54 protein-coding genes, 2 pseudogenes and 2 riboswitches are annotated in these 51,211 nt (G+C 38.6%); of the genes and pseudogenes, 7 read left to right on the top strand and 49 right to left on the bottom strand.

Annotated elements, in window-relative coordinates; all coding sequences use genetic code 11:
- Nucleotides 1-308: 308 nt before the first annotated feature.
- The 13 genes from ACIQXF_RS19180 to ACIQXF_RS19120 form a co-directional block, all read right to left on the bottom strand.
- A complete protein-coding gene (locus ACIQXF_RS19180) occupies nucleotides 309-860 on the bottom strand; it encodes a GNAT family N-acetyltransferase (protein WP_402786142.1) in 552 nt (183 codons plus the stop codon).
- A 12-nt stretch (nucleotides 861-872) separates the two neighbouring features.
- Nucleotides 873-1,487, bottom strand: a complete 615-nt coding sequence (locus tag ACIQXF_RS19175; protein ID WP_402786140.1) for a TetR/AcrR family transcriptional regulator — start codon at nucleotides 1,485-1,487, stop codon at nucleotides 873-875.
- A gap of 795 nt (nucleotides 1,488-2,282) precedes the next feature.
- Entirely contained in the window at nucleotides 2,283-3,473 is a 1,191-nt protein-coding gene (locus tag ACIQXF_RS19170) for an alpha/beta hydrolase (protein ID WP_402786138.1), read from the bottom strand.
- A gap of 98 nt (nucleotides 3,474-3,571) precedes the next feature.
- The gene (locus ACIQXF_RS19165; protein WP_402786134.1) at nucleotides 3,572-3,946 is read right to left on the bottom strand and encodes a DUF5808 domain-containing protein; all 375 of its coding nucleotides are present in this window, start codon (nucleotides 3,944-3,946) and stop codon (nucleotides 3,572-3,574) included.
- Nucleotides 3,947-3,953: 7 nt separating this feature from the next.
- A complete protein-coding gene (locus ACIQXF_RS19160) occupies nucleotides 3,954-4,136 on the bottom strand; it encodes a hypothetical protein (RefSeq protein ID WP_402786133.1) in 183 nt (60 codons plus the stop codon).
- A 7-nt stretch (nucleotides 4,137-4,143) separates the two neighbouring features.
- Nucleotides 4,144-4,524 carry a GntR family transcriptional regulator gene (locus ACIQXF_RS19155; protein WP_402786130.1) on the bottom strand — a complete coding sequence of 127 codons (381 nt, stop codon included), beginning with the start codon at nucleotides 4,522-4,524 and terminating at the stop codon, nucleotides 4,144-4,146.
- Nucleotides 4,525-5,312: 788 nt separating this feature from the next.
- On the bottom strand, nucleotides 5,313-5,702 hold the full coding sequence (locus ACIQXF_RS19150; RefSeq protein ID WP_402786127.1) for a carboxymuconolactone decarboxylase family protein: 390 nt from the start codon (nucleotides 5,700-5,702) through the stop codon (nucleotides 5,313-5,315).
- Between the two features lie 212 nt (nucleotides 5,703-5,914).
- Entirely contained in the window at nucleotides 5,915-7,288 is a 1,374-nt protein-coding gene (gene argH / locus ACIQXF_RS19145; protein WP_402786124.1) for an argininosuccinate lyase, read from the bottom strand.
- A gap of 321 nt (nucleotides 7,289-7,609) precedes the next feature.
- Complete coding sequence (locus tag ACIQXF_RS19140; protein WP_402786121.1) at nucleotides 7,610-8,803, bottom strand: argininosuccinate synthase; 1,194 nt, start codon at nucleotides 8,801-8,803, stop codon at nucleotides 7,610-7,612.
- 347 nt (nucleotides 8,804-9,150) lie between these two features.
- Nucleotides 9,151-9,984 (bottom strand): CPBP family intramembrane glutamic endopeptidase, encoded by an 834-nt coding sequence (locus tag ACIQXF_RS19135; RefSeq protein WP_402786118.1) that lies wholly within the window; start codon nucleotides 9,982-9,984, stop codon nucleotides 9,151-9,153.
- A gap of 553 nt (nucleotides 9,985-10,537) precedes the next feature.
- Nucleotides 10,538-11,332, bottom strand: a complete 795-nt coding sequence (locus ACIQXF_RS19130; RefSeq protein ID WP_402786115.1) for a MerR family transcriptional regulator — start codon at nucleotides 11,330-11,332, stop codon at nucleotides 10,538-10,540.
- A gap of 146 nt (nucleotides 11,333-11,478) precedes the next feature.
- A complete protein-coding gene (locus ACIQXF_RS19125) occupies nucleotides 11,479-12,234 on the bottom strand; it encodes an SDR family NAD(P)-dependent oxidoreductase (protein WP_402786112.1) in 756 nt (251 codons plus the stop codon).
- Nucleotides 12,235-12,242: 8 nt separating this feature from the next.
- Nucleotides 12,243-13,190 carry an MBL fold metallo-hydrolase gene (locus ACIQXF_RS19120; RefSeq protein ID WP_402786109.1) on the bottom strand — a complete coding sequence of 316 codons (948 nt, stop codon included), beginning with the start codon at nucleotides 13,188-13,190 and terminating at the stop codon, nucleotides 12,243-12,245.
- A gap of 836 nt (nucleotides 13,191-14,026) precedes the next feature.
- Here ACIQXF_RS19120 and proC point away from each other — a divergent pair.
- A complete protein-coding gene (gene proC / locus ACIQXF_RS19115; protein ID WP_402786106.1) occupies nucleotides 14,027-14,833 on the top strand; it encodes a pyrroline-5-carboxylate reductase in 807 nt (268 codons plus the stop codon).
- Between the two features lie 47 nt (nucleotides 14,834-14,880).
- Nucleotides 14,881-15,891: an NADPH dehydrogenase NamA gene (gene namA, locus ACIQXF_RS19110; protein ID WP_402786104.1), complete on the top strand. Its 1,011-nt coding sequence runs from the start codon at nucleotides 14,881-14,883 to the stop codon at nucleotides 15,889-15,891.
- 71 nt (nucleotides 15,892-15,962) lie between these two features.
- Here namA and ACIQXF_RS19105 read toward each other — a convergent pair whose 3' ends face one another.
- From ACIQXF_RS19105 to ACIQXF_RS19075, 7 genes and pseudogenes are all read right to left on the bottom strand, one after another.
- Nucleotides 15,963-16,241 carry a YuzB family protein gene (locus ACIQXF_RS19105; RefSeq protein ID WP_402786101.1) on the bottom strand — a complete coding sequence of 93 codons (279 nt, stop codon included), beginning with the start codon at nucleotides 16,239-16,241 and terminating at the stop codon, nucleotides 15,963-15,965.
- 282 nt (nucleotides 16,242-16,523) lie between these two features.
- Nucleotides 16,524-17,408 carry a sensor histidine kinase gene (locus ACIQXF_RS19100; protein ID WP_402786098.1) on the bottom strand — a complete coding sequence of 295 codons (885 nt, stop codon included), beginning with the start codon at nucleotides 17,406-17,408 and terminating at the stop codon, nucleotides 16,524-16,526.
- A 13-nt stretch (nucleotides 17,409-17,421) separates the two neighbouring features.
- Nucleotides 17,422-18,204 carry a hypothetical protein gene (locus tag ACIQXF_RS19095; protein WP_402786095.1) on the bottom strand — a complete coding sequence of 261 codons (783 nt, stop codon included), beginning with the start codon at nucleotides 18,202-18,204 and terminating at the stop codon, nucleotides 17,422-17,424.
- Nucleotides 18,197-19,120 carry an ABC transporter ATP-binding protein gene (locus ACIQXF_RS19090; protein WP_402786093.1) on the bottom strand — a complete coding sequence of 308 codons (924 nt, stop codon included), beginning with the start codon at nucleotides 19,118-19,120 and terminating at the stop codon, nucleotides 18,197-18,199. Before ACIQXF_RS19090 ends, ACIQXF_RS19095 begins: the two co-directional genes overlap by 8 nt.
- Before the next feature lie 82 nt (nucleotides 19,121-19,202).
- The gene (locus tag ACIQXF_RS19085; RefSeq protein ID WP_402786091.1) at nucleotides 19,203-19,877 is read right to left on the bottom strand and encodes a response regulator transcription factor; all 675 of its coding nucleotides are present in this window, start codon (nucleotides 19,875-19,877) and stop codon (nucleotides 19,203-19,205) included.
- Between the two features lie 239 nt (nucleotides 19,878-20,116).
- Nucleotides 20,117-20,836, bottom strand: a complete 720-nt coding sequence (locus ACIQXF_RS19080; protein WP_402786148.1) for a LysR family transcriptional regulator — start codon at nucleotides 20,834-20,836, stop codon at nucleotides 20,117-20,119.
- Nucleotides 20,825-20,953: pseudogene (locus tag ACIQXF_RS19075) on the bottom strand (helix-turn-helix domain-containing protein); the annotation flags it as partial. The pseudogene ACIQXF_RS19075 and the gene ACIQXF_RS19080, both read right to left, overlap by 12 nt.
- A gap of 138 nt (nucleotides 20,954-21,091) precedes the next feature.
- Between ACIQXF_RS19075 and ACIQXF_RS19070 the strand changes: the two are divergent.
- Complete coding sequence (locus ACIQXF_RS19070; protein WP_402786088.1) at nucleotides 21,092-22,114, top strand: DUF2332 domain-containing protein; 1,023 nt, start codon at nucleotides 21,092-21,094, stop codon at nucleotides 22,112-22,114.
- Between the two features lie 123 nt (nucleotides 22,115-22,237).
- On the opposite strand, the gene ACIQXF_RS19065 is transcribed toward ACIQXF_RS19070, so the two are convergent.
- The 29 genes and pseudogenes from ACIQXF_RS19065 to ACIQXF_RS18925 all read right to left on the bottom strand — a co-directional run bounded on the left by ACIQXF_RS19065 (nucleotide 22,238) and on the right by ACIQXF_RS18925 (nucleotide 47,227).
- Complete coding sequence (locus tag ACIQXF_RS19065; RefSeq protein ID WP_402786087.1) at nucleotides 22,238-22,807, bottom strand: TVP38/TMEM64 family protein; 570 nt, start codon at nucleotides 22,805-22,807, stop codon at nucleotides 22,238-22,240.
- 172 nt (nucleotides 22,808-22,979) lie between these two features.
- Nucleotides 22,980-23,180 (bottom strand): TlpA disulfide reductase family protein, encoded by a 201-nt coding sequence (locus ACIQXF_RS19060; RefSeq protein WP_402786146.1) that lies wholly within the window; start codon nucleotides 23,178-23,180, stop codon nucleotides 22,980-22,982.
- A gap of 47 nt (nucleotides 23,181-23,227) precedes the next feature.
- Nucleotides 23,228-23,776 (bottom strand): hypothetical protein, encoded by a 549-nt coding sequence (locus ACIQXF_RS19055; RefSeq protein WP_402786084.1) that lies wholly within the window; start codon nucleotides 23,774-23,776, stop codon nucleotides 23,228-23,230.
- 317 nt (nucleotides 23,777-24,093) lie between these two features.
- A pseudogene (locus ACIQXF_RS19050) lies at nucleotides 24,094-24,252 on the bottom strand (FMN reductase); the annotation flags it as partial.
- Nucleotides 24,253-24,264: 12 nt separating this feature from the next.
- Nucleotides 24,265-25,320 (bottom strand): LLM class flavin-dependent oxidoreductase, encoded by a 1,056-nt coding sequence (locus ACIQXF_RS19045; protein ID WP_402786081.1) that lies wholly within the window; start codon nucleotides 25,318-25,320, stop codon nucleotides 24,265-24,267.
- Nucleotides 25,321-25,335: 15 nt separating this feature from the next.
- Nucleotides 25,336-26,277, bottom strand: coding sequence for a ring-cleaving dioxygenase (locus ACIQXF_RS19040; RefSeq protein ID WP_402786078.1), 942 nt, complete (start codon nucleotides 26,275-26,277; stop codon nucleotides 25,336-25,338).
- A 52-nt stretch (nucleotides 26,278-26,329) separates the two neighbouring features.
- A complete protein-coding gene (locus tag ACIQXF_RS19035; protein ID WP_402786075.1) occupies nucleotides 26,330-26,773 on the bottom strand; it encodes a MarR family winged helix-turn-helix transcriptional regulator in 444 nt (147 codons plus the stop codon).
- Nucleotides 26,774-26,871: 98 nt separating this feature from the next.
- The gene (gene cdaS / locus ACIQXF_RS19030; RefSeq protein WP_402786072.1) at nucleotides 26,872-27,492 is read right to left on the bottom strand and encodes a sporulation-specific diadenylate cyclase CdaS; all 621 of its coding nucleotides are present in this window, start codon (nucleotides 27,490-27,492) and stop codon (nucleotides 26,872-26,874) included.
- A gap of 178 nt (nucleotides 27,493-27,670) precedes the next feature.
- Nucleotides 27,671-27,901 carry an acyl-phosphate glycerol 3-phosphate acyltransferase gene (locus ACIQXF_RS19025; protein WP_402786069.1) on the bottom strand — a complete coding sequence of 77 codons (231 nt, stop codon included), beginning with the start codon at nucleotides 27,899-27,901 and terminating at the stop codon, nucleotides 27,671-27,673.
- Between the two features lie 100 nt (nucleotides 27,902-28,001).
- Nucleotides 28,002-29,996 carry a methyl-accepting chemotaxis protein gene (locus ACIQXF_RS19020; protein WP_402786066.1) on the bottom strand — a complete coding sequence of 665 codons (1,995 nt, stop codon included), beginning with the start codon at nucleotides 29,994-29,996 and terminating at the stop codon, nucleotides 28,002-28,004.
- Between the two features lie 372 nt (nucleotides 29,997-30,368).
- Nucleotides 30,369-31,301 (bottom strand): ribonuclease Z, encoded by a 933-nt coding sequence (rnz, locus tag ACIQXF_RS19015; protein ID WP_402786063.1) that lies wholly within the window; start codon nucleotides 31,299-31,301, stop codon nucleotides 30,369-30,371.
- A gap of 95 nt (nucleotides 31,302-31,396) precedes the next feature.
- Nucleotides 31,397-32,233, bottom strand: a complete 837-nt coding sequence (locus ACIQXF_RS19010; protein ID WP_402786060.1) for a class I SAM-dependent methyltransferase — start codon at nucleotides 32,231-32,233, stop codon at nucleotides 31,397-31,399.
- Nucleotides 32,230-33,729, bottom strand: a complete 1,500-nt coding sequence (locus ACIQXF_RS19005) for a cobyric acid synthase (protein ID WP_402786057.1) — start codon at nucleotides 33,727-33,729, stop codon at nucleotides 32,230-32,232. The genes ACIQXF_RS19010 and ACIQXF_RS19005 overlap by 4 nt, the downstream gene beginning before the upstream one ends.
- Nucleotides 33,708-33,944 (bottom strand): hypothetical protein, encoded by a 237-nt coding sequence (locus ACIQXF_RS19000; RefSeq protein ID WP_402786054.1) that lies wholly within the window; start codon nucleotides 33,942-33,944, stop codon nucleotides 33,708-33,710. Before ACIQXF_RS19000 ends, ACIQXF_RS19005 begins: the two co-directional genes overlap by 22 nt.
- A 76-nt stretch (nucleotides 33,945-34,020) precedes the next feature.
- The gene (locus ACIQXF_RS18995; RefSeq protein WP_402786051.1) at nucleotides 34,021-34,557 is read right to left on the bottom strand and encodes a cob(I)yrinic acid a,c-diamide adenosyltransferase; all 537 of its coding nucleotides are present in this window, start codon (nucleotides 34,555-34,557) and stop codon (nucleotides 34,021-34,023) included.
- A gap of 15 nt (nucleotides 34,558-34,572) precedes the next feature.
- Nucleotides 34,573-35,133, bottom strand: a complete 561-nt coding sequence (locus ACIQXF_RS18990) for a nitroreductase family protein (protein WP_402786048.1) — start codon at nucleotides 35,131-35,133, stop codon at nucleotides 34,573-34,575.
- A gap of 27 nt (nucleotides 35,134-35,160) precedes the next feature.
- A complete protein-coding gene (gene cobA / locus ACIQXF_RS18985; protein WP_402786045.1) occupies nucleotides 35,161-35,928 on the bottom strand; it encodes a uroporphyrinogen-III C-methyltransferase in 768 nt (255 codons plus the stop codon).
- Nucleotides 35,925-36,563: a precorrin-2 dehydrogenase/sirohydrochlorin ferrochelatase family protein gene (locus ACIQXF_RS18980; protein WP_402786042.1), complete on the bottom strand. Its 639-nt coding sequence runs from the start codon at nucleotides 36,561-36,563 to the stop codon at nucleotides 35,925-35,927. The genes cobA and ACIQXF_RS18980 overlap by 4 nt, the downstream gene beginning before the upstream one ends.
- Nucleotides 36,556-37,923 (bottom strand): cobyrinic acid a,c-diamide synthase CobB, encoded by a 1,368-nt coding sequence (locus ACIQXF_RS18975; protein ID WP_402786039.1) that lies wholly within the window; start codon nucleotides 37,921-37,923, stop codon nucleotides 36,556-36,558. Before ACIQXF_RS18975 ends, ACIQXF_RS18980 begins: the two co-directional genes overlap by 8 nt.
- An 11-nt stretch (nucleotides 37,924-37,934) precedes the next feature.
- On the bottom strand, nucleotides 37,935-39,056 hold the full coding sequence (locus ACIQXF_RS18970; RefSeq protein ID WP_402786036.1) for a cobalt-precorrin 5A hydrolase: 1,122 nt from the start codon (nucleotides 39,054-39,056) through the stop codon (nucleotides 37,935-37,937).
- Nucleotides 39,049-39,834, bottom strand: a complete 786-nt coding sequence (cobM, locus tag ACIQXF_RS18965; RefSeq protein WP_402786033.1) for a precorrin-4 C(11)-methyltransferase — start codon at nucleotides 39,832-39,834, stop codon at nucleotides 39,049-39,051. The genes ACIQXF_RS18970 and cobM overlap by 8 nt, the downstream gene beginning before the upstream one ends.
- Nucleotides 39,834-40,541 carry a precorrin-2 C(20)-methyltransferase gene (cobI, locus tag ACIQXF_RS18960; protein ID WP_402786030.1) on the bottom strand — a complete coding sequence of 236 codons (708 nt, stop codon included), beginning with the start codon at nucleotides 40,539-40,541 and terminating at the stop codon, nucleotides 39,834-39,836. Before cobI ends, cobM begins: the two co-directional genes overlap by 1 nt.
- A complete protein-coding gene (gene cbiE, locus ACIQXF_RS18955) occupies nucleotides 40,534-41,754 on the bottom strand; it encodes a precorrin-6y C5,15-methyltransferase (decarboxylating) subunit CbiE (protein ID WP_402786027.1) in 1,221 nt (406 codons plus the stop codon). Before cbiE ends, cobI begins: the two co-directional genes overlap by 8 nt.
- Nucleotides 41,711-42,844, bottom strand: a complete 1,134-nt coding sequence (locus ACIQXF_RS18950; protein WP_402786024.1) for a cobalt-precorrin-5B (C(1))-methyltransferase — start codon at nucleotides 42,842-42,844, stop codon at nucleotides 41,711-41,713. The genes cbiE and ACIQXF_RS18950 overlap by 44 nt, the downstream gene beginning before the upstream one ends.
- Nucleotides 42,844-43,503 carry a precorrin-8X methylmutase gene (locus tag ACIQXF_RS18945; protein WP_402786021.1) on the bottom strand — a complete coding sequence of 220 codons (660 nt, stop codon included), beginning with the start codon at nucleotides 43,501-43,503 and terminating at the stop codon, nucleotides 42,844-42,846. Before ACIQXF_RS18945 ends, ACIQXF_RS18950 begins: the two co-directional genes overlap by 1 nt.
- 12 nt (nucleotides 43,504-43,515) lie before the next feature.
- On the bottom strand, nucleotides 43,516-44,277 hold the full coding sequence (cobK, locus tag ACIQXF_RS18940) for a precorrin-6A reductase (RefSeq protein ID WP_402786018.1): 762 nt from the start codon (nucleotides 44,275-44,277) through the stop codon (nucleotides 43,516-43,518).
- Nucleotides 44,274-45,164 (bottom strand): sirohydrochlorin chelatase, encoded by an 891-nt coding sequence (locus ACIQXF_RS18935; protein ID WP_402786015.1) that lies wholly within the window; start codon nucleotides 45,162-45,164, stop codon nucleotides 44,274-44,276. Before ACIQXF_RS18935 ends, cobK begins: the two co-directional genes overlap by 4 nt.
- Before the next feature lie 16 nt (nucleotides 45,165-45,180).
- Complete coding sequence (cobJ, locus tag ACIQXF_RS18930; protein WP_402786012.1) at nucleotides 45,181-46,851, bottom strand: precorrin-3B C(17)-methyltransferase; 1,671 nt, start codon at nucleotides 46,849-46,851, stop codon at nucleotides 45,181-45,183.
- Nucleotides 46,852-46,855: 4 nt separating this feature from the next.
- Complete coding sequence (locus ACIQXF_RS18925) at nucleotides 46,856-47,227, bottom strand: (2Fe-2S) ferredoxin domain-containing protein (RefSeq protein ID WP_402786009.1); 372 nt, start codon at nucleotides 47,225-47,227, stop codon at nucleotides 46,856-46,858.
- Between the two features lie 140 nt (nucleotides 47,228-47,367).
- A riboswitch (cobalamin riboswitch) is annotated at nucleotides 47,368-47,552 on the bottom strand.
- Between the two features lie 230 nt (nucleotides 47,553-47,782).
- Nucleotides 47,783-47,967: riboswitch (cobalamin riboswitch) on the top strand.
- 251 nt (nucleotides 47,968-48,218) lie between these two features.
- On the opposite strand from ACIQXF_RS18925, the gene ACIQXF_RS18920 reads away from it, so the two are divergent.
- From ACIQXF_RS18920 to ACIQXF_RS18905, 4 genes are read left to right on the top strand one after another with little or no spacing between them, the layout of a single operon-like run.
- The gene (locus ACIQXF_RS18920) at nucleotides 48,219-48,965 is read left to right on the top strand and encodes an energy-coupling factor ABC transporter permease (protein WP_402786006.1); all 747 of its coding nucleotides are present in this window, start codon (nucleotides 48,219-48,221) and stop codon (nucleotides 48,963-48,965) included.
- 1 nt (nucleotide 48,966) lies between these two features.
- Entirely contained in the window at nucleotides 48,967-49,239 is a 273-nt protein-coding gene (locus ACIQXF_RS18915; RefSeq protein WP_402786003.1) for an energy-coupling factor ABC transporter substrate-binding protein, read from the top strand.
- A 31-nt stretch (nucleotides 49,240-49,270) separates the two neighbouring features.
- A complete protein-coding gene (gene cbiQ / locus ACIQXF_RS18910) occupies nucleotides 49,271-50,014 on the top strand; it encodes a cobalt ECF transporter T component CbiQ (RefSeq protein ID WP_402786000.1) in 744 nt (247 codons plus the stop codon).
- 2 nt (nucleotides 50,015-50,016) lie between these two features.
- A complete protein-coding gene (locus ACIQXF_RS18905) occupies nucleotides 50,017-50,853 on the top strand; it encodes an energy-coupling factor ABC transporter ATP-binding protein (protein WP_402786144.1) in 837 nt (278 codons plus the stop codon).
- Nucleotides 50,854-51,211: the final 358 nt, after the last annotated feature.

The following is a 51,211-nucleotide window of genomic DNA, read 5'->3' as shown; positions in this document are numbered from 1 at the left end:
GTTTTGGCTACCGAAATGATGCCCATCTTTTCCTCCGTTTACGTTTGGAAACAGGTCATTGATTTTGTCATCCCCAGATTTTGGTGATGAGCCATTTTTTATGCGAAATAGTTAATTATTAGTAATTTGGCGAAAGCAATGGAAAATCGCCATAACATAGGGTAGATTTACGTTCCGCTCGGGCGCTTTCGCACAAAAAATATCTGTAGGCCTAAGCACATAACCGATTCCTGACGCAATTATGCCGAGGCATAATTGATCAAATTGCATCCACAACTTTTAGAGATGAGCCTTAACGAAAATTCGTTTTATACATTTCCTACTTGCTTCTCAAAGTATTCATTTTGTAGAATGCCCATATGGATAATGTCATGCCACTCACCTTCCCTAAACAGGCTCTGTCTACTTTTTCCTTCCTGTTTAAAACCTAGCTTAGTATACAAATGACTAGCTCTTTCATTAAATGAAAATACTTTAAGAGACACACGGTGAAGGTTCATTTCGTAAAAAGCATAATCCAGCAGCAATTTAAACCCTTCTGAACCATAGCCCTTCCCCCAATATTCCTTTTCTCCAATATCAATAATGCACTCCGCATTTCTATTTTTATAATCAATATTGATTAACGATACAATGCCAATTGGGATGTTATTTGTTTTTTCTATCATAATGTAACTTTTGCCTGAATTGGATCCCAAAATAACATGCTCAACAAATTCTTTCGTCTCTTCCATCGGATAAACATCTAAAGATGGGTTAGTGGAATGCATAACTTCCATATCATTTCGCCAAGCATGATAGAGTTCTGTATCTTCCTTTGTCATCTTTCTAAATCTTACTCTTTTTGATTCAAATAACATAATAATTCCTCCTTATTTTGTATGGATTGGATTAATTAATCTTTCTAAAGAGAAAAGAAAAACAGATAATTGATCCTTCACATTTGTTTGTTCATGTCCCAGTTGAAACGAGTCTAACATTAGCCCATTGATAAATGATATTAAATACATTGCAATAGAACGAGTAGGTTGCTGTGGCTTAAATTCTCCTTTGCGAACCCCTTCAATCAATACTTTTTCAATAGCATCAGCAGTCTGATTGTAGCGCTCTGCAATGTAAGGAAAATTAACTTTGTTCTTTGACGATAAGAAAAATTCTGCCTTTGCATAGACCAATGTCTGATTGATTGATTCGATTTGATATTGCTGTTCTTCAACCCAACGCTTTAATTGTGGCCAAATGGGACCTTCATTGGATGACATAAAGTACTGAACGTCTTCATCGTCATCAAATTTTAAAACTTCGATAAAAACATGATCAATATTATCGAAATAACTGTAAAATGCACCTCTAGAAATTTCAGCCTTATCCATAATATCTTGCATCGATGTGTGAACATATCCTTTTTCGATAAACACACTTCTAGCTGCTTTTATCAACTCTTTTTTTCTCTCTTGTTTATATTCCTCACTTACTTTCGGCGACATAGAACAACCTCCTATAACAAAAAACTATACACCATTGTCGTTTTACATCACCATTATACCGACACTATTGTATAGTTTCAACTCTTATTAGATAAAATAAATTTTTATAAAAAATGCAGATATAACAAAAGACCTCTCACCAAAGGAAAGGTCTTGTAATTGTTTAGATTTTATTATTCTATAAAGGATTGTTCGAGTAACCCAGTATCGCTATAGTAACGAATGGTTTTAATAGGAACATTACAGGATACTATACATACTAAAACCTTCTTTTCAAATTTTGTTGAATTCGATTAATCGTCCTATTTCATTTATCTTAAATGAATTGAAATAAACCTCTCCTTACTTAGGTATTGTACGATAAAGTTGTAGAAATTGTTTCAAATATAATGCTCATCCCCATAATATGAAGTTGATTTAGGAGTTTTTCGATGAACTGCACTGCTCTATGTCCCATCAATACATTTATTCATAGTAAACGTTTTAAAAAATTTCACTGACAACTTGCCCAAATACAAAAGGTAAATTTTATTAAGACGCCAAAAACCAAAAGAGTATGCTCATTATTTTTTGATTTGAGCATACTTCTTTTGGTTAAATATTAATTATGAGTATTTTATAATGGATATTATACTATTTTGCCGATATTCGTCCTCTTCGCGTGGGTATTTGTCTTGCTTTCGCGGGTATTTACCCTCTTCGCGCGGGTATTTGCCTTGCTTCCGCAGGTATTTACCCTCTTCACACGGGTACTGCCTTGCTTTCGCGGGCAATGGCATACATGATACTTAGTCTCTACTTCTCATTCTTTATAAACTGCTGTATAGCTGGTAGTAAATCTGTATGAAGTGGCAATGATGGGTCTGCATATGTTGCTAAATTCACAGCACGACTCGCTGGAGCATTTTTCAGCACATGATTCATACCTTCCATATAGATAAGCTCGGCATCTGTTTTACCTTTCTTTAACGCTTCCGCATCAGTTGCAACTACTTGTAAATCGGTTGTTCCTTGAATAATTAAAACTCGGCTATTCAATTTTGCTAACTCACTTGCAGGGTTATATTTTAACCATGAAATCATATATGGTTGAACGGAAGAACGGAAAAGAGCTTGCAACTCTGGAGAAACGTTCTTCACCAGTTCGCCTTTTTTTAAAGAAACAAGAGCATCTGTCGATTCTTTTAAAAGCTGTGGTGATAATTGACCTTTTAATTGCTCTAACAAAATTTCATCTATTGGTCTTCCTGCGCCTGCAATGGAAACGAAGGATTCTACATTTGTTTTTTGGGCTGCTAGTAAACCGATTAGCGAGCCTTCGCTATGACCGATAATATGAACACTTGAATAAGCTTTATCTGCTAACAGGGTATTAATCACTTGAAACGCGTCATCCACATATTGGTCAAAGGTAATATCCTCTTCCTTTGTTAAGAGGGACATATTATCGCCAAGTCCGCGTTTATCATAGCGAACACTTGCTATACCGTCTTTTGCTAATCCTTCGGCAATCATTTTTAAACTATTATTTTTACCAGCCAAAGCTGAATTGCCATCCTTATCAGTTGGCCCGGAGCCTGCAATAATAAGTGCAACTGGAGATGGCTCCTTGCTAGCCTTTTGAAGTGCCACTGTTAACTCACCATTTTGAACGGGAATTTTCAATGTTTCATACGTAACTGGTTGTTCTGGTTGTTCTTTGAATGGTTTTAAAACAAGTGGGAATTTGCCACCATTTTGTTGAAACGTTGCTTCGATTTGTTCATCTTTTAATGCCCCGTTAATTTCAACAATCGAGCCATTTAAGTTGATAGAAACTTTTACTTGATCGCCATTATATTGAATGTTCTTAAATGGATAATTGGATAATCCTTGTACAGGAACTGATAATGTTCCACTTTTCTCTTGCAAATCAACAATAATCGGAAGTGCTCCGTTTGGCGTCTCAATATTTCCTTCCCATTTCCCAATAAACGATGTGTTCATTTTATTTCCCCCTTCAGTTGCTGATCCTTTTGTGTTATTTTCCTTCTGAGCGCATGCTGTTAATAATAAGAGTGCGCAACAAAGAAATAAGAGCTTTTTCATACAATCTCTCCCTTTATTATATAAAGATGACTAATAAAATAGGCAAGAATTATTACGAGTACAATGATATAGCTCCATTTATTCGCCAGATTTACGATCCAACCTATACCAATTTTCTTTTGAACTAATAATGAAGGGTCATTTTTATTGATGTAAAAAATACCCCATTTCCAGTATCGATCATCGACAGCTGTTTCATTTGTATGTAACTCATTAAAGCGTTCATTACTTTTACTTAACTTCCAAATTAAGAATATAAGTCCACCTAACGAAATGATATTAAACATAATAAAAAACAAGAAAAAATATGAAGCTATTTGATTTATTAAAATCACCGTTGCGTAATGTAAGACAACAAGAAGAATGGTCATACTAAAATTAATCGCGGCTAAATCCCAGCTCCCATAGCCTGCTATGCTTCCTACCAAATAGTCGTAATTGTGGGTGTCGTACATAGGGCTCTGGAATGGAAACACCAAACACCGTCGTTTTTCTCGTCAAATGTAGTGTAATGGATTCTAATACCCCCACCATGATAAAAATGCCTAATATAAAAAGCATATTATTCCTACTTCCATTGTTTTAAAATTCGATGGAACAAACTTGACATTTGATCTTTTTCAAAACCACGTGCAAACGCTTCAGCCATAATGGGCTTTAAAGCATTTTCTACTTTCTCCACTTCCGTTTCTTCCAGCTCTCGCTTTTGGCCACCAATAATGATCGCTTTCGCTTTTGGCTTTAATTCGATTAAACCCTTTTCTTCAAGTTCATGGTAGCTCTTACTCACTGTGCTTACATTAATACCTAAATCAGCAGCCAGAGAGCGAACGGATGGCAATGTATCACCATTTTTTAGCTCGCCCTTAGCAATAAACTCAATCAATTGATTCGCTAATTGTTTATAGAGTTGCAATTCACTGCTTGGATCTAATTGTATTTGCATCATATCACTCCAATCTGTATCGCTTATCACCGAACAGATTTCTGTTATATACAGAGTAATACAGGTTTCAAATAAAGTCAAATTAAGCTATCTTACAATCGAGTAGAAGACTAGCCCTTAATTGACTAGTCGACCTCTCACACCACCGTACGTACGGATCAATATACGGCTTTTCCATGAAGTCTGACGGACAGTAATTTTGAATCTCCCTGTCCGTTATGCTTTTCTACCTCTCCTTGCTACTTGCTAATTATGATATTCTCAATTCTATAAAGTATTAAAAGTCGATTCGAAATTTTTAGTGTAAATTGACTTTTTCAGAGCCCCCGCTTTTAGCTAACCTCTACTTCTGTCTTCGGGGTTCGGGACTTGCACCCTATAGTTCATGCGCATGCCGGGCGCACATAAAAAAGAATCCAGAATAATTCTGGATTCTTGGACACTTATGCTTCTAGTTGATTTTATTTGTATTGGTATCGGCTTCGTCTTAAGCTACAGCAAAACAGAGAATATCTGCTTCACCTTTATTGCTTAAGATCTATGAAGCTTAACCCTATACAGTTGTGGCGGATCATCCTGAGATTCAATGTCTTTTGCGGTATGACTACTCATTCTACATCCTCCTAATCATTTTAGATTAATAAGTGATTCCGTTCTTAATATGAACCATTTCATCACTATTTATTCATCCTAGCTTCTTTGTTTTCGCTGAATGCTGGTGTGGAATCTTGTACCTGTTTCTCTTCCGCAGATAAATTACTGCCCGTTAATGCGAAAAAACAGCAGAATAATTACTTTCCATTTTCAACTTCTTCTTTAAAAACCTGTTGTGCAATGGTTAATGCATTTTGTACACGTGGAAAACCTATATAAGGCACTAATTGTAAAAGTCCTTCTATGATTTCTGTCTGTGTTAAGCCTGCATGTAGGCCACGTTTAATATGTGTTTTTGTTTGTGGAGCTGCGCCTTGTGTTACTACCGCTGTTATAACGACAAGTGCACGGCTTTTTGCATCTAGCCCTGGTCGTGAGTACACTTCACCATAGGCAAACTCAATAATCATTTTGCGTAAATCTGGTGCCACGTCAGCTAGTGCATCCGATTCAATCATTCGGGCTGCTTCTTCCTCCGTGACATACTGTTTAATTGTTTCAAACCCCTTTGTAAAACGCTCATTCATTAACATCCCTCCCACTACTATTATTCTTTATACAAAAACCCCAATTCCGCGTCTCCAGAATTGGGGATTGTCCTTTACATATGTAAGGGTCTCTTTTTCGTTTCACCCTCTGGCTTTAACAAAAAAGGAAATGGGTTTTCATAGTGCCTCACTGGACAGCTTTAATGAATATCTATGCAAAAGTCACGAGGACATGCACGCTAAAGTAATGGTTAAGCAAGACATGTTTTCGCTTTGTCGATTTGGATTTTTACTTGATCAAATCCTGTACCACCTAAGGAATGGCGACGACGTACGGCTGCTTCAGGTGCCAATACATCGTAGATATCCGCTTCGATAAGCTCACTTTCTTTTTTCATGTCTTCAAGCGGTAGATCTAATAAATAGATACCTTTTTGAATACAAGTGAATACAAGTTTTCCTGTCACTTCATGTGCTTCACGGAACGGCATACCTTTCGTTGCTAGATAATCCGCAAGCTCCGTAGCATTGGAGAAGTCAGCGTGTACTGCTTTGTGCAAACGCTCTGTATTGACAGTCATTGTGCGAATCATACCTTCAAAGATTTTTAGTGAACCAAGAATTGTATGGACTGTATCGAACATACCTTCTTTATCTTCCTGCATATCTTTGTTGTATGTTAATGGCGTTCCCTTTAGAACTGTTAATAAGCCCATTAAGTTCCCATAAACACGCCCTGTTTTTCCACGGATTAACTCCGCCATATCAGGATTTTTTTTCTGTGGCATAATGGAAGAACCTGTTGAGAAGGCATCATCTAGCTCGATAAATTTGAATTCATCTGTTGACCACAAAATAATTTCCTCTGCAAAACGTGATAAATGTGCCATTAATAATGATGAATTGCTTAAAAATTCAACGATAAAATCACGGTCACTTACGGCATCCATTGAGTTTGCATAAACCTCGCTAAAGCCTAGAAGCTCTGCTGATTTCAATCGATCGATTGGGAATGTTGTCCCAGCCATAGCACCTGCACCTAAAGGTAGGATATCAATGCGCTTAATCGATTCTGTGAAGCGTTTTTTGTCACGCTCTAACATCCAGAAATAGGCCATTAAATGATGAGCAAACGAAATAGGTTGTGCACGTTGTAGATGTGTATAGCCTGGAGCAATTGTTTCTACATGCTCCTCAGCCTTTTCTAACAATGTTTTTTGGAAGATCTCAATTAAACCAATTGCTTCCTTCACACGCTTTTTCAAAAAAATATGCATATCCGTTGCTACTTGATCATTTCGGCTACGACCTGTATGAAGCTTTCCACCTACAGGACCAATTAAATCTATCAGCATTTTTTCCAAATTCAAGTGAATATCTTCATTGGCAATGCTAAACTCAAGCTCACCCACGATTGCCTTTTCTTGTAATTGTGCAAGTCCACTAAGAATCATTTCCACGTCAGCTGCTGGTAAAATACCTGTTGCACCAAGCATTGTAACATGTGCTACGCTACCTTCTAGATCTTCTAGAACAAGCTGTTGGTCAAAGCCAATCGATGCGCCGAATTCGTCCACCCATGCTTCTGCTGATTTTTGGAAACGTCCGCCCCAAAGTTTTGTCATAACAGCTCACCTTCTCCTTCATTTCTTTATCAATTATGCCTCGGCATAATTGCGTCCAGAATCGGCTTTGTGCTTAGGCCTGCACGAGGGCCGACACGATGTCGGTCATTTCGGTAAAGCCACAGGACGTGGCGTATTTACCGATGCAGGTCAGTTAGCCGTTATCGCATGGATGCGATGTTTTTAGGCTAACATCCCCTAAGAACTCCTTTCCAATACTGTGACATCCGCCGGAGGCTTTACTTCTTTTAGCGGATTTGAACACCTTCTAAAAGAAGTTAAAGGTGCAGCGCATGCTACACTACACCTTACTTGTTGACATTATTTTTTATTTACTGAAGAGTTAACTACTGTTGGTAGACCCCATAATTCGATAAAGCCTACTGCTGAAGCGTGGTTGAATTGGTCTTCCTTAGAATATGTTGCTAGCTTTTCACTATATAATGAATTTGGAGATTTACGTCCTTCCACAATGGCATGACCTTTGTAAAGTTTCACACGTACAGTTCCGTTCACAAATTTTTGTGATTCAGCAAGGAACGCCTCAAGCGCTTCACGTAATGGAGAGAACCATAAACCATCATAAATTAATTCTGATAGTTTTTTCTCAATAACTGGCTTGAAGTGTGCTAATTCTTTTACAAGCGTTAGATCTTCAAGCTCTTTATGAGCCGTTAATAGCACTTTCGCTCCTGGGATTTCATATACTTCACGAGATTTAATACCAACTAATCGGTTTTCTACGTGATCGATACGACCAACACCATGAGCACCTGCTACTGCGTTTAGTTCTTGAATTAAATCAGCAAGTTTCATTTCTTTACCATTTAAAGATACTGGTTTACCAGCAACGAATTCAATTTCTACGTATTCCGCTTCATTTGGAGAGTTTTCCACAGATACTGTTAAACCGTAAGCTTCTTCTGGTGGAGATACCCATGGATCTTCCATTATGCCTGCTTCATTTGCACGACCCCATAAATTTTGGTCAATAGAGAATGGAGAATCTAATGTTGCAGGGATCGGCACATTATGTTTCATTGCATATTCGATTTCCTCGTCACGGCTCCAGCCCCACTCACGTACTGGTGCTAATACCTCTAAATCTGGATTTAACGCTTTAATAGAAACCTCGAAACGAACTTGGTCATTACCTTTACCTGTGCAACCATGAGCTACTGCGTCCGCGCCTACTTGGTTAGCAATCTCTACTAATTTTTTCGAGATTAATGGACGAGAAAGAGCTGATACTAATGGGTATTTTTGTTCGTACCAAGTATGTGCTTGTAATGAAATAAGTGCATAGCCTTCAGCAAATTCATCCTTTGCATCTACCATGTATGATTCAATAGCTCCTACTTGAAGAGCTTTATTTTTTACGAATTCAAGATCCTTACCTTCACCAACGTCAAGACAAACTGCGATAACGTCCCAACCTTGTTCTTTTAACCACGGAATTGCTACAGAAGTATCAAGACCGCCTGAGTATGCTAATACTACTTTTTTATTTGCCATACTAAATGCGCCTCCAATTAATCTATGAGATATGTATGTTTATACATTCATATAAAAGTTTATACACGAATAGTATCACGTTATAAAAATAAATACAAGTGTATTTTTATAAATTTATAGACATTTATGTTTATTGTAAAAAGTAAGTCATTTCAATACCTAAAGCCGATGTACGAACTGTGAATATTTTCACTCGGAAAAACGTTTTTTTACTTGCTATCTAAATGTATACAATATAAGTTTTAGGAATGTAAATACCACTCTTGGAATAAATAAAAAGAATCCAATGTGTACACTGGATTCTTTTCAAAGCGTTGAAAAACAAAATGGTCAAGGAAAAAACCTCACTAAATGACGGAATTCTTGCCGTTGATAATGTTTGTATTTTTCTTGCCATACAATACTTTCTTTGGATTAATAATGATAATTAAGATTGCTACTACAGAATAGAAAAGTGCGTTATACATGAGTAGATCGATTAAGTTTCCGTTTATTAAGCCAATATAAAAATTAAAGAATTGGTGGATGATGATTGGGACGATTAAATTCTGATTTAGGTTATAAAATGCTGCCATGATGATCGCAGTGGATATGATTGAAATCATAAAGAATAGAATGTATTTGATTAACTCAATGCCCATAAACCCTGTAGTAAACCAAATAGGTAGATGCCACATCCCCCACCAAAATCCTATGATTATCGAAGCTATTAATGGCGAATACTTCTTTTGCAGCTCCATTTGGGCGAAACCTCTCCACCCTAATTCTTCCCCTATTGGCCCTGACAGAAGATTTTTGAAAAAGTAATAGACCAATATTCCCCATGAAGTTTTAGTAAAAATAGAGTCTACTGCACTATTATTCAATACAAGAAACAAAATCATTAAAAATATGAAGGCTTGAATCGTACTGACAGAAAGGATCACAGAAAATTTAGGCTTATTCTTGAATTTATCTTTCACAAATTGTATAAAGCTCTGCCCGGGATAGATTCTTTTAAACAGTATGGCAAAAGCAAAGGTTGAAGACCAAGCTGATATACAGTGTATGACATCAAAAACCCATGTTGGAAATCCCAATAGACTTGTGACTCCTACAAGACAAAAAAGTGGCAAAAAAATGATATTCGTTAGTAGAATAAAACTCGCTACTGGTTTATTTAGCTTCTTTTCTCTACTCATTTATATCCCCCGCTTCAAACTAAGTATTTCGTCAATATCATAACGCTCATATTACCGAATACCTTCAGCTTAAACCTAGGAGTTACTCACAGGTCAATAATTGCTTGCATAATTTTATCTCCTATTTGTTTCACTTTATCCCGCATTAACGGGCTGTAAGACTCTCACCTCAAAATTAAGCGAAAGCAAGGAAGATAGGTGGGAGAGATTAACTGCCCGTAAAAGCCCGATTGGTGAAGACTAATAATCAGTGGGGATGAAGAAGCCCCCCACTGATTAAGTTTCACTTTATCCCGCATTAACGGGTGTAAGACTCCCACTTCAAAATTCAGCGAAAGCAAGGAAGATAGGTGGGAGATTAACTGCCCATAAAAGCCCGATTGGTGAGGGGCGGCAAATGTTTTCTGCGCGAAAGCAAAGCAACAGCGGTATATGTTTTCTGCGCGAAATGCTAACGTAGTGACAGCGACAGGATGTTGGTCACACAAGCGTTTTCACAAGATGTGAAGGTTTTAGCTTGTGTTCCTCTATAATCTGTGGGAGATGAATTTTTTTACCTTATAGGTACATACATTTCTAAAAAAATACGTTCAAGTCCATCTTCATAAGTGGTAAGCAATAGATTTATATAAACAAGCCCCAAAAGCTCATACCCACTTTCTTTTGCTACTTTTCTAATACTAGCTTCCACTTTATGGTCAGTATTTTTTCCACCCGTCGACCATCTTCCATCTTCAACAACTGTATAAAGACATTTTGGATGAGATAGAATTTCACCTTCTATTGCCTGATCACAATCTTCTACTTTTCTTGCAATGATAAACTTATCATCTTGGATACCTTCTTCGTTGAAACGTATGACTCTTCTTAAAGACGTGAGAATCACTGCTTTTTTTAAACTGTCTGAGCAATCTTTTAGCGTGTCATATTCTTCATATGCAGTAAAATGCTCTATTTCTCCCTTTATTTCTAAGGGCTTCATTTCTTTAACTGTGTACACGCCTAAAAATTGTTTAATTTTTTCGCAATCTTCTTTTACGAGCTGAAGCTTTTTTAAAAGAAGCTTTTTATATTCTATTTCTTCTAAAACCTCTCGTTCTTTCTCTTCTAAAAATGAATGTATTCCCTCTATACTCTTACTTTTTCTTAATTCCTGGATTTTTTTTATTTCAATATCCATTTCTCTATAGAAATTGATTGTTGTTATATCATATATATCATAATGATTATATTTTCTATACCCGTTCTCAATATTTTGCTTCGGCTTAACTAATTCCTTTTCCTCATAAAATTTTAAAGTATCTCTAGATACACCTAAAAATTTAGCTACTTGTCCAATTGTGTACATAATACTCTCCTTTGTCATGGATACATATTTTTAATGATACATCATTACCAATATATATCAGCCTTGAAAGGTCATTATGCTATACATTACAAAAAAACTGTAGACACACTCATTTCTTTCCTGAGAATGTTTACAGTTTGTTTGCGCTATTTCTTATTAAAAAATGATTTGCCTAAAAATTCAATGGTTGCAGGTGCTAGTGCATACAGCTTGCTCGACAACCCCATGATTCTTGGCAAATTCACCTCTCGAACTGGGCGTTCAATTGTTTTGACTGTAGCTTGTGCCACTTCTTCAGCTGTTAATAAAAATCTACCCAATGACTCTCGATAACCGCTTTCATCACTCGCCTTATCTAGAAATGGTGTATCAATTGGACCTGGATGAATCGCCGTAACTTTAACATTATACGGAGCCAGTTCCATACGAAGCCCATTCGTAAAGCCGACAATCGCATGCTTTGTAGCAGCATAAACACTTGCTTTCGGTGTCGCTACCTTCCCTGCCTGCGAGCCAATGAAGATCAACTGACCTTGTTGACGTTGCATCATTGGCATTGCTAAACGTTTTGCCAAATACATAGGAACACTAACATTCAGCTCCACCATTTGTGAAATAGCTTCATCTGATAGTGCTGGTGCAATACCAAATTTACCTACTCCTGCCGAAAGAATAGCGACATCAAGCAATGGTAACTGGGCACATACTTCATCAATCGTCGCTAAATTAGTTAAATCGGCTTGGATAACGTTAGCACCTAAACGTTCTAATGCTTTCAATGCCACAACATTGCGCCCTGTTGCATATACCGTATGACCTTGAGCAACTAATAATTCGGTAATTTTCAAGCCTACACCACTTGTTGCACCCGTAACGAAGATAGTCTTTTTATTAATATTCATGTATAAACCTACTTCCTTTTAAATAAATAGATACCTTCTTCGGTTTTCGTCGATGTAATATAATTATTGGCCTCTAAGTAATCTAAATAACCGAGCGTTTTGGACAACGTCAGGCCAAGCATCCGTTGAAAAATTGCTGGGTAAAAGCGCTTCGTTACTTGTACAGCAGTTAATGATTCGTCACCAAATAATTCGCAAACCTTCAAAGATTGCTGATGCTGGCGTTCTAGCCGACTATCAATTAAATCAGGAATATTCTTTAACTCTGCACCATGTCCTGTATGCATCATTTTTACTGGCAATTGGCGTAAAATTTCAAGCGATTCGTTATATTGCAGTAACGATTTAGTACGTCCCAATGTACGGTCTAATGGTGGTTCAATTAAAGGGTTTGGCGTAATTTTTTCAAGCAATAAATCTCCACCAATTACATGATGCGTTTTTTCATCCCAGAAAATTAGGTGGCTTTGTGCGTGTCCTAATGTTTCAATAGCCTTTAATCCAGGATGTCCTGGCACTTCATCCCCATCATTAAGAATTTGTGTTAATGGTCGTTCACCGACAAGCTCTATTTCACGACGTACATGTACACTTGGCTGGATATATTCTCGAGGAACACCGTGCTCAAACAAACGCTCACTATAAAACTGCTCATGATAGCGTAAAAAATCCTCGTCATGACGAAGCCATTTATCGTTATAGGCATGCCCTAAAATTTCTGCATATGGAAAGGCATCCACCCAACCTGCATGATCCGGATGATGGTGGGTTAACACAACCTGTTCAATATCTCTCATATCAAAGCCTGCTGCACGCATACCCCATTTTAGCGCATCATAGGCTTCTATTGTTTTTGGTCCAACATCAAAAATTGTCAGTGCATCGCCTTTCACAACAAATGCATTGACATCTCCTACATCATAGGGTGTTGGTATTTCTATTTTGTATATAGACAAAGCTGTCTCCCCCTTTTTGCGCAACTAGTGAATACCGATTCATTCTATTTTACAAGTTTTTCTGCCTTTCGTCACCCACCTGTTGACAGCTTGACGTATTATCAATATAATTTTGAATAATCTAATTATTTTATGTGCGTTGATGAAGCCAAGTACGTAAGTGGTGAAGGTGTCTTAGAGAGTGTTACATTTGCTGGAAGTAACATCGCCCGCTCACATTACCGAACCTACTTCTGAGCAGTTATGAAAACATAACCGTCCCCCTTGCGATAAAAGGGCTAAGAGTTGTGCCAATCGGCAAACAAAGGTGGTACCGCGGAAACAATAGCGTTTTCGTCCTTCTATATAAGGACGGAAGCGCTTTTTATCTTCATTCAGCAAATGTTTACTGTGCGAAAGCAAAGCGACAGCTACAGATCTTTTCTGTGCGAAAGCGTAGGCAGCGCAGATACAGAAGACTACTACCTCTATAGATGGTGAGATGAATGCGATTTTGATTACTTTTTCAGTGGGTGTCCAAACACCAACTGAAATAGATGAACTCAGTCTAAGAACACCACGTCCTGTGGCAACGACTGAGTGACCAACATCACGTTGGCCTAAAGCCTCCGGCGGATGTCACGGATTTTGAAAGGAATGAAAAAAGGATGTTAACCTAAACCCTTCGCATCCTGCGAAAAAGGCTAACTGACCTGCATCGGTAAATACGCCACGTCCTGTGGCTTTACCGAAATGACCGACATCGTGTCGGCCCTCGTGCAGGCCTGAGTACAATTCAAAATCCGGACACAATTACGCCAAGGCGAATTTGATTTTGAGAACTGGAGGTTTTGATCATGAAAAAAATACTATTTATCGGTGCAGGCTCGATGGCAGAGGCATTGATTCAGGGCTGGATTAAACAAAAGGTCTTTACAGCACAAGAAATTTACGTCACCAATCGATCAGACAAAGAACGCTTACAGTTTTTACACGAAACGTACGGTGTGAATTGTCATTGTGACAATACTATTTATCAGCAAGCCGATTTAATTATTTTAGCGATGAAGCCTAAGGATGCTATTGCAGCGATGCAGGAATTAAAACCAAAAATTACAGAGCAATCAGCTGTCCTCTCTATTCTAGCTGGAATTGCTATTAATACTATTACAGAACATTTGGGTACTCGTCCAGTCGCACGTGTTATGCCCAACACTTCTGCTACTATTGGGATGTCTGCAAGCGGGATTGCATTTAATGACAAAGTGACTGCCGAACAGCGCTTAATTTTTTTACAATTGTTAGAAGCGGTTGGTTCAGTTATTGAGGTGGATGAGGATCAGTTACATGCTGTAACAGCTCTTTCAGGAAGTGGCCCTGCTTACATTTATTATTTAATGGAGGCATTTGAACGTGTTGGTACAAAGGTGGGTCTCTCTAAGGATACAGTACGACTATTAATGACACAAACACTTGCTGGTACTGCCGAAATGCTGAAGCAATCGGTTGATGAGCCTGATGTTTTACGTAGAAAAGTGACAAGTCCAGGTGGTACAACGGAAGCTGGCATTAAAGCTCTAGAACAATATCAATTTAATGAGGCCATTGAAGCATGTATTAAAGAAGCTGAAGCCCGATCTCGTTCACTTGCAAAAAGTAAATAATATGTGCAAATATAAAGTATATCACTAGGAATTAAGGGGGCTTTATTTTGGCTAAATTATTTGAATCTTTCCAATTACAAAATATTTCTTTAAAAAATCGTGTTGTCATGGCACCAATGTGTATGTACTCAGCCCAGGATGATGGGTTTGTCACACCATTCCACCAAGTACATTATGCAACACGAGCTGCTGGTCAAGTTGGTTTAATCATTATCGAAGCTACTGGTGTCGTTCCAGAGGGTCGTATATCTAGTAATGACCTTGGAATTTGGGATGACGCTCATATCGAAGGTTTAAGTCAATTAGTTCAAGGAATGAAGGCATACGGAGCAAAAACCGGCATTCAGCTTGCACACGCTGGACGTAAAGCAACTGTAGATGGAGAAATTTTTGCTCCATCAGCCATTGCATTTAGCGATGCGTATAAAACGCCCACTGAGATGACAATTGAAGATATCGAATATGTTGTAGAAGCATTTAAGATGGCCGCTGTACGTGCTGCAAAAGCAGGCTTCGATGTTCTTGAAGTACATGGAGCACACGGTTATTTAATTAGTGAATTTTTATCACCTGCAACGAATAAACGTAATGATCAATATGGGGGCTCGCAGGAAAATCGTTATCGACTCCTACGCCAAGTCATTGATGCTATTCGTAGTGTTTGGGAAGGACCTCTACTTGTTCGTGTTTCTGCTGAGGACTATGCAGAAGATGGTACAACAATGGAAGACTTTATCGTCTTCAGCCGTTGGATGAAATCACAGGGTGTCGATTTAGTGGATGTTTCTACAGGTGGTGTCGTGCAAGCACATATTAATGTTTTTCCAGGCTACCAAGTGCCTCATGCTGAAGCAATTAAGCATGAAGCTGATATTCCAACTGGAGCAGTTGGCCTTATTACGACAGCTATTCAAGCAGAGGAAATTTTACAAAACAATCGTGCTGACTTAATTTTCCTAGCACGCGTTCTTCTTCGGGAGCCATATTGGCCACTTCATGCTGCCAAGGATTTAGGAGAAGAAGTTAAGCCTCCAGTGCAATACGTACGCGGCTGGTAAAAATCAACTATAAAGGCTATTCACCATAAAAAAACAGCTTGTGCATCTATTGCTAGCAAGCTGTTTTCATTTTAATAGAGAGGATTTTGTTTAATTTCTTCATCAATTGCCTTCACTAACGTCTCTGCATCCTCTGCAGTGACGATTTCTCCATTGACGATAGCGAAGATTCCTTGCTCACAAATCTCACAATGTGATGTACAGCCGGATTCTTCAATTTCAATATCGGATCTTTCAACTAGTACATCATAGGCATCTGCTGCACCAAGTGATAAATTTGTGATGCAAAATTCTACTCTATTTTTCAATTGCTGTGGCTCTTTCTTTTTCTTAAAAAGAGAAAATACCATCCTTTAATCCTCCCACTCACTTAAACAAATTTCAAAAATATTACCACTAAATATCACACTTTTTTAGCTCGTTCTTGTTTAAAAGTCAACTCATATATACCATATAATAGCATAAGCAATATCATATATAAGAATGGTTCGCACCAAATAAATTATGTTTAATTATAATTTCTAAACTGGAAAAAAGTAAAGAACCTTGACCATTATCTTGGATCAAATTTCGGCGTAAACGTTTTATGTATTGGTAAAGCCAAGATGCGATAAGCTTCTTGGCTACAAATATTACAAATTCTTTTTTAAACACACTAAAAACTCAATCATTCCATCTTCTATTTTGGCCGTTGCGTTTCCATCTAATTTTTCTGCTAGCAGCTTGACAATAGATAGCCCTAGACCAGTGTTTTTACGTCTGGAATTGTCAGTTGTATAAAATCGATCAAAAAGCTGGTTAGGATTTAGTTGAATATTTCCGTCAATCGGATTCTGAAAACTGATATATGCATGTTCTTCTTCTAACCATATCTTGATAGTTACATCACCTTGCGCATGCATGATGCTATTTCGTACTAAGTTTTGCACAATACGTAACAGCATTTCTTCATCAGAGTTAATAATGAGCGGCTCAAAATTAGGCAAATTAACAGCTATTCCTTTTTGTTCAAATTGTACAAAGGCACCAGCAATCTCTTCAAATATAATATTTGATATATTGATACGATCTTTTTTAGGTTTATCTTCATTACTATGTAAATAGGAATATTCAAAAAATGTTTCTAATAATTGCTCCAGTCTTCCAATATGTTTTTGTGCAACTTCAAGCTTGGCAAGCTGCTTTTCTGTTAAAGGTTCTTTTAGAAGCATTTGTTGATAGCCCTTTATCGCAGTTAGCGGGGTACGAAAATCGTGAGAAATGTTTGAAATCATTTCCTTATAGTATTTTTCTTCGCGTTTAATATACGATCTTGATTTTTGCGATTCTATTAATATGCGATTTATATTGGCCACAAGTTGATTTACTTCTTTGTTTAATAGCTCTACACTAATCGGCTGCGTATAATGCTCATGTAGACGTTGTGACAATTGTACGTTCATCAATCGTAGTTGCCTTTGTATATAAAAAATATAAAATAGTAACCCTACAATGATTACAATTGCCACGAACCACATTCCCCGCATCCCCTTACCTGATTTCTACTTTTCTAAATGTCATGAATGTTAAATACAAAACTACTATTATAAAGATAACACAAATGGAAAAGGCCGAAATTATATCAGCTTTACTCATGCTTAAATTAATCGAAATATACTCCACTGAATATGGTGTAAAGGATAATATTTTATTCATAATCTCAAATGAATTTTGGAAGCTCGCTACCTGTCCAAAGAACATGGACATCATATAATATGCAGATACTACAAGCACAGATTTTCTTAAGACAAAGGCAAGTAAAATACAAATCGTTAACTGGGCAAGATAGACCATTGTCATTGTGATCATTATTGTTACGTATTCGCCAAAGCTACCACTAGTAGTCAAAGTTAGAATGCTTAAAAAACCTGCCGCATTCCCCCCCATACTAAACGTGCTGTCCATTAATAAACCAATTATGGTCACGATGATATACGGACTTACAAGAACAATTAGTAATAACCAGTAAACAATCGCTTTACTTATGACAATTTGGATTCTTGCAAATCCGCTTATAATAGGATGATGGATATTTTTTGTGTCAAAATCTGAACAAATAAGTGTAGTGGCAAGTACTGCGCCTGCTATTGACATGATATTCATATCAGATAATAAAAAACCAACATTACTGATATTTTCATTGATCGAGTTATTGCCGATACCATAGGCAATACTAAGCATTGCTATTGCAGAAAATGTTGTAAGAGCCAGTAAGACCCAAAATATTTTAGATTTAGTTGTTTTGTAGAGGTAAGCACGTACTAAATTAAACATGTCGCTCACCTCCAATTAACGTAAGGAAGAAGTTCTCTAATGTATCTCCTTGTAGACTAAATTCCGTAAGTGTTATTCCATTTTCAAATAATGTTGTCGATACATCTCCTAGTTCTTCTAAGAAATCATACAATTTAATGGTTTTATTAGGCATGACATGAAAGTTTTGTGTTTTAAGAACTGTTTCTAATACTTGTGCACATTGTTCTGGAGATGTACAGCCAATGCGAATATAATGTCTACATTCTTCATCAAGCTGTTGTTGAGTCATTTGTTTCATAATTTTCCCTTTATGAATAATGATATAATCAGTTGTTGTTAGATAAAGTTCTGGTAAATTATGACTCGAAATTAGAATCGTCATCTGTCTCTCTTCACAAAGGCGTGTTAAAAGCTGACGAATTTCCACAACACCTTGAGGATCTAGCCCATTTACTGGTTCATCTAAAATCAATAGCTCTGGGTTAGTTAATAACGCAATGGCAATGCCTAAACGTTGTTTCATTCCTAGTGAAAAATGCTTCGCTTTCTTATTGTTTGTACTCGTCAATCCAACCAATTGCAGTATTTCATCCTCAAGCTCCTCATTCGGGATCCCTCTCATTAAACGATGATATTTAAGATTACCTTTTGCAGTCATATCAGGGCTAATCGCTGGTTGTTCAATCATGCTGGCAATACGTTTTCGTTGCTGCTGTATTTCCTTGTCAGATGATTTTCCAAATAACTCAAATGAACCTTTTGTTTGAAAACTAATCCCTGAAATTATCTTCATTAAGGTTGATTTACCCGCTCCATTTTCACCAATAAGTCCATAAATACGCCCTTCTTTTAATTCGATTGATACGTCGTAAAGGACCGTTTGCTTTTTATAAGTTTTTGTTAATTGATTCGTTTTTAATATGGTTTCACCCATAGTAAGCACCTCCCTTTCATATTCATAGATTACTCATGAAAGGTATAGATAAAGTAAAGATGGCGTATAGATTACGGATAATTTATGGACGTAAACGATAACCAAGCCCTCGAAGCGTCTCGATATAATCCGCTTGTGGATTTTTTGTCTTTAATTTATGACGAAGATTACTAATATGGATTTTAATAATATGTTCATCTCCTAAGTATTCCTCCTGCCAAATGGATTCATATAAATTTGCTTTCGTGAATACTTTCTCTTGGTTTGTCATAAACAGTTCAAGCAATAAATATTCCTTTGCAGTTAGCAAAACTTCTTCACCATTCACTGTAATTCGCTTTGCGACATCATCAAGTACTATATCCTTAAATTGTAGTTGTTTCATTGGTGTAGCTTGTTTTTTAACACGACGTAAGATAGATTCAATACGTGCAAGAACCTCACCTAGGTCAAAAGGTTTCGTAATATAATCGTCCGCTCCTAAACGAAGCAAATCAATTTTTGTTGACACTAAATCTTTAGCTGAAATCATAACAACAGGTACATCTGAAATAGCGCGAATTTCTTTTAATAATTCATCTCCACTTTTATAGGGAAGCATGATATCAAGAAGCACAATATCAAACTCATTTTGCATAAATGCTCTGTGACCTTCTAGACCATCCATCACACTTGTCACCTGATAATCTGCTTGCTCAAACAATTCTGTTAACATTGCATTTACATCTTCATGATCCTCAACCATTAAAATCCTCAATACAATCACACCTTTGTTAAAATATCCCTCTTAATATTATATAAAACTATATGTTATTCAACATTAAATGATTTTAATAGCTATCACCACAACGTAGGATTGTTTTTCATTTTGACTAGGCGCCAGTATTTTATGTGCGAAAGCGGAGCGGCAGTGACAACTGGATGTTGGCCACGAAAGCGGTATTATAGGACATTCTGAACCGATAATTACTTAAATCGGAATTATTGACTATAATTTCACAAATAATCTCTCGTCTGAAATAGACTTAATAACTGTTCTGGAACTTGTACAGTATCCTTATAAAAAAGGTACACAGGAACATTAGGCAAAGCTATCTCATCGAAGGGAACGATATTAAACCGACCTTCCATCCGCTCTCTTCTAACAATCATCCGTGGCAAAAAAGACATGCCAAGCCCATCCTTGATTAAACGTTTTACCACATAGGACTGAGAAATGGACACTTGCTTTGTCACTACATATTTTTCTTGCAATTTACGTAATAAACCCTCCCATATCGTCGGATGATGATGTGTAAATAAAGTGTAGGTTTGGAATAATTCCTCATAATCAATATAAGCACCTGTCTCATCATCGAAAGCATCGAGTGGAATGACCAATTCTAAAGGACTTTCAACCAGTAGCTCTTGACACCAATGTCGGTAACGAGTTGGAAGTAACGAAATGCCAACATGAGCCTTATCCCTATTTATTAAATCTTCAATTTTTGCTGAATCTTCCACAAGAATCGATATTTCAATAGAAGGGTATTCATTAATAAACTGGTAAATAACATGAGGCAATATCGTTTCGACCATTAATGGGGTCATTGCAATAATTAGCTTTTCTTCAATACCTTTTGTTGCTAACTGAAAACGGTCAATGCTTTTTTCCCATTGATGGATGATTTGCTGAGCTTCTATTAGAAAGAGCTGTCCTGCCTCCGTTAATTGCACACGATTTTTCTCCCGTTTAAACAATTTAACATTCAAAAATTGTTCTAATTGATGAATATGAACGGTAATACTTGGCTGTGATAAATGTAATTCTTCTGCCGCCAATCGAAAATTACAGGATTTGGCTGCTACAAAATCTCGCCCCTTTCATTAATGTTTTTAATCAACTTCATTAACTATATTTAATTTACTAAATTATCCAACAATAATAAACTTAAAATTAGATCGATACTTTTACACAAAGGGGAGAATCGTATGTTAGCTACATTAAGTCAACAATTCCGTACTTTTGCCAAAAATGAATGTGAAAATTCAAGTCCGCTGTATGAACATCTTGCAAACAAAATTGCCAATGATGAAGAAATATTAAATATTGCTGCATTTGTGCCTCCAGGACAACCTGCGCCTAATTTATTATTAGCAGCGGTTCACTATTTGCTGTCATCAACAACAGACGATTTAGCTGATTTTTATCCGTCCTTCACGACAACGCCAAAACCATTGAATGAAGTGTATCCAGTTTTTAAAGCATTCGTAATGTCCCATTCCGACGAATTGAAGGTTTTATTGCAAGAAAAGCTTGTGCAAACAAATGAAATTCGCCGTTGCTCGTATCTTTATCCAATGATGACGGAAATTTATGAACGCCATCAAAAACCGTTAGCCTTTATAGAAATAGGCGCCAGTGCAGGACTCCAGCTAGGAATGGATCAATACAATTACGACTATAATCAACAGCTTATTACTAATTCTAAAGGTGCTTTCGTTTTGTCTTCAGAAAATCAAGGCGAACCACTTCCAGCGTCTATTACGAAAGCTCCTGTAGTTTGTCAAAGAATTGGTATAGATTTAAACCCTATCGATATCCATAATAAGGAAGATTTACATTGGCTTCAAGCGTTAATATGGCCTGAGCATCAAGAACGAAGATTTTTGTTAAATCAAGCCCTTCCTATTTTAAAAAGCCTTAATTTACAGCTTATAAAAGGTGATGCCATTAAACTCATTAAAGATATTAGTCGAGATATTCATGAAGATGCCATGTTAGTTGTTTATCATACACATGTGGCCAATCAAATCCCAATGGCATTACGCCTTGAATTAATCGAACAATTAAAAGAAATTAGTTTAGAACGACCGCTCTACCATTGCTATAACAATTTATTTGATTTACAACTGCATCAAGATTTTATTGAGCATGGGGAAATAGAATCTATACGAATAATGGAGCGTCCTGATGGTCATGCTCGGTGGTTTAAATGGTCCAACAAAAAATAAAAGCAATTAAAAACGCTGCATAAGATTTCCCACTTACGCAGCGTTTAAATTTTATTATTAGTCTCTAAAAATCATATTCAGCATCTTTTTTAACACGAATTTCTGCAAATGCATCCGCTATCATCACGAATTATTTGACCATTTATGCTTCAATTTATTAGCAAGCATAATAAGTACTAATAAATACAGTAATACAAATATTGTCGTAATTATTTTCTGTTCTTCAAATTGAGATCCAGCCAATGTAAATGCAAGCATAGTAGGAAACTTTCCGATAAGTGTTGCCACAAAGAAGGGCATAAATTTAATCTTAGAGACTCCAGCAATCGCATTAATAACAGCTGAAGGCATAATTGGAACTAATCTTCCTATTAATATGGCCAAAAAGCCATTTCTTTCAAGTAAATTTAAAAAACCATCAATAGACTTCCATTGTGTTATTTTTCTCAATGCATAATTTTGTAGTGAATATCGGGCAAGGTAGTAGAAACATATTGAACCAAATATAGTACCTCCTAAACTTATAAGCAGCGCCACTATAAAAGGATAGCTAGTGGCAATAATACTTGCAATTAATGGAATTGGTACAGCTGGAATAAAAGCAAGTGCGGACATAATGAAAAAGCTTGAAATAGCAGACCACAACGTCGGCACTTGAAGCCAATCTAAAAATAATTTCATACTATTCTCCATCTTTAGCGAAAATAAAAACTGAAACTTCATTCCCTATGAGATATTTCAATTCATCATTTTTAACTTTTTCAAAATGGTACGTTACTACAATTCGTATATTACCTTCAATACTATTATACTCAATGTATATTCAATATAGGAATCATCTTCTAGTTGTTATTATTCGGCATTGTTAATATGTCTCATTCATTGGACCTTCAATGGTGTCAATCATGTTGCCTTTTGTATCAATCATATAAGTGGTTGTCAGCGTAAGTACTTGATATGCACTACCTACAAACCCTTCTTCATCTATCAAAACTTCAAAGGTTAGTCTATGCTCTTTCACAAATTGAGCAACCTCATCTTCCCCATTATCCTTATTTGTTGGAATGTTAATATGTCAACACTAAACTGGACGAATGAAGATATAGTAAAAACTTATGAAACGAAAATGTGAATAGCTCCAACAAGAAATGCCAAAACTATCAAAATCGTATGTGTTGTTCGAAGACTTTTCACTTTTTTGTTTTTGAATAAAACAGACCCTACGATACTAGCAATCACTATTAATCCGACTGCTCCTAATCCAATAATCCCTTCACTTTCCAATTCCCCTTCGCTAAGGTACATGAAAATTCCATGAATTATACTTAAAACTAAGGCGATTATTCCAATAAATATATGATATTTTCCAAAAAACCTAGAAATAGATATAAACATTTTTTTCAATCCTGGAAAATTAGTGATAACCAATTTCATTGATCTTCTAATTGGATATATTAATCCTGCAATAATCATTGCAATCACTGTTCCCCATCCAACTGCTTCCCCTATATCCTCATAAGAATCTTCTCCCTTAACTCCCTCGTGATTTTCATAATATTTTTCGAAATCGTCATCAGCATAAACGAGGTTGCTCCCTGTTGTTACATAATTAATTGTCATAATGACTAATATTGAGATGAATAACATTTTTAATTTCTTCATAAAAATCCCCTTTAAGTAGTGATTAATTTTTTTTAGAATAATCTTCACATCTGAAAATTATCTGAAATTATTCGAGGATTTTAAAAAACTCTTATAATGAACCCACTTATTCCATTTGTTTAGACTACTTAGATCAAATTTAATTATGCCTCTAAAATATTGTGATTGCGTTACGGTGCATAGGTCTTTATTTGTATCAGGACATCAAATTGTGATGCCGTAAAGTGGAAGTGGGGATTTTACGGCAGTTACTCTCTCACCTATCGTCACAAAAAAAACGCTGCTTAAGATTTTCATCTCATGCAGCGTTTTTTCTAGTAATTTCGTCCATCACTAAATTCCATCTTGTATTCAGCGAGATCTAATAACGTAACTTGATGCTCTGGATTTTAATCTTGTAAGATTTCAACGACTTTACTGATGGCTGTTTTTGTTTTTGAACCGACAATTGAACCATCTAATGCTACGATTTTCATGCCGTACACTCCTTATTTAGCTGTATATTTTTTGATTGCAGGGATAATATCGTTGCCAATAATTTCAATATTGTTCATTAATTTTTCAAATGGTACTCCCCCAAAATCGATTTGTCCCATAAATCGTTGCATACCATAGAGCTCGAATTGATACAGTAATTTTTCAATAATTTGTTCCTTACTGCCAACCATTAAGGCGTCTCGTGTATCTGGGGCTTGTGCAAATTGTTGCTTTGGATAACCCGCGCCACGAATTGCTTGGAATCCACTATTTAAATGTGGATACATCCCTTGTAGTGCCTCTTTCGTCGTATCAGCGACATAAAATAAACTTGTCGTAGCAATCGGTAACTCTTTCGGATCAAAGCCACTTCGCTCCGCTGCTTCTCTGTAGGCATCTACTGAGGGCTTAAAGTTAACAGCTGGGCCACCTAATGTTGTCAGCATCATCGGTATCCCCATATAGCCCGCTTTAATGGCACTTGCTGGAGGTCCACCGACTGCACGCCAAATCGGCAACGATCCATTTTTAGGTTGTGGCAAAATTTGTGCATTATGAAGTGGCGGACGGAATTGTCCTTCCCAAGTGACAAGCTCGCTTTCATTTATTTTTTTTAGCAACTCTAATTTTTCCTCAAAAATTTCTTCATAATCCTGTAAATCTACGCCTAGTAAATGATATGCTCCAACGCGAGAGCCGCGTCCAGCAACAATTTCAGCCCGTCCGTCTGAGATCAGGTCGATCGTCGCGAAATCCTCATAAACACGTACTGGATCAGATACACTCAGTACCGTCGCGGAGCTTGCTAGTTTAATTTTTGAAGTTGCTTGGGCGATAGCTCCTAAAATAACCGTGTGTGCCTGTGTAGTAAAGTACGATTGATGACTTTCGCCAACACCAAATACATCAATACCTGCTTGTTCTGCTAGCTGACTTGCTTCTATTAGCTCTTTAATGCGTTGCTGAGCTGAAATACGTTCACCTGTTAATGGATTTGGGATGTGATCGCCCAGAGAATATAGTCCAAATTCAATGCCCTTCGATTGATCAATACGATATTTTTCCATGATTAAAATCCCTCCTTAATCTAGCGGTTCTAAAATAGCTTCGATTTCTGCACGTTTTTCTTCTAAAAATGGAGGAAGTTCAAGCTCTTTACCAAGATCCTCTACTGCCGAATCGACTGTAAACCCTGGGCCATCTGTTGCCATTTCAAATAAAATGCCGTTGCGATCTCTAAAATAAAGACTTTGGAAATAATAACGATCTACAACACCCGTACTATCAAAGCCTCGCTCTTTAATTTTGGCATCCCACTCTTGTAATTCCTCAAGAGTTGCGACACGTAAAGCAAGGTGATGAATACTGCCTCGCCCTGGTTTCTCACTTGGCCCTTCTAATTCTTTGACGACAATCTCTCCAAGTACTTCACCCGCAATCGATTGCAGCACTGCCTCTTCTGCACTTTCAGCAACAACTGTATATTGAAATAGATCTTTAAGTAAGTTCACTGTCCGTTGTAAGTATCGAACGGTTATCTCCACTGTACCCATTCCTAAAATACGATGCTCCGTAGGTATTTCCACGCCGTCCCACGGTTGCCAATTAACAGGTATTTCTTGACCATGGTGATTTAAAAGCACCATTCGTAAGCCTTCATGATCTTCAAAAAACAATGCATCTTTGCCTGCATATGTTGTAATATCACTATGTTCAATCTCTAATTGTTGAAAGCGATTTTTCCAATATTGTAGACTGTCATAGCTTGGCACTAATAGGCCAATTCGTGTAATGGCATTTGTTCCTCGGACTGTCCGTCCCGCTACAGGCATTTCGAAGAATGTTAATTCGGTTCCTGCCGCTCCTGTTAAATCCCCATAAAATAAGTGATACATAGATGGCGAATCTTGGTTGACTGTTTTTTTCACACGACGTAAGCCAAGGATTTTTGTGTAAAAATCATTATTACGTTTGCCGTTTTTCGTTAACATTGATATATGATGATGTCCGCTTAATTTGTTCATGAATGTTTCCTCCTAGCCTTCACTTGATTAAGCAAGTGATATTGTAAAAAAACTACGCTGGCGGTAATTTTTTTGCACGACTGTGCTTTTCTAATTTTGACATTAGTGTATTTAAAGTTTTCATTTCTTCTTCGGATAATACTTCTTCAAAAAATGAGGATTGAAATTGTAGCTGACTTGGTGTTGCCTCATTAATCATCTGTTCACCTTTAGTTGTCAGCGAGATTGTTTTGGTCTTCCAATTTTGCTTGCGTTCAATCAGTCCCTCTTTTTCCAGGCGAGCAAGCATCCGAGACATTCCACCTTGCGTCACTGTCACTTTCTCTGCTAACTGTGATTGCGTTAACGGTGCATAAGTCTTTATTTGTATTAGGACATCAAATTGTGCAGTCGTTAAGTCAAAGCGCTTTAAAAACTCATTGGATAGCTGGTTACTTTGATTTGTAAAGCGCATCATCCGAATCCATGTTAGTGACCCGAGTGTGTGTTTTCGCATTGCTTCCTCCTCCTCTCATTCATCACTTTACCACGCAAGTGATAAGTAAGCAAGAAAAATATCTCGAATTCAAGATATAATTGAGTGTGAAGCTCACACTATATAATGCCATGCGTTGTAATTGGATATAAGTTTCCTTTAAAGGCAAAAGAAATTCTTCCTGTTTCTTCAGACACTACCATGATGAGCGCATCACTTAATTCACTTAATCCTAATGCTGCTCGATGCCTTGTACCTAGTTTTTTTTCTCCAGTATATCTCTCTGAAAGTGGTAGGACATTGGCTGCCGACTCAATCTGATTGTGCGTGACTAAAACGGCTCCGTCATGCAGGGGGTTTCCAGGGAAGAAGATAGATTCTATTAAGGAATGGGTTAATTCTGCACCAATATGAATACCCGGCTTTATAAGAGAATTTAGGGAATCTTCTCGTTCAATCACAATTAATCCGCCATGTCTTCTTGTAGACATATTTTGTACGCTATGTGAAAGCTCAGGATATTTTTCTGTAAACGGGGAAAGATAGCAATTTAAATAAAATGTTGCAGCCTTCATTTCAATCGTTACAAATTTTTCTTTAATTTTTTCAAAATTTCCAAGAAGGCAGTTTGTATCGATATCCATTGCTTCTATACTCTGCTGTAGTGACATAATAACTTGCAAAAGCTCTTCCTTTAATGTTTGTTTCATCGGTGAAAAATCGCAATTTATTGGATTCATAAAAACACCCCGCTTTTCTAAGTTATTTTAGTTTCTCTCTATGAAATTTTTTTATGCGCTTTAGATTCATTTCGTGAACATAGTTGTATGTATTTACACTCACTTCTCTTTATAAGACGTTAAAGAACCACACTATCGATACAAATTCAACGATAGTGTGGTTCTTTTGCTTAGGGTATTACATACTTCCAGCGCGAATTTTCTTCACAATACTGAATGTTGTGTAGGCAGCTGCTGGTGCAAGTACTACGATAAAAATAAGCCAGACCGTTAAGTTGTCCGTCGCTTTTAACGTGTCATAGTTTGTAAAAACAAAAATGATTAGACCAATTAGTAATAAATAGCTCAGCACATTCGGAAAAATAACGATTAATCGTAAAAGTGCTGGTGGCATTTTTTGCTGATTCATATAAACCACTCCCCTTTTACTTAATTATACGTAAATCAACTCTTATCCGCACTATATTTCTCTAATATTCAAAGTCTCCGTTATTACTAGTTTACTACGATTATACTTTATACTTCCCTGCTGAATCTTGTAGATTCTCTGCTGTCGCATTGAGTCTATCAATAATCATGGTCATTTCATTCATACTTACTGCTTGGTTTTTAGCTTTTTGAGCGACAGCATCGACACTTTCGGAAGTTTGTTTCGCCAGTAATGAGACATCTTCCATCGTAGCCGTAACTTCCTCTGTACTTGCTGCGATTTCCTCCGTGGAACTCGAAACTAAATCAACTTGCTCTGCTAATACTTGGACATCATTATTAATCCCTTCAAAAGACTGCTGTGCTTCATGGACAATGGAACGACCAGCATCTAAAACCTCAGCAGTTGAATGGATAACCGATACAATTTTTGCTGTCTCTCTTTGTACATTCATAACTACTAGAGAAATTCGATCAGCCGCTAGTTTTGAATCCTCTGCTAATTTGCGAACCTCCTCTGCCACGACCGCAAATCCTTTACCTGCCTCGCCAGCACGTGCCGCCTCAATCGATGCATTTAGGGCTAATAAGTTTGTCTGATCAGAAATTCCCGTAATGACATTTGTAAACTCACCAATCATGCTAGATAGTTTTTCTAATTCCTTTGTACTCATAACGGATAAGTTCGTTTTTTCATGAATTTCTACTAATTGTTTTTGAAGATTATTCATGATTTGCAAGCCATTATCCGCATTTTCTTCTGGATTTCTTGAGATTGTAGAAATTTCAGCAATGGATTCAGAAATATGTTGAATACTGCGTGCCAATTCTTCCATTGAATGTGCACTGTCTTCTGTATTTTTTTGTTGAGCAAAAGATGCTTGTGCAACCTGACTAGATTCTTCCTGTATGTTTTTTGATGAATCAAGCGTATGATGGGCATTTTCTTGAATTATGTATGTTGCTTCTTTAATATGGCTAGCTTCCTGCTTCAATTCACACATAATGCTCTGGAAACTTTCCATCATCCCGTTAAATGATACAACTAATTGGCCAATTTCATCTTTAGAGTTTATGTTTATACGCTTTGTCAAATCGGCTTCACCTTTACTAATTTCCTCTAATGAACTGCGAACACTTAAAATTCGAGAGACTTGTCTAGAAATAGATAATCCAGTTGTTAAAAAAATGATACACACAACGATTAATGAAGCAACAATCGTGCCAATTAAAATCTGTGAAAGCACTGCATTTGAAACGACGATAGCTAAATATGTACCATTTGATAATGGTTTTACATATTGCATAACGCGTGTTCCATCAAAACGCCCCGAAAATTCAGAAGCTTCTTGCGTTGAAAATTGTGCTGGTAAGAATCCAATATTTTCAAGGTTTTTATCTGCCGTTGCCGCTAATGTTTCACCTTTGTTATTGACAATAGCCGCATATAGGACAGTAGAAGATAAATAATTATTTAACTGATTGATATATGATTCACTACCAATACTAGCCTCTAAATCTAATAGTTGCTGTCCATGCCGTGCAACCTGTACAATCTGTGGCTTTGTTGGATTCCAGCTACTTACCCCAACAAATTTGTAAAATTCATTGTCAACATCACGGATTTGAGCCTTTTGCACAATTTCTTTTGCACGTCCATCTAATAGCTGCATATATTCTGCCGCTTGACCATTTGGATCGGAACCAAAGTTAAAGTCGATTGTCGGTGCCACTGATGTGATAGTTGTATTTCCTTTATCGTCCGTACTCCAAATTTCATCAATTCCGCCGCGTTCTGCAATAGCCTTTAAATCCTCATAAGTAGCGCCTTTCTCAATTATAAAAGAGGCCATTATTGACTCAGCAATCATTTCTTTTTCCATTATTTCTTCTGCTTTTTCTCTTGATTGTATAGCACCCTCCATTCCCATAACAATGGAGTTCGCGATTGCCTCCCCGTTGTTCTTTACATTTTTGTAAGTTGTTTGATAAATATAAATAGAAAAAGCACCAATAATTAATACGACAATGCCCATAATTTCCAGTAGCATTTTCCACTTCATTGATTTCCCCATATTTACTATCACCCCTAAAAAATACGATTATTTCCATTTCATCATACAATATCATTTTAAAATTTATCATTATTTTTTATTACATTGAGAATAATAATTTCCAACAAAGAAATAATTGTCACAATTTTATAATAAATACTTTCAATTTCTAATTAGGAAAAAGAACTCAGATATAAAAGACTATTTTATGATTTGAAGGAATAACGGTAAGAGAAATGAAAATAAATATAAAATCGAGTATTTAATAGGCTTTCCCTCAATAAATCCGCTCAATTTACAGAAGTTTTGATAGGTATTATAGTACTGTATATAAAAAAGAACCTTTTAAATGAAGCTTCTCTAAAAGGTTCTTTTTCGGGCCTATAAATTATATTAAAATAATTTATTGTCATGCCAATTAAATACGGCTTGATCGGATGTAAGGTAGGTTTGTGGGAAAATTGCTTGCGCTTCCTCTAAAAAAATAGGTAAATCATGCGGTAGGAAGCGAGCACTTAGATGATTCAAAAGTAAATATTTTGCTCCTGCTTGTAGAGCAACCTTTGCTGCCTCGATATTTGTAGAGTGACCGTAGCTGGCTGCTAAGTCTGTCGTAGTGCCGTCAAAAGTAGCCTCATGAACAACGATATCTGCCTCGTGAGCTAATAAAACGGCCTCCTGGCAATATTTCGTATCGCCTAAAATCGTGAGCATAAAGCCTTTTTTGGGCGGAGCGACAACATCTTTTGCATGAATAATTGTGCCATCGTCGAGCTCCACATCTTTTCCACCCTTCAATTGTCCTAGCAAAGGACCTTTTGGGACACCAAGAGCCTGCACTTTTTCCATTAACAGTTCACCAGGCAAATCTTTTTGCTCAATACGGTAGCCAAAGCATGGGACTACATGTCGGAGCTCACTAGCACTAACCTTAAAATGACTATCCTCAAAAATAACACCCTCTTGAACTTCAACAAATTGTATTGGGTATGTTAAATGAGTCTTCGATAAGGCAAAGGTTTGCTCTATCCATTGTTGTAAACCTTTTGGGCCAAAAATCGTTAAAGGCTCATCTCCTCCTTGAAAGGAGCGAGAGCTTAAAAAACCAGGTAAACCGAAAATATGGTCACCATGTAAATGCGTAATAAATATTTTCGTTACTTTACGTGGCTTTAAGGATGTATGCAGAATTTGATGTTGGGTAGCCTCCCCACAATCAAAAAGCCACATTTCCCCCACTTCATCTAAAAGCTTGACCATCAGGGCACTTGTATTTCGTTCCTTTGAAGGCATTCCTGCGCCTGTTCCTAAAAAATGTAGTTGCACATATGCCACCTCACTTCTATGTCTATCGCTCTATTGTACATTATCGTAAACAATAAGAAAAACCTTTGGGGGTGCTTTCTCCAAAGGTTTTAATGTTATTTCGGTTCCCAAGATACAAGTGCAGCATGGAAGTCATGTCGATAATAAAAACGCCCGTTCTTTTCTTCAATAAACGGCATGAGCGACTCCTCAACATGTGCTCTAGTAAAATCCGTATTTAATATTTTTTTACTTTGTGTTATCACAAGCTGCTCATAGCTTTCGTATTCATACACTCGTTCTAATGGGATGATTTTGCAATCCGCGTAAATATCCATTTCATATAACAAATTTAAAAACTCTATATAATCCCTTCGCGGAAATTTAATATCGTAGCCATATTTTTTAAACAAAATCTCATAATGAGGTTGAATCGGACCTGTTGTCATGCCAATAATAGCACGCTTTTTAGCAAGACGATTCATCTGGTAAAGTGCTGATTTTATTTCATACATGCGATAAAAACAATTGACACCAATGACAATATCATGAGTAGTAACCTCATCCTTAGCAAGACTTTCCCATTTTGCATGAATATAAGAAACATGTCGTTTATCCTGCATGCAATTTTGTAGATAGCTAAGGATGCTATCTGAACTGTCTACGCATGTTAGCTGTCGCACATGCTCAGCTAACGGAAACGTATAATTGCCCCACCCTGGACCAATTTCTAAAACCGAGTGTTCTGGTTGAATACTTTTTTTAATTTCTTGAAAGATCCGTACTGCGTAAGGATCTGTTTGTCCGGCCTTTTTACGGACAACCGACTGCGCCCAAAATTGCTCCTCTAATTGATCATTGACCATTCTTTCAGGCATATGACCATGCCAGTCCTTCATACCTTCCTGCCATAATGCCTCATAATTAATGGCTAACGGTCCTTTTCTTGTCATACACGTACCTCTACATTCATGATTTCGTATATTTTTTTTATATCGAGATTAGCACGCACATGCTTTGCCAGCATATTGTAAGCATCCTCTCTGCGTTCTGCGTCACTCTTTACATCACTTGGTAAAGCAGCTAGCCCTTTTTTCATGCGAATGTCATTGATAAGTTGTCGTGTAAAGGAGCGATTATGGAATAAACCGTGGAAATAAGTTCCGATAACTTGATCATCAGCACTTACTGCCCCGTCCACTCGCCCATCTGTAAGTTGTAAAAATGGTGAAACTTCATCACGCAAAATCTTTGTACGTCCAAGATGAATTTCATAGCCTGTAAACGTATCCTGTCCTCTTGTCCCTGTCATTTGAACCGTTTTTTTATCCCCAACAAAAACGGTTTCAATTGGCAGTAGCCCTAGACCTTCGGCTGAATCGCCATTGCCTTCTACTGCATCTGGGTCTAGTAACGTTTCGCCAAGCATTTGGAAGCCACCACAAATACCAATAATTTTTGTGCCTCGCTCGCGTAAATTAGCGATTGCTTGATCGAAGCACTGTGCTTTTAACCACGCTAAATCATCTATTGTGCTTTTTGTTCCAGGTAGTATAAGTAAGTCGGGCGTACCAAGCTCATTGACATTACCAATTAAACGTACACCCACTTCTGGCTCATCGAAAAATGGATCAATATCTGTAAAGTTTGAGATGCGCGGCAAGCGAATCATTGCCACATCCACTGCAAACTCCCCTGGTATTGGCTTTTTAAAGCGCAATGAAGAAAGTGCAAGCGAATCCTCAGCCTCAATATTGACTTCTACATACGGTACAACTCCAAGTACAGGTATGCCAGTTTCACGCTCTACCCAGTCAATGCCATCATCAAGTAATTCACGCATTCCTCTGAATTTATTTATGATAAGACCTTTGACACGCGCACGCTCTGCATCGTCAAGTAATGCGAGTGTACCGACAATCGATGCAAAGACGCCACCTCGATCAATATCTGCAACTAAAACAACAGCTGCATCCGCTAAATGGGCCATGCGCATATTCGCGATATCACGGTCCTTTAAATTGATCTCTGCTGGGCTTCCCGCACCTTCAAGAACAATAACATCATATGTATTCTGTAACGTTCGTACAGACTTTTCAACGATCGGCATTGCTTCCTGTACGAAATTATTGCGATAACTTTTGGCATCCATATTTAAAAAGTGCTTACCATGGACAATGACCTCAGAAACCATGTCTTGCTTTGGTTTAAGCAAAATAGGATTCATATCGGTCGTCGCGACAACACGTGCTGCCTCTGCTTGTACACCTTGTGCACGGCCAATTTCTCCGCCATCCTGCGTGACAAATGAATTAAGGGCCATATTCTGCGATTTAAACGGTACTACCTTTAGCCCATCGTCCGAAAATATACGGCATAGTGCAGTACATATCATACTTTTCCCAACATCAGAAGACGTTCCTTGAATCATGATAGATTTTGCTGGCATAGTCTTTTTCCCTCCGTTTTTATTGTTGAAGCGCGGGTATTCTTCTCCGTTCCGCGGGTATTTCCTGCTGAAGCGCGGGTATTCTCATTCATCCCGTGGTTTCCTGCTGAAACGCGGGTATTCTTCCCCTTTCCGCGGGTATTCCCTGCTGAAACGCGGGTATTCTTCCCCTTTCCGCGGGTATTCCCTGTTGAAGCGCGGGTATTTTCATCCATTCCGCGGCTCCCTGCTGAAGCGCGGGTATTCTCATTCATCCCGCGGGTTATGCAGGTAATTCAACTTTTTTACTGCTTAGAATTCGAGGCCTTTCACAGCTGGAATTCCTTCGTCATAATAATGCTTTGTCGCATCAATTGTAGATACTAAATCTGCCAGTGCCATAAGTGCGGGATTTGCGCTACGTCCTGTTACTACTAAATGCATTGTTGATGGACGCTGTTGAATCGCTTCAATAACTTCAGTTACTGGTAGCACATCATCAATCGGAAATTTTGTGATCGCAAGTGCATTGTTTAGCTCGTCTAGTACGAGTAAATCAATCGTGTCGTCCTGCAAGGCCGCTTTTGTTTTCTTCCATGCTTTTGCTAAAGCAGTGCGATGCTCCTCTGGCGTTTTTGTCCATGTAAAGCCAATGCCCATCTGCTCCATTTCTATGCCGAGCTTGCGAAGGGCAATTTGCTCCCCATATGTACGCTCTGGAGATTTAATAAACTGCATATAACGTACATTCAGGCCTCTACCAACTGCGCGCAGTGTGACACCAAGAGAAGCCGTCGTTTTGCCCTTCCCCTCACCTGTATACACTAAAAACAAGCCTTTTCTAGCCATTTCTTTAAGCCTCCCTTAAAGCCATGTTGTTTTTTCTTCAAATGCTGTACGCTTCTTGTCTTTAAGCTCCTGCACTTCTGGATAGCCAATAAAAATAGTCCCTACTACTTTTTGTAATTGACTCGCTCCGATAAAAGTATGCATTCTTGCATCATGAACAAGCCCTACTCCACGTGTGCGCCATACAAAGCCAAGCCCTAACTCCTCGGCAGCTAGCCACATGGACATAATAGCACCGCATACAGCAAAGACATTATCTTCTGTCGCATCAGCATCATCTTCTACAATATCTGCGGTAACTACAATGGCAACAGGTGTTGTTTGAACAACCTTTAAGGAGCTTTCCACTAAATTTGGTTTTGTTGGGAATCGTTCCTGCAAATAGGCACTCGCCATTTCCTCATAACGTTTCATGGCCTCGTCTTGAATAACATAAAAATGCCAAGGCTCACGCATACGGTCATTGGGTGCATAAGTGGCAGCTTGTAAAATTTGCTCGATTTTCTCTTTTTCAACAGGCTGTGTCGTATAATTTCGAATGGCTCGACGATTTTTCAAGGCCTCGATTACTGTCATGATTTTTCCCCCTATGCTAAATATTAATTATGAAAAAGCAAGCCCCTGCTCTTCAAACCACTGAATTTTTTCTCGTACATTGACTACATCGCCAACGACGATCATGGAAGGATTATGGTAACCCTCTCGTTCAATAATGTTAGCAATCTCAGCAAGTTGTCCTGTAATGGTACGCTGTTTGTCTGTTGTTCCCCACTCAATAACCGCTACTGGAGTAGTTGCTTTACGACCGTTTTCGATTAGTTTTCGTGAGATATAAGCAATATTGCCAACACTCATATAAAAGGCAACAGTATCGATACCTGTTGCAAGTGCAGGCCAATTTAAAAAGTCCTGCCCCTTTTCTTCACGACCATGTCCAGTTACTAGCGCAAAGCTTGTCGCACAATCTCGATGTGTGACAGGGATACCGGCATAAGCAGGGGCAGCAATTCCCGCTGTAATTCCAGGTATGACTTCATAAGCAATACCATGATTTTTTAAAACTTCGGCTTCCTCTGCACCACGTCCAAAAACAAATGGATCGCCACCCTTTAATCGTGTGACAATTTTGCCTTCCTGCGCTTTTTTGACAAGTAATGAATTTATCTCATCTTGAATGAGATGATGCTTACCAGGTAATTTACCGCAGTATACAAGTTCAGCATCTTTTTTCGCAAACTCTAGTAATTTAGGATTCACAAGACGATCATACGCAATGACATCAGCCTTTTGAATACATTCTAGTCCGTACACTGTAATAAGCTTCGGATCTCCTGGTCCAGCTCCAACTAAATACACTATTCCGTCTTTCATCGCGCTTCTCCCATCAATAATTGTTGTAAATAAGCTTCTCGTCTATCAATCTCTCCATTACGTGTCCATTCTAGTAAACTCGGTTCAAGCAGTGCTTGTAATGCTGCACGTCTTTGCTGACCTTTTTCAAACTTAGCAGCAATCATTAAACGTGCCTGCTGTAAAAAGCATACATAGTCATCATAAATCTCATCAAACTGCTCTTCGAGATCGGCTTTGATTTTACGTGCTAGCCCTGGACTTGCCCCTGACGTTGAAATGGTTAACACTAAAGGACCACGACGCACAGTTGCTGGTGTGATAAAATCACTCTCACTTTGTACATCTGTTCGATTGATTAACTGCCAGTGCTGTGCTGCTTCTTGAACAGCTTCATTAACTGAGGTATCATTTGTTGCTGCAATGATGAGTATTGCATCGTCTAGATCACGCGGTTCAAATTGTTTTTCACGCCATGTAATTTGCCCTGATTCTGAAAGAGGCAGTAATGAATCATGTAGAGTGGGACTAACAACAACGATATTTGCTTTAGCTGGAAGCAATGAAGCAACCTTCTGAGCTGCTACGTGTCCCCCACCAACAATCACTACGGTTTTAAATTCAATATTGAGATGAATAGGAAAATAATTAGTCATGATTTTTCACCTTCTTACAAGCTGTTAGCCAGTTATCAACAAGCCTCGGGTTCGATACAAAATGAAAATGCGTATAGCCAGCCACTAGATTCTCTGCTTGATAGCCCTCTTGTTTGTTACCAAAGCGCCCTTTCGTTTCATAGGCTGGCGAATGGTGTGTACCGCTATATGTTGAATAGTGGAATTCATGTCCCTTTGCTGCTTCATCTGAAGCAATTAAGAAATTATTTTGTGTACCAAAAATTTCACGATAGCCGAGAGCCGCTAGCTTTGTTTGCATCGCTACTTCACCTGGAATAACACCTACCATCTCATAACGATGACCATTACTATTTGTAATAGCCTCCGTCAAATACATGAAGCCTCCACATTCGGCTAATGTTGGTAAACCTTTGGCAATTGCTTCACGAATAGATTTTTTAGCATCCGAATTTTCCGACAAAATATCCGCAAATTCTTCTGGGAAACCCCCACCTATATACAATCCATCTGCTTCAGCAGGAACAGGTTCATTCGCAAGTGGTGAGAAAAATTGCAGCTTTGCTCCTTTTGCACGAAGTAGAGCCAAATTTTCTTCATAATAGAAGTTAAACGCGGCATCCTTTGCTACAGCAATACAAATATTTTGGTATGGTTCTTCTGCAAATAATTGCCCTGATTCTTGTAGAACAGGAGCCTTTGTTAAGTCAAGCAATTGATCTAAATCAAGTGTCTCTGCCATCAGGGAACCTAGTTTATCAAAAAATGTATCAAGTTCTCCTCGTTCAATCGCAGGCACTAGCCCTAAATGGCGACTTGGAATATCGATTCCTTCCTCGCGCTTCATGTAGCCGATAACTGGGATACCGCACTCCTGCTCAATAGCAGCTTTTGCAATCTCATAATGACCGACACTACCGACTTGGTTGGCAATTACACCAACAATATTCGGTTTATCCGACAACAATTGAAAACCTTTCACAACTGCCGCTACACTGCGTGCCATACTTGCACAATTGACAATTAAAATTACAGGGCTTTCTGTTACAACACTAATGTCTGCTGCAGAGCCAGCATCCGATAATGGACTTTTTCCATCATAAAAGCCCATCACCCCTTCAATAATAGAGACATCTGCATCCATGCTTGCTCGTGCGACAATATCCCGCACTGCTTCATGTGAAAACATCCAACTATCGATATTTCGTGATACCCGTCCTGTTACAGCAGTATGATAGGTTGGATCAATATAATCGGGGCCACATTTAAAGCCCTGCACAGTCTTACCTTTTTCCTGTAATGCTTTCATTAGCCCGATGGTAAAAGTCGTTTTACCAACCCCACTGCCAGTACCAGCGAGTACAAAGCGATTTGTTTGCATAGGCTTCCTCCTTAAAATGTTAATCTAGCGACAGAAATCGTAGCATTGCCCGATTTTTTCTTCTGTAAAACAAGTGAATCAACCTGTGCATAACGCATTGCAGCAGGCTCACTCACGCCGTATGCTCCTGTATATTTAAAGACTGTTTCCGAAGGTGATGGAAAATCAATTTCGTTTAATTCGCCAGGTGAATACGTAACGAATTCCCAGTCATATTTTTTCGTTATCTCAAGGAAGCATTGCTCATCTTTCTTTAAATCAATTGTACATAATGCCTTGATACTTTTTTTCGAAAGTTTAAGCTCCGCAAGTGTTTCATCAATCACCTGTTCAATTTCCTCCACGGATGTACCACGATTACAACCCATGCCAAGGATAACTGATTTAGGTCGATAAATCACACCATTTTCAAGAAGCACTTCTTCCTCTGGTTCTATAATGCGATCTGTAATCAGCAATGTAGCATGTGGTTTTGCTTTGATCGCAGATTGTGTTGACGGATAAATTTTAATTTGCTCCGGCATTGGCGTATCACGCATCCACCAGTCGCGCTCACCCGCTTCCTGCACGACGGCTACGTGCTCCTCGTTGACAACTGATGCACTTACCGGTGTCAGTTTATCGGCACTGTCCCATACCCAGCCAAAACGTGCGCCAAATAAATCTACCGGAATCGTTTTTTGGACATCCGAAGCTGTCGTTATAATCGGGTTTGCACCAATTGCTGCGGCTACTTCATGTGTCAGTTCATTGGCACCACCTAGATGTCCAGATAACACGCTAATCACATTTTCACCACGGTCATCAATGACAACAACGCCTGGATCAGTCTTTTTATCCTTTAAAATTGGGGCAATCATGCGCACAACTGCACCAAGGGAAATGATTAAAATTAAGCCTTTATATTGCTTAAAAAGAGTTGGCAGTAGCAGACGTACAGTACCTGTAAACATTTGAATATGCTTTTTTGCTTCATCGCCCTGCTCAAATTTACTCATGTAATATAAATCACTCGCTGCAAAAGTATGCTGCAGGCGACGTCCGATTTGCACACCATGCTTTGTGATTGCCACAACAGCATAAGGATTTCGTTGATCAACCTCTGGCAATACGCCCTCTTGTAACTCAATCACTTGTCTTCACACCTTTTCTAAAGCCATGTGTGAAAGTAGCATCATATAATTTCGAACGATATTGATCCTTATCATGAATATTCGGATCTAATGCCCAGCCAGCTAAAATCATCGCATGCTTACGAATACCGTTCACACGCATTGCTTCATCCAGTTCAATTAATGTTGTACGTACAATTTTTTGATCTGGCCAAGAAGCTCTTTGAATAACAGCTACTGGTGTATCATCAGCCCAGCCAGCATTCTGTAGTTCTTTTACTATTTTCTTTGTTAACGTTGCACTCAGGAATAATGCAATTGTACAGTGATGACTCGCTAAATCGCGTAGCTTTTCAAATTCTGGTACAGGAGTACGTCCTTCAGCACGTGTTAAAATAAGGGTTTGTGTTAAATCAGGTATTGTTAATTCTGCTCCGATTGCCGCTGCGGAAGCAAAGACAGAGCTCACACCAGGAATCACCTCATAGCCAATGCCTTCCTTCTTTAATAGAGCTACCTGCTCCATAATAGCGCCGTACATTGCAGGATCTCCCGTATGCATACGAGCTACTACCTTCCCCGCCTTAACGCGATCTACCATGACCGCTACCATTTCCTCTAAATGCATACCTGCCGTACGAATAACCTCTGCATCTGGTCGTGCCTTTGCAATAAGATCTTCATTTACTAATGAATCTGTATACATCACCACGTCTGCGGTTTGTAATATATGTAAACCTTTTACTGTAATTAAATCTGGATCACCAGGACCAGCTCCCACAATATATATTTTCTTCATTATTTACGCACCACCATTAATGTTAAATATTCTAGATCGACACCATCTAGCTCGCGCACATCCCAAATAATTTCCTCGTCAGACGTTACTTTTGTTACGACTGATGCCTTATCAAGTAAATCTAAATCACGTAGCACCTCAAGCATTAAATCAATAACCTTCGCTACTTTAATGAACACCACTGCATCGTGACTTTCTATCACTTCACGCATTGCATCATAGTCATCATGGGCTGGGACAATCGCAACACGGTCATCGCCATCTGCTAACGCAATACCTAGTCGTGATGCTGAGCCATTGAACGAAGAAATCCCTGGAACTGTTCGAATTTCAACCTCTGGGTGCATGTCCTGCATAAGCTTCATCATATGGATGAACGTACTATATAATAATGGGTCCCCTTCTGTTACAAAGGCAACATCCTTGCCCTCTTTTAATTTTCCATAAACAAGCTCAACTGATTTCGTCCATTCACGCTCTAATACAGCCTCATCCTTTGTCATTGGAAATACTAGGCCAAGCATATCCTTTTCTTCTGGATTAATATAGACATCTACAATACGATGTGCATAGCTTTTACTGCCTTTTAATTTTTTCGGATAAGCAATAACAGGAGATTCCTGAATGACACGGAATGCCTTGACTGTAATTAATTCTGGATCGCCAGGACCTACACCTAAGCCATATAAAATACCAAGATTACTCATAATTTTCTTCCTTTCGGTATGCCGTGATAATATAAATCGGATTTAATGGAACAAAACGTGTCATATCTAAAATTGGTTTACTGCGTGCAAGCTGTGCCTGTAAGATGTCTACTGTAAAGCCACAAGCCTTAAACGCTTCGACAGCCTTATATAAATTTTCAATTGTTGCAGCATTCAATACAATACGACCATTTGGCTTTAAGCGTGTACAGCACAATTGTAATAACTCCACCATTTCTCCACCTGTACCGCCGATAAAAATCGCATCCGGATCAGGGAAGTTTTCAAGTCCTGCTGGCGCTTTACTATGAATAGCTGTAATATCTACACGGAACTTTTGCTGATTTTGCAGGCAATTTTCTAAATCAGGAGCGTTTTTCTCCACTGCAAATATTTGACCTTCTGGCGCAAGCTTGCCTGCCTCAATGGCCATCGAACCCGTACATGTACCAACGTCCCAAATGATGCTATCTATTTGTAGCTGCATTGCTTGTAAACTTAAAACACGAATTTCTTTTTTCGTAATAAGCCCTTTATCTGGCTTACGCTGTGAGAATTCTTCATCATCAATACCGAGTGCATAGCGTTTCGGTACTGAGGTTTGCTGTAGAATGACAACATTTAAAGGAGAAAAATAAGCCATTTCTAATTCATCAAGCGAATACCAAGCGAATTTTTCATTTGTGCCCTGTAAGTTTTCTGCCACAAATGCACGGTATTCTGTCATGCCAAAATGCTTTAAATAATTTCCTAGCGCATTTGGGTTATTTTCTTTATCTGTTAGCAGTGCCACTTTCTTTTTACCATCAATACGTTGTGCTAAGCCTTTCATAGAGCGCCCATGAATACTTGTGACATAAGCATCCTGCCAGCTTTCTCCCATCTTAGAAAAAGCAAGCTGTACCGAGCTCATATATGGATAAACTTCAATGTCTAGCTTCTTCGCTAAATAACCACCGATGCCGTAAAATAATGGATCACCAGACGCTAAGATCACTGTATTTCTTGTTTCTGTAGATAATCTTTCAACAAGCGCTGAAAGACCACCTTTAATCAAAATTTTTTCACCAGTAAAGTTCGGGAAAAATTCTAGAACACGCTCCCCACCAACAAGTACCTCACAGTCTTCAATCCACTGCACGTATTGCGGTAGCAAGCTTTCTTGTCCGTTATCCCCGATCCCAATTAATTTCATCGATCGATGCAATGTCATCAGCCCTTCCTAATAATTGTCCCTGCATCGAATAGATCGATGTGGAAAGCGTTAAACCGCCCTTAATGTGATGTAATGATGAATAACAGCAAGCTTCACATAAGTGGTTAAAGAATGCATCATAGCCCTTTTCTGCCATAATTTCTCCGACCTGTGAAGCAGTGTTTGCCTCTCGTACGTTCGTAACGGTTTCTTCATCCGCACCTATATCCACTGCTAATTGAGCTAAAAAGTTAAAATCAATAGGAGCACTTTTGGAGTGCACCATCATGACACCTTGTGCCACCTTCGAAAATTTCCCCATCATGCCAACAAGCGATACTTGCTTGATACCAAGGCGCTTACAATGCTTTAAAGTAAAACCAACAAAGTCGCCCATTTCGATAAACGCTTCCTCTGGTAAATCAGGGTACTGTGCCATGCCAAACTTTTCACTACGTCCCCCTGTCGTCACGACTAAGTGCTCACAGCCTGCTGCCTTTGCAACACTAATAGCTTGGACAATACTTGCCATGTATGCGGAACTCGAAAAAGGCACGACGGTTCCCCTTGTGCCTAAGATGGAGATGCCTCCAATGATACCAAGTCGTCCATTTAATGTTTTTTTCGCAATTTCCTCCCCCTCAGGAACGGAAATAACAACGCTAACGCCTCGTTTAATTTGAAATTCATCAAGTACGCTTTGAACCGTACTATGAATCATCTTTCGTGGTACAGGATTGATGGCTGCTTCTCCGACAGGTACTGGTAAGCCGGGCTTTGTTACGCGCCCGACACCAATTCCACCGTCCAAATGAATGCCCGGCATATCCGCCCAGCTTACTGTGCCAATAATGAGTGCTTTATGTGTTGCATCTGGGTCATCACCTGCATCTTTAATCGTTTCACAGCTTACAGCATCATTCCGAAATGTACATTTTTCTATCGTAAAGGTCGCATCTCGTCCGATCGGCAAATGAATGGTACTTGTTTCTTGCACTTCATTTGTAATTAAAGCAAGTAATGCGGCCTTCGTTACTGCAGTTGCACAGGCTCCCGTTGTATAACCGTGACGCATGTCCTTGGGATCCTTTTTAGGCTTCCGCTCCATTATTTTTTCGCCTGTTCATCCGCTAAAAGTGAGACAGCATTCAATGCGGCAACCGTCACTGTACTACCGCCTTTACGACCAACATTTGTAATATACGGAATACCTTCTAGTTTTAATAGCTCTTCCTTCGATTCAGCAGCCGATACAAAACCAACTGGCATACCGATAATTAAATCTGGTTTCGCTAAGCCTTCTTTAATTAAGCGAATCAATTCAAGCAGTGCTGTCGGTGCATTACCAATGGCATAAATTCCACCTTCATGTAATTTAGCTGCCTTTTGCATAGAGATAATGGCACGCGTTGTATTTTGTTTTTTTGCTTCTGTCGCTACGTCTTCATCTGCAATATAGCAGTGTAGATCACCACCATGCTTTTGGAAGCGTTTTTTCCCTGAGCCACTTTCAATCATTTGCACATCTGCGATAACATGACGTCCGGCAAGGATTGACTTAATACCTGCCTCAATCGCTCCTGGTGTAATAATAACGCTTCGACCTAGCTCAAAATCAGCAGATGCATGGATGATACGACGAACAATTTTCCACTCATCTTCTGAGAAATCATGTTCGCCCATCTCCTCAGCAATAATCGAAAAACTATAATCGTAAATTTTGTCTGGGTCTACTGTTAGTGGTTTAAAATCTGTTTTAAAGTCCATCTGGATTGCCTCCTAAATTGTGTTTTGGACAGCCTGTTGTACTTCCTCAAATGTTGAATACTGCTGCCCATATTTAATATTTGGTCTTGCGATTAAAATCGTTTCAATGCCACATGCGAGAGCAGCCTCTAGCTTTTCATCGACAGAGCCAACTTTACCACTCTCTTTTGTAATCATTAATGTCACATCGTACTGACGGAATAGAGCTTCATTTAATTCCTTTGAAAAAGGGCCCTGTATAGCAACAATATCTCTTTGAGCCACACCAAGTGCCTCACATTTTTCCATATTATCGAGTCGAGGAAGCATACGTGCAATCAGTCGTGTATTTTCTAAGCCATGTAACACCTTTGTAAATGTCGCCAGCGTTTTACTGCCCGTTGTTAGCATAATGACTCCACGTTTTTCCGCTGCTAAATTTGCAGCCTCCTCATAATCTTTCACAACCGTAATAAGAGTATGGGAATAGTGCTCGTGCGCACGTTCATAGCGAATATACGGAACATTTGCTTGCTCAGCCGCAGCCATAGCATTTTTTGAAGCTTCTTCGGCAAATGGATGGGAGGCATCTACAACTAAACGGTACCCTTGTTCCGTAATAATTGTTGTCATTTCCTCCGCCGTTAATCGACCGATCAAATGTGGAAGTCCCACTTCTGCAAGGCTTGAGGCTGCTGATTCAGTAACGACCGTTGCCGTCACAGCAAATCCCGCTGACTGTAATTCAAGTGCTAAATTCCTGGCATCACTCGTCCCTGCCAACATGAAAATCATTTCACTGTCTCCTCTGCATGATCATGGTGATGATGGTCATGTCCATGATCGTGGTCATGATGGTGATGATGATGTGCATGTCCATGTACCGCCGCATAGGCACGATAATTTTCTAAATCCTGCATACCTGTCGATGTACCATTCACTGCTTGCTCAATACGCTCTAATAACACATTTTGTAAGCGTTCATGATAGCCAAAATAGTTAGCAATTTGAATATCACATTCTGGATATTTTTCGTTAAATTGCTTGCTCATAACATTCATACGTTCCATTAAGATACCAGTGAATAAAAAGTACGGTAGCATAATGATTTTTTTTGCACCAAGTTTGACACAGCGTTCCATTCCCTCTTCAACACGAGGATCTGTTACACCCATAAAGGCACTTTCCACATACTGAACAGGTAGCTTTTCCCATAAAAGACGCGTAATTTTATAAAAATCTCCATTCGCATAAGGGTCACTACCCCCTCGTGCAATTAATAAAATCGCTGTATCCTTATGCTCTTCTTCAGCATTAAAACCGATTTCAGCTAAACGATCCTCTAAAATAGCAAATATTTCTTCATGGATACCGATTGTTTGCCCATATGTGAATGTAATATGTGGATAGTGCTCGCGTGCATGTTCGATTTCTGCAGGAATATGCAGTTTTGAATGTCCAGCATGAAGCAGAATAATCGGAATCACATGCACCTCTGTTGCACCCTTCTTCACACAATTTGTAATACCTTCTTCAATATTTGGTGAAGCAAACTCTAGGAAACATGTTTCTACTAAAAAGCTAGCATCAATACGAGGTGTCATTTGCTTGATAAACGTGCGTACCTCATCATTTCCTGCTGCTAAACGGCTCCCATGGCCGACAAATAAAATTGCTTTCATTATCAATAACTCCTCACTAATCGCCGCACGGAGCTGGCTCTACTTTTATTTTTGAAGACATATCCTGATACGTAAAATGTAGTATCTTTTTTACACGCTTAAAGTATTTAAACAAACGTTCATTTGGATGTGCATTTGCTTTATACTCTTCAATAATATTTGTGATAAGCGGGATCAGCTGTTCAGGTTCTAAGCCCTCCACAACAGGCTGCGCCGCATGTGCTGTACGACCAACTGGCTTAGCACCAATAAAAACATCAAATTTACTTTTACGATAAACAATGCCAATATCATCAAATACTGCGCGATAACATGCCATTCCGCAGCCATTAAAGCCAATATTTAATGTTTTCGGTAATGACAAACCTCCAAGCTTTTCTTGAATTTCTTCGGCATATGGAATCGAATCGGTCTTTTCCCCATAACAGAAATCACAAGCCTTTAGTGACAGCACATCACCAATTGGTGCTAGTAAAAAGCCCACTTCATGGAGCTTTGCTGTAATCTCTTCTGGTTCAGTCGTTGGAATTTTCAAATGAATTTGATGGTCTGGTGTATACTCCATCGTTCCTTCTTCTCCAACTACCTCAGCTAACGTCATCATTTGTTGAGGCGTAAAAAACTTATTGGCTACCCCTGGACTAACAGCTAATTCAAAAATGGATTCAATTTGTTGTTGAACAAGCTTAGGTGTTATCTTTACGGCATCCGTTCCCTTCACCATCGCTAGAGCTTTTGTCGCCATTTCAAGTGATGTTTTTTTAGGATTTGGATCAGGTGTTATAGCTAAACTGGGCTGTATACGATTTGCATTTGGGTCTGTCGCAAAATCATTACGCGCTTGTCCTGTTTCTTGATTCATTGCCCATGGTTCATTTTCTTCTCTCAGACGTTGATGTGGTCGTAGCGGTTGTTTTTCTTCACCAAGTGTATATTTGCGCTGATATCCACGCGGTGTAATCATTTTATTGTCATAGAAGAACGTAGATGAATTCCCGATAATAACCGTTGTCAACATGCCGATATCATGTTTAAGCATTTCTGCTAAAGTGGTCATCGTAATTTCCTGGCGGTCACGATACGCGCTTTTGACAAGTCCCACCGGTGTATCTGGCGAACGATATTCTAATAAAATTCGCTGTGCCTCTACAATTTGTCTCGTACGACGACCACTCTTTGGGTTATAAAGTGCAATAACAAAATCCGCCATTGCAGCAGCTTCTACTCGTTTCGCAATTAAATTCCAAGGTGTTAAATGGTCACTCAAACTAATGGTACAGGCATCATGCATAATCGGAGCACCTAGTAAACTAGCACACGAATTAATAGCAGAAATACCTGGAACAATCTCTACCTCAACACCAGTTGCTTCTGTCCAACCTAGCTCGATTAATACCTCATACACTAATCCAGCCATTCCATAAACACCTGAATCACCACTGGAAATAACCGATACGATACTCCCTGCCTCCGCTTGGCGCACCGCTTCCTGTGCACGTGAAACTTCTTCTGTCATACCTGTACTAACGATCGCCTTGGCACTTACTAAATCCTGAATAAGCTCCACATAGGTTTTATAGCCAATGATCATATCACTTTGCTGTAATGCCTCTACAGCACGATGCGTAATATGATTAAAATCTCCAGGTCCAAAGCCAACTACGAAAATCTTCCCTTTTTGCGCCATGTTGTTACCCCTCTTTCACCTTTTCGATGCCTTTAATAGCTGTCGTTTGAGCTGTCCGCTGTAACGTACCTTCACGAAGTGTAAAGACATGCTCCTGATGTAATAGTTCATGCTGTAAATCTTGCACCAGGGCTCTTCCATGCTCCGTTGTCGGCACACGGTACCAATTCCCTTGTGGATAGGCAATGACAACACAAGCATCCTTGCATCTGCCATTACAACGTGTTCTTGTCGTATGTATTTCTTTATCAAGCGCTTGTATCTGTATTTCGTCACGGATAGCTTGGGTAATGTCCTCTGCATCTTTATTCATACAGCTACTGCCGTTGCAAATAAAAAGATGCGTTTTCATACCCTCTAAATTCCAAGTTGTCATCGTTGTTCTCCCCTCAAATACTTTTAGGAAAAAGAAAAAAACCTTTACTCTAGACGAAGAGTAAAGGTTTTGTAGAAGCTAAATAAAAACGAATATATACAGGTACTCGCTCTCGCTTCAACTTCTCCCTCCGAAAAGTTTACATGCATCATCATATAAGCAGGTTTCCTGACTTAAGCTTCCTTTTACTTTCGCGCCTTCCCAAGTTTCAAACTAGTGGCTTTTGCGATTTCATCAGCTATTACAGTAGCGGGGGCTGTATCGGATTCTCACCGATTTCCCTATTATCTCGAAGTAATCGAGCACTTATTGATGTTTTTATATTAAATTATATTTCTGGTAAATGAATAGAAAACTGTTTCTATCATAGTCTTATTATTTTAAAATTTCAATATTTCTTTTTTTATTTGTGACATTTTTATTAAAATACCCATCAAATATCCAAAGAGGGAACATTTTTAAAATTTTCTACATTGACATTTAATTTAAAAATTTTTTTCATAAAAAAGATAGCATATTTATGGAAAAGCGTGTTACACTTTGTCGTGAAATCTCACAATTTCATCTTTTTTCGGTGCGGAATGATAACCATTTCGCTTAAAAGGGAAGCCGGTTTAAGTCCGGCGCGGTCCCGCCACTGTACTAGGGAGTTTTATAGATGATGTCACTGTCAAAGAGATGGGAAGACCTATAAAACGATGAACTAAAGCCAGGAGACCTGCCGAAAAATATGTGATCGTTTCAGCCTACGAGGATGGGTGTGCGGCTAAGCAGATTAGAATTTTATTTGCTTTTTTAGCTATGCACTTTTCCAATTTCGGAGAAGTGCTTTTTTTTTATCTTTATTCAACAAATGTTTTCTGTAGCGAAAGCGAAGCGCCAGCAACAAATGTTTTCTGTGCGAAAGCGAAGCGCCAGCAACAATTACGCTAAGGCGAAATTGATTAACGCACGCTACAATCGAAAAAATTAAATGTGAGGAGGAGCAATATTGAAATTCTCTGGTTGGAAACTTAGTTATTTCTTACTGGCATTTTTATTCGTGCCAAATCGTGCATTCGCCATGCATATCATGGAGGGCTTTTTACCAATGGAATGGGCCATTTTTTGGTGGGTCATTTCGATTCCATTTATTATTTTAGGATTACGTTCAATTCGCAAAACAATTGATGAAAATCCTGAAACAAAAATGATACTAGGTCTATCAGGTGCCTTTGCATTTGTGCTTTCAGCATTAAAGATCCCGTCTGTAACGGGAAGTTGCTCGCACCCAACTGGTGTTGGGCTTGGTACTGTTCTTTTTGGACCATTGGCTATGAGTGTAATTGGAACAATCGTATTATTATTCCAAGCTTTACTTTTAGCACATGGGGGGCTTACAACTTTAGGTGCAAACGCCTTTTCCATGGCAATTGCTGGCCCGATAATTGCTTATTATGTATTTAAAGGCTCGCAAAAAATGGGTTTATCGTTTTCTGTAGCTGTGTTTTTAGCTGCAATGCTTGGTGATCTAGGTACATATGTTATCACTTCGGTACAACTAGCTCTTGCCTTCCCTTCTGAGGTAGGAGGCTTTATGGCTTCATTTACAAAGTTCGCTGGTATATTTGCGATAACTCAAATTCCGCTTGCTGTTAGTGAAGGGATTTTAACAGTAGTCGTGATAAATTTCTTGAAAAAATACAATGTGAGCGAATTAAAAGCCTTACGTGTTTTCTCAACAAAGGAGGCACACTAGAATGAAAAAAAATCTACTGTTATTAGCAATTGTTGTGTTATTGGCAATCATCCCACTTTTCGTACAAAAGGGAGCAGAATTTGAAGGGGCTGACGGTGAAGCGGAAGCAGCAATTGGTGAAATAAATGCTGACTACGAGCCATGGTTTGAAAGCTTATGGGAGCCACCAAGTGGTGAAATTGAAAGCTTATTATTCGCACTACAAGCTGCTATAGGCGCTGGTTTTATCGGCTATTTTATCGGCTTGATGCGCGGCAAACATAAAGAGGGTTAAGCCGATGTTACTCATTGACAAGTATGCATATTTGAATAAGCTAGTATCGATTCATCCGCTAGAAAAAATGACATTTTCCCTAGGATTACTATTATTGTCGCTTATCATGAGAGATGAACGGATTTCACTCATTACATTTATTGTAATGAGTGCTTTTATCATTGTAGGCGCAAAAATCCCTATTAAATATTACGTAAAATTACTATTGCTACCGGGATTTTTTTTACTGTCTAGCTTAGTGTCCATTTTAATTTCTATAGCGCCCTCGACAAGCACGCTCCCTACTTACATTTGGTCATTTTCTTTTAAAGGTCTGACCATTTTTGTCGGTAGCGCGAGCATAGAAACAGCAAAGCAGCTTTTCTTCATCGTTCTTGGTAGCATTAGCTGTTTATATTTTTTAATTCTCACGACATCCGTACAATCTATTTGTCATGTTCTGCGACAATGGCGGCTTCCCGTTTTATTCGTGGAGCTAGTAGAATTAACGTATCGTTTTATTTTTATTTTTCTAGACAGCATGCAAAAAATTCACCTCGCTCAGCAGGCTCGGCTTGGTTACCACTCCCCTAAGCAATGGCTACGCTCTGTATCAATGCTGATTGCGGCGTTATTAGCTGAGATGTTCCAACGAAGTCGTGAACTAAACAATGCGATGCAGGCACGCGGTGGTGAAACTGTTTATTGGCAAGAGGATGTTACCTATAGCACGAAAAACTGGTTTGGGATTGCCGCTATTTTTGTATTTCTCATCATTTATGGAGGGGTTTTCTAATGATGACAGATTTATACTTTGAATTAAAACAATTATCCTATGCCTATGCAGATGGAACTCATGCATTAACAGATATTTCACTGCAAATTCCAAAGGGCAAAAAAATTGCCTTACTTGGTCATAACGGAGCCGGAAAATCGACGTTGTTTCAGCATTTAAATGGCATTTTACAGCCAACTACTGGCAGTATATCCTTTTGTGGTAAAGAACTTCACTATAGCAGAAAAGCATTAAAAGAATTACGTCAGCAGGTTGGTATTGTTTTTCAGGATGCGGACAACCAGCTTTTTTCTGGTACCGTTAAGCAGGATATTGCGTTTGGACCTTTGAATCTTGGTTGGACTACTGAAAAGATTGAAGAGAAAATAGCATGGGCTGTTGCTCAAACTGAGGTTGAAGCGTTGCTCGATAAACCGATACATTTTTTAAGTGTCGGACAGAAAAAACGTGTCGCAATGGCTGGTGTACTAGCCATGGAACCATCTGTTCTATTATTAGATGAACCTACAGCTGGATTAGATAATTATTATGCTGCTCAAGTTTTACAGTATTTAGCGAAATTAGAGAATGAGGAACGTACCATCTTAATGGCGACCCATGACATCCCTTTGGCCTATGAATGGGCAGATCAAATAATTGTTATGGAAGCTGGAAAAATCATTTATAATGGGGATCCTGTTGAACTCTTCTACCAAGAGGAATTACTTGAAAAAGCCCATCTAGAGCGCCCATGGGTCTTTGAAATGGCGATTGCCTTGCAACAGAAGAAATTATTTGAGAAAAACATAAAAATGCCTCGTTCGAAAGATGATTTACAGAGACTTATTGAGCAGCTTTAACGCTTGTAGCTTATAATGCATTTTCTAACACATTAGAGATACGCCTATTAGTACTTGGGACTGAGCAATTCTTTTGAGTGACCGGAGCGGCGGTTTTCTCTTGTACCTGAGCGGTTCTTTTGATGAACGGAGCGGTTTTCTCTTGTACCTGAGCGTTTCCTTCACTGAACGGAGCGGTTTTCTCTTGTACCTGAGCATTTCCTTCACTGAACGGAGCGAATTTCCCTTATACCCGAGCGATTTTTTTGCTCACCTGAGCGTTATTGGTCTTCTGTCAAGAAAGTGGACATAAAAAAGTGAGAGCTTCAAAGCTACCGCACTGCGTTTGGTGGGCAATGGAAGTCAATTGTTCAAAGAG

Origin of the sequence: Lysinibacillus sp. NPDC097231, assembly GCF_044761885.1 — a bacterium.
Taxonomy (GTDB): Bacteria; Bacillota; Bacilli; order Bacillales_A; family Planococcaceae; genus Lysinibacillus.
Note: the sequence above shows the minus strand (reverse complement) of the source record. Positions and strands in the feature narration are given on the sequence as shown.

Coding starts and splice junctions, on each gene's coding strand:
- ACIQXF_RS19180 (WP_402786142.1), bottom strand. CDS start 860: ATGTTATTTGAATCAAAAAGAGTAAGATTTAGAAAGATGACAAAGGAA.
- ACIQXF_RS19175 (WP_402786140.1), bottom strand. CDS start 1,487: ATGTCGCCGAAAGTAAGTGAGGAATATAAACAAGAGAGAAAAAAAGAG.
- ACIQXF_RS19170 (WP_402786138.1), bottom strand. CDS start 3,473: ATGAACACATCGTTTATTGGGAAATGGGAAGGAAATATTGAGACGCCA.
- ACIQXF_RS19165 (WP_402786134.1), bottom strand. CDS start 3,946: ATGACCATTCTTCTTGTTGTCTTACATTACGCAACGGTGATTTTAATA.
- ACIQXF_RS19160 (WP_402786133.1), bottom strand. CDS start 4,136: ATGCTTTTTATATTAGGCATTTTTATCATGGTGGGGGTATTAGAATCC.
- ACIQXF_RS19155 (WP_402786130.1), bottom strand. CDS start 4,524: ATGATGCAAATACAATTAGATCCAAGCAGTGAATTGCAACTCTATAAA.
- ACIQXF_RS19150 (WP_402786127.1), bottom strand. CDS start 5,702: ATGAATGAGCGTTTTACAAAGGGGTTTGAAACAATTAAACAGTATGTC.
- argH (WP_402786124.1), bottom strand. CDS start 7,288: ATGACAAAACTTTGGGGCGGACGTTTCCAAAAATCAGCAGAAGCATGG.
- ACIQXF_RS19140 (WP_402786121.1), bottom strand. CDS start 8,803: ATGGCAAATAAAAAAGTAGTATTAGCATACTCAGGCGGTCTTGATACT.
- ACIQXF_RS19135 (WP_402786118.1), bottom strand. CDS start 9,984: ATGAGTAGAGAAAAGAAGCTAAATAAACCAGTAGCGAGTTTTATTCTA.
- ACIQXF_RS19130 (WP_402786115.1), bottom strand. CDS start 11,332: ATGTACACAATTGGACAAGTAGCTAAATTTTTAGGTGTATCTAGAGAT.
- ACIQXF_RS19125 (WP_402786112.1), bottom strand. CDS start 12,234: ATGAATATTAATAAAAAGACTATCTTCGTTACGGGTGCAACAAGTGGT.
- proC (WP_402786106.1), top strand. CDS start 14,027: ATGAAAAAAATACTATTTATCGGTGCAGGCTCGATGGCAGAGGCATTG.
- ACIQXF_RS19105 (WP_402786101.1), bottom strand. CDS start 16,241: ATGGTATTTTCTCTTTTTAAGAAAAAGAAAGAGCCACAGCAATTGAAA.
- ACIQXF_RS19100 (WP_402786098.1), bottom strand. CDS start 17,408: ATGTGGTTCGTGGCAATTGTAATCATTGTAGGGTTACTATTTTATATT.
- ACIQXF_RS19095 (WP_402786095.1), bottom strand. CDS start 18,204: ATGTTTAATTTAGTACGTGCTTACCTCTACAAAACAACTAAATCTAAA.
- ACIQXF_RS19090 (WP_402786093.1), bottom strand. CDS start 19,120: ATGGGTGAAACCATATTAAAAACGAATCAATTAACAAAAACTTATAAA.
- ACIQXF_RS19070 (WP_402786088.1), top strand. CDS start 21,092: ATGTTAGCTACATTAAGTCAACAATTCCGTACTTTTGCCAAAAATGAA.
- ACIQXF_RS19065 (WP_402786087.1), bottom strand. CDS start 22,807: ATGGAGAATAGTATGAAATTATTTTTAGATTGGCTTCAAGTGCCGACG.
- ACIQXF_RS19055 (WP_402786084.1), bottom strand. CDS start 23,776: ATGAAGAAATTAAAAATGTTATTCATCTCAATATTAGTCATTATGACA.
- ACIQXF_RS19045 (WP_402786081.1), bottom strand. CDS start 25,320: ATGGAAAAATATCGTATTGATCAATCGAAGGGCATTGAATTTGGACTA.
- ACIQXF_RS19040 (WP_402786078.1), bottom strand. CDS start 26,277: ATGAACAAATTAAGCGGACATCATCATATATCAATGTTAACGAAAAAC.
- ACIQXF_RS19035 (WP_402786075.1), bottom strand. CDS start 26,773: ATGCGAAAACACACACTCGGGTCACTAACATGGATTCGGATGATGCGC.
- cdaS (WP_402786072.1), bottom strand. CDS start 27,492: ATGAATCCAATAAATTGCGATTTTTCACCGATGAAACAAACATTAAAG.
- ACIQXF_RS19025 (WP_402786069.1), bottom strand. CDS start 27,901: ATGAATCAGCAAAAAATGCCACCAGCACTTTTACGATTAATCGTTATT.
- ACIQXF_RS19020 (WP_402786066.1), bottom strand. CDS start 29,996: ATGGGGAAATCAATGAAGTGGAAAATGCTACTGGAAATTATGGGCATT.
- ACIQXF_RS19010 (WP_402786060.1), bottom strand. CDS start 32,233: ATGACAAGAAAAGGACCGTTAGCCATTAATTATGAGGCATTATGGCAG.
- ACIQXF_RS19005 (WP_402786057.1), bottom strand. CDS start 33,729: ATGCCAGCAAAATCTATCATGATTCAAGGAACGTCTTCTGATGTTGGG.
- ACIQXF_RS19000 (WP_402786054.1), bottom strand. CDS start 33,944: ATGGATGAAAATACCCGCGCTTCAACAGGGAATACCCGCGGAAAGGGG.
- ACIQXF_RS18995 (WP_402786051.1), bottom strand. CDS start 34,557: ATGGCTAGAAAAGGCTTGTTTTTAGTGTATACAGGTGAGGGGAAGGGC.
- ACIQXF_RS18990 (WP_402786048.1), bottom strand. CDS start 35,133: ATGACAGTAATCGAGGCCTTGAAAAATCGTCGAGCCATTCGAAATTAT.
- cobA (WP_402786045.1), bottom strand. CDS start 35,928: ATGAAAGACGGAATAGTGTATTTAGTTGGAGCTGGACCAGGAGATCCG.
- ACIQXF_RS18980 (WP_402786042.1), bottom strand. CDS start 36,563: ATGACTAATTATTTTCCTATTCATCTCAATATTGAATTTAAAACCGTA.
- ACIQXF_RS18975 (WP_402786039.1), bottom strand. CDS start 37,923: ATGCAAACAAATCGCTTTGTACTCGCTGGTACTGGCAGTGGGGTTGGT.
- cobM (WP_402786033.1), bottom strand. CDS start 39,834: ATGAAGAAAATATATATTGTGGGAGCTGGTCCTGGTGATCCAGATTTA.
- cobI (WP_402786030.1), bottom strand. CDS start 40,541: ATGAGTAATCTTGGTATTTTATATGGCTTAGGTGTAGGTCCTGGCGAT.
- cbiE (WP_402786027.1), bottom strand. CDS start 41,754: ATGACATTGCATCGATCGATGAAATTAATTGGGATCGGGGATAACGGA.
- ACIQXF_RS18950 (WP_402786024.1), bottom strand. CDS start 42,844: ATGGAGCGGAAGCCTAAAAAGGATCCCAAGGACATGCGTCACGGTTAT.
- ACIQXF_RS18945 (WP_402786021.1), bottom strand. CDS start 43,503: ATGGACTTTAAAACAGATTTTAAACCACTAACAGTAGACCCAGACAAA.
- cobK (WP_402786018.1), bottom strand. CDS start 44,277: ATGATTTTCATGTTGGCAGGGACGAGTGATGCCAGGAATTTAGCACTT.
- ACIQXF_RS18935 (WP_402786015.1), bottom strand. CDS start 45,164: ATGAAAGCAATTTTATTTGTCGGCCATGGGAGCCGTTTAGCAGCAGGA.
- cobJ (WP_402786012.1), bottom strand. CDS start 46,851: ATGGCGCAAAAAGGGAAGATTTTCGTAGTTGGCTTTGGACCTGGAGAT.
- ACIQXF_RS18925 (WP_402786009.1), bottom strand. CDS start 47,227: ATGACAACTTGGAATTTAGAGGGTATGAAAACGCATCTTTTTATTTGC.
- ACIQXF_RS18915 (WP_402786003.1), top strand. CDS start 48,967: ATGAAAAAAAATCTACTGTTATTAGCAATTGTTGTGTTATTGGCAATC.
- ACIQXF_RS18905 (WP_402786144.1), top strand. CDS start 50,017: ATGACAGATTTATACTTTGAATTAAAACAATTATCCTATGCCTATGCA.